This is a genomic window from Luteimonas sp. BLCC-B24 (assembly GCF_028550595.1).
Lineage (GTDB): Bacteria > Pseudomonadota > Gammaproteobacteria > Xanthomonadales > Xanthomonadaceae > Luteimonas.
In genome coordinates, this window is record NZ_JAQQGN010000004.1 from 168076 (window position 1) to 225746 (window position 57671).

At 69.8% G+C, this 57671-nt stretch carries 51 protein-coding genes (2 of these 51 only partly in view); 12 read left to right on the top strand and 39 right to left on the bottom strand.

The genetic code is table 11. The annotated features are described in order from the left end of the window. The 4 genes from greA to PQS31_RS10590 all read left to right on the top strand — a co-directional run. A protein-coding gene (greA, locus tag PQS31_RS10575) for a transcription elongation factor GreA (RefSeq protein ID WP_272762686.1) crosses the window boundary here: on the top strand, positions 1-361 show its 3' portion. The gene continues 116 nt to the left of window position 1, outside the view; only the last 361 of its 477 coding nucleotides appear in the window; its start codon lies off the left edge, out of view; it ends in the stop codon at positions 359-361. A 4-nt stretch (positions 362-365) separates the two neighbouring features. Then, entirely contained in the window at positions 366-1337 is a 972-nt protein-coding gene (locus tag PQS31_RS10580) for a phosphoglycerate mutase (RefSeq protein WP_272762687.1), read from the top strand. Further along, positions 1319-3061 carry a single-stranded-DNA-specific exonuclease RecJ gene (gene recJ, locus PQS31_RS10585; protein ID WP_272762688.1) on the top strand — a complete coding sequence of 581 codons (1743 nt, stop codon included), beginning with the start codon at positions 1319-1321 and terminating at the stop codon, positions 3059-3061. Before PQS31_RS10580 ends, recJ begins: the two co-directional genes overlap by 19 nt. 95 nt (positions 3062-3156) lie before the next feature. Further along, positions 3157-4494, top strand: coding sequence for a hypothetical protein (locus tag PQS31_RS10590; protein WP_272762689.1), 1338 nt, complete (start codon positions 3157-3159; stop codon positions 4492-4494). Positions 4495-4506: 12 nt separating this feature from the next. Here the strand turns inward: PQS31_RS10590 and PQS31_RS10595 are convergent, their stop codons facing one another. Further along, positions 4507-6414, bottom strand: coding sequence for a GGDEF domain-containing protein (locus PQS31_RS10595; protein WP_272762690.1), 1908 nt, complete (start codon positions 6412-6414; stop codon positions 4507-4509). A 119-nt stretch (positions 6415-6533) separates the two neighbouring features. Between PQS31_RS10595 and prfB the strand changes: the two genes are divergently transcribed. From prfB to PQS31_RS10615, 4 genes are all read left to right on the top strand, one after another. Continuing rightward, positions 6534-7662 (top strand): peptide chain release factor 2 gene (prfB, locus tag PQS31_RS10600; protein ID WP_272762691.1). Its coding sequence is split into 2 segments (ribosomal slippage): positions 6534-6608 and positions 6610-7662, totalling 1128 coding nucleotides; the frame shifts between segments, so codons are not numbered across the junction. Between the two features lie 122 nt (positions 7663-7784). Continuing rightward, positions 7785-9305: a lysine--tRNA ligase gene (gene lysS / locus PQS31_RS10605; protein ID WP_272762692.1), complete on the top strand. Its 1521-nt coding sequence runs from the start codon at positions 7785-7787 to the stop codon at positions 9303-9305. A gap of 176 nt (positions 9306-9481) precedes the next feature. After that, positions 9482-10537, top strand: coding sequence for a two-component system response regulator (locus PQS31_RS10610; RefSeq protein ID WP_272762693.1), 1056 nt, complete (start codon positions 9482-9484; stop codon positions 10535-10537). Between the two features lie 10 nt (positions 10538-10547). Continuing rightward, positions 10548-12725: an ATP-binding protein gene (locus PQS31_RS10615; protein WP_272762694.1), complete on the top strand. Its 2178-nt coding sequence runs from the start codon at positions 10548-10550 to the stop codon at positions 12723-12725. Positions 12726-12738: 13 nt separating this feature from the next. Here the strand turns inward: PQS31_RS10615 and PQS31_RS10620 are convergent, their stop codons facing one another. Further along, positions 12739-13623, bottom strand: coding sequence for a crotonase/enoyl-CoA hydratase family protein (locus PQS31_RS10620; protein WP_272762695.1), 885 nt, complete (start codon positions 13621-13623; stop codon positions 12739-12741). A 168-nt stretch (positions 13624-13791) separates the two neighbouring features. Then, a complete protein-coding gene (locus tag PQS31_RS10625) occupies positions 13792-15471 on the bottom strand; it encodes a long-chain fatty acid--CoA ligase (RefSeq protein WP_272762696.1) in 1680 nt (559 codons plus the stop codon). Between the two features lie 157 nt (positions 15472-15628). Between PQS31_RS10625 and PQS31_RS10630 the strand changes: the two genes are divergently transcribed. Next, the gene (locus PQS31_RS10630; protein ID WP_272762697.1) at positions 15629-16111 is read left to right on the top strand and encodes a nuclear transport factor 2 family protein; all 483 of its coding nucleotides are present in this window, start codon (positions 15629-15631) and stop codon (positions 16109-16111) included. Positions 16112-16398: 287 nt separating this feature from the next. Here the strand turns inward: PQS31_RS10630 and acnA are convergent, their stop codons facing one another. Further along, the gene (acnA, locus tag PQS31_RS10635; protein ID WP_272762698.1) at positions 16399-19161 is read right to left on the bottom strand and encodes an aconitate hydratase AcnA; all 2763 of its coding nucleotides are present in this window, start codon (positions 19159-19161) and stop codon (positions 16399-16401) included. Positions 19162-19425: 264 nt separating this feature from the next. Here acnA and PQS31_RS10640 point away from each other — a divergent pair, with 264 nt between their 5' ends. From PQS31_RS10640 to acnB, 3 genes are read left to right on the top strand one after another with little or no spacing between them, the layout of a single operon-like run. Beyond that, complete coding sequence (locus tag PQS31_RS10640; RefSeq protein WP_272762699.1) at positions 19426-19674, top strand: AbrB/MazE/SpoVT family DNA-binding domain-containing protein; 249 nt, start codon at positions 19426-19428, stop codon at positions 19672-19674. Beyond that, positions 19671-20072, top strand: coding sequence for a type II toxin-antitoxin system VapC family toxin (locus tag PQS31_RS10645; protein ID WP_272762700.1), 402 nt, complete (start codon positions 19671-19673; stop codon positions 20070-20072). The genes PQS31_RS10640 and PQS31_RS10645 overlap by 4 nt, the downstream gene beginning before the upstream one ends. Positions 20073-20112: 40 nt before the next feature. Next, positions 20113-22704 carry a bifunctional aconitate hydratase 2/2-methylisocitrate dehydratase gene (acnB, locus tag PQS31_RS10650; protein ID WP_272762701.1) on the top strand — a complete coding sequence of 864 codons (2592 nt, stop codon included), beginning with the start codon at positions 20113-20115 and terminating at the stop codon, positions 22702-22704. 458 nt (positions 22705-23162) lie between these two features. Here acnB and PQS31_RS10655 read toward each other — a convergent pair whose 3' ends face one another. From PQS31_RS10655 to fliG, 35 genes are all read right to left on the bottom strand, one after another. After that, entirely contained in the window at positions 23163-24233 is a 1071-nt protein-coding gene (locus tag PQS31_RS10655) for a chemotaxis response regulator protein-glutamate methylesterase (RefSeq protein ID WP_272762702.1), read from the bottom strand. Beyond that, the gene (gene cheD / locus PQS31_RS10660; RefSeq protein WP_272762703.1) at positions 24230-24829 is read right to left on the bottom strand and encodes a chemoreceptor glutamine deamidase CheD; all 600 of its coding nucleotides are present in this window, start codon (positions 24827-24829) and stop codon (positions 24230-24232) included. The genes PQS31_RS10655 and cheD overlap by 4 nt, the downstream gene beginning before the upstream one ends. Then, positions 24826-25698, bottom strand: coding sequence for a CheR family methyltransferase (locus PQS31_RS10665; protein WP_272762704.1), 873 nt, complete (start codon positions 25696-25698; stop codon positions 24826-24828). The genes cheD and PQS31_RS10665 overlap by 4 nt, the downstream gene beginning before the upstream one ends. A 231-nt stretch (positions 25699-25929) precedes the next feature. After that, complete coding sequence (locus PQS31_RS10670; RefSeq protein WP_272762705.1) at positions 25930-28290, bottom strand: methyl-accepting chemotaxis protein; 2361 nt, start codon at positions 28288-28290, stop codon at positions 25930-25932. A gap of 66 nt (positions 28291-28356) precedes the next feature. Further along, positions 28357-28740: a hypothetical protein gene (locus PQS31_RS10675; RefSeq protein WP_272762706.1), complete on the bottom strand. Its 384-nt coding sequence runs from the start codon at positions 28738-28740 to the stop codon at positions 28357-28359. Between the two features lie 101 nt (positions 28741-28841). Beyond that, complete coding sequence (locus tag PQS31_RS10680; protein ID WP_272762707.1) at positions 28842-29321, bottom strand: chemotaxis protein CheW; 480 nt, start codon at positions 29319-29321, stop codon at positions 28842-28844. Between the two features lie 96 nt (positions 29322-29417). Continuing rightward, on the bottom strand, positions 29418-30185 hold the full coding sequence (locus PQS31_RS10685) for a flagellar brake protein (protein ID WP_272762708.1): 768 nt from the start codon (positions 30183-30185) through the stop codon (positions 29418-29420). Positions 30186-30264: 79 nt separating this feature from the next. Continuing rightward, positions 30265-32394 carry a methyl-accepting chemotaxis protein gene (locus tag PQS31_RS10690; protein ID WP_272762709.1) on the bottom strand — a complete coding sequence of 710 codons (2130 nt, stop codon included), beginning with the start codon at positions 32392-32394 and terminating at the stop codon, positions 30265-30267. Between the two features lie 272 nt (positions 32395-32666). Beyond that, positions 32667-34652: a chemotaxis protein CheA gene (locus PQS31_RS10695; RefSeq protein WP_272762710.1), complete on the bottom strand. Its 1986-nt coding sequence runs from the start codon at positions 34650-34652 to the stop codon at positions 32667-32669. A 41-nt stretch (positions 34653-34693) separates the two neighbouring features. Then, positions 34694-35059, bottom strand: a complete 366-nt coding sequence (locus PQS31_RS10700; RefSeq protein WP_096209162.1) for a response regulator — start codon at positions 35057-35059, stop codon at positions 34694-34696. Further along, complete coding sequence (locus PQS31_RS10705; RefSeq protein ID WP_272762711.1) at positions 35056-35379, bottom strand: STAS domain-containing protein; 324 nt, start codon at positions 35377-35379, stop codon at positions 35056-35058. Before PQS31_RS10705 ends, PQS31_RS10700 begins: the two co-directional genes overlap by 4 nt. A 76-nt stretch (positions 35380-35455) precedes the next feature. Beyond that, entirely contained in the window at positions 35456-36286 is an 831-nt protein-coding gene (locus PQS31_RS10710) for a chemotaxis protein CheW (protein WP_272762712.1), read from the bottom strand. After that, positions 36283-37062: a ParA family protein gene (locus PQS31_RS10715; RefSeq protein ID WP_096210815.1), complete on the bottom strand. Its 780-nt coding sequence runs from the start codon at positions 37060-37062 to the stop codon at positions 36283-36285. The genes PQS31_RS10710 and PQS31_RS10715 overlap by 4 nt, the downstream gene beginning before the upstream one ends. Further along, positions 37062-38036 carry a flagellar motor protein MotD gene (gene motD, locus PQS31_RS10720; RefSeq protein WP_272762713.1) on the bottom strand — a complete coding sequence of 325 codons (975 nt, stop codon included), beginning with the start codon at positions 38034-38036 and terminating at the stop codon, positions 37062-37064. The genes PQS31_RS10715 and motD overlap by 1 nt, the downstream gene beginning before the upstream one ends. 7 nt (positions 38037-38043) lie before the next feature. Next, on the bottom strand, positions 38044-38784 hold the full coding sequence (locus tag PQS31_RS10725; RefSeq protein ID WP_272762714.1) for a flagellar motor protein: 741 nt from the start codon (positions 38782-38784) through the stop codon (positions 38044-38046). Positions 38785-38972: 188 nt separating this feature from the next. After that, positions 38973-40955: a chemotaxis protein CheA gene (locus PQS31_RS10730; protein ID WP_272762715.1), complete on the bottom strand. Its 1983-nt coding sequence runs from the start codon at positions 40953-40955 to the stop codon at positions 38973-38975. 4 nt (positions 40956-40959) lie between these two features. Beyond that, on the bottom strand, positions 40960-41562 hold the full coding sequence (locus PQS31_RS10735; protein ID WP_272762716.1) for a protein phosphatase CheZ: 603 nt from the start codon (positions 41560-41562) through the stop codon (positions 40960-40962). Continuing rightward, entirely contained in the window at positions 41559-41951 is a 393-nt protein-coding gene (cheY, locus tag PQS31_RS10740) for a chemotaxis response regulator CheY (RefSeq protein ID WP_176483333.1), read from the bottom strand. Before cheY ends, PQS31_RS10735 begins: the two co-directional genes overlap by 4 nt. 45 nt (positions 41952-41996) lie before the next feature. Next, positions 41997-42755 (bottom strand): RNA polymerase sigma factor FliA, encoded by a 759-nt coding sequence (locus PQS31_RS10745; RefSeq protein ID WP_272762717.1) that lies wholly within the window; start codon positions 42753-42755, stop codon positions 41997-41999. After that, positions 42752-43609 (bottom strand): P-loop NTPase, encoded by an 858-nt coding sequence (locus tag PQS31_RS10750; protein ID WP_272762718.1) that lies wholly within the window; start codon positions 43607-43609, stop codon positions 42752-42754. The genes PQS31_RS10745 and PQS31_RS10750 overlap by 4 nt, the downstream gene beginning before the upstream one ends. Next, positions 43596-45101, bottom strand: a complete 1506-nt coding sequence (flhF, locus tag PQS31_RS10755; RefSeq protein WP_272762719.1) for a flagellar biosynthesis protein FlhF — start codon at positions 45099-45101, stop codon at positions 43596-43598. The genes PQS31_RS10750 and flhF overlap by 14 nt, the downstream gene beginning before the upstream one ends. Positions 45102-45279: 178 nt before the next feature. Further along, positions 45280-47349 carry a flagellar biosynthesis protein FlhA gene (gene flhA, locus PQS31_RS10760; RefSeq protein ID WP_272762720.1) on the bottom strand — a complete coding sequence of 690 codons (2070 nt, stop codon included), beginning with the start codon at positions 47347-47349 and terminating at the stop codon, positions 45280-45282. Between the two features lie 8 nt (positions 47350-47357). Then, positions 47358-48491, bottom strand: a complete 1134-nt coding sequence (gene flhB, locus PQS31_RS10765) for a flagellar biosynthesis protein FlhB (RefSeq protein ID WP_272762721.1) — start codon at positions 48489-48491, stop codon at positions 47358-47360. Positions 48492-48648: 157 nt separating this feature from the next. Next, complete coding sequence (gene fliR / locus PQS31_RS10770; RefSeq protein WP_272762722.1) at positions 48649-49446, bottom strand: flagellar biosynthetic protein FliR; 798 nt, start codon at positions 49444-49446, stop codon at positions 48649-48651. Positions 49447-49474: 28 nt separating this feature from the next. Next, positions 49475-49744 (bottom strand): flagellar biosynthetic protein FliQ, encoded by a 270-nt coding sequence (locus PQS31_RS10775; protein WP_272762723.1) that lies wholly within the window; start codon positions 49742-49744, stop codon positions 49475-49477. Between the two features lie 290 nt (positions 49745-50034). After that, positions 50035-50763, bottom strand: coding sequence for a flagellar type III secretion system pore protein FliP (fliP, locus tag PQS31_RS10780; protein WP_336314348.1), 729 nt, complete (start codon positions 50761-50763; stop codon positions 50035-50037). A gap of 44 nt (positions 50764-50807) precedes the next feature. Further along, complete coding sequence (gene fliO, locus PQS31_RS10785) at positions 50808-51194, bottom strand: flagellar biosynthetic protein FliO (protein ID WP_272762782.1); 387 nt, start codon at positions 51192-51194, stop codon at positions 50808-50810. A gap of 245 nt (positions 51195-51439) precedes the next feature. Then, positions 51440-51790 (bottom strand): flagellar motor switch protein FliN, encoded by a 351-nt coding sequence (fliN, locus tag PQS31_RS10790; protein WP_272762725.1) that lies wholly within the window; start codon positions 51788-51790, stop codon positions 51440-51442. Continuing rightward, the gene (gene fliM, locus PQS31_RS10795; protein ID WP_272762726.1) at positions 51787-52794 is read right to left on the bottom strand and encodes a flagellar motor switch protein FliM; all 1008 of its coding nucleotides are present in this window, start codon (positions 52792-52794) and stop codon (positions 51787-51789) included. The genes fliN and fliM overlap by 4 nt, the downstream gene beginning before the upstream one ends. 10 nt (positions 52795-52804) lie before the next feature. Further along, the gene (locus PQS31_RS10800) at positions 52805-53287 is read right to left on the bottom strand and encodes a flagellar basal body-associated FliL family protein (protein WP_272762727.1); all 483 of its coding nucleotides are present in this window, start codon (positions 53285-53287) and stop codon (positions 52805-52807) included. 167 nt (positions 53288-53454) lie between these two features. Beyond that, positions 53455-54534, bottom strand: a complete 1080-nt coding sequence (locus tag PQS31_RS10805) for a flagellar hook-length control protein FliK (RefSeq protein WP_272762728.1) — start codon at positions 54532-54534, stop codon at positions 53455-53457. After that, the gene (fliJ, locus tag PQS31_RS10810) at positions 54531-54983 is read right to left on the bottom strand and encodes a flagellar export protein FliJ (RefSeq protein WP_272762729.1); all 453 of its coding nucleotides are present in this window, start codon (positions 54981-54983) and stop codon (positions 54531-54533) included. Before fliJ ends, PQS31_RS10805 begins: the two co-directional genes overlap by 4 nt. Continuing rightward, positions 54980-56371: a FliI/YscN family ATPase gene (locus PQS31_RS10815; protein ID WP_272762730.1), complete on the bottom strand. Its 1392-nt coding sequence runs from the start codon at positions 56369-56371 to the stop codon at positions 54980-54982. The genes fliJ and PQS31_RS10815 overlap by 4 nt, the downstream gene beginning before the upstream one ends. Beyond that, the gene (locus PQS31_RS10820) at positions 56368-56979 is read right to left on the bottom strand and encodes a FliH/SctL family protein (RefSeq protein ID WP_272762731.1); all 612 of its coding nucleotides are present in this window, start codon (positions 56977-56979) and stop codon (positions 56368-56370) included. Before PQS31_RS10820 ends, PQS31_RS10815 begins: the two co-directional genes overlap by 4 nt. Beyond that, on the bottom strand, positions 56976-57671 hold the 3' portion of the coding sequence (gene fliG, locus PQS31_RS10825) for a flagellar motor switch protein FliG (protein ID WP_272762783.1). It continues 294 nt past the right edge of the window; the window shows 696 of its 990 coding nt (coding positions 295-990); its start codon lies beyond the right edge, outside the window; it ends in the stop codon at positions 56976-56978. The genes PQS31_RS10820 and fliG overlap by 4 nt, the downstream gene beginning before the upstream one ends.

Sequence of the window (57671 nt, forward strand, 5' to 3'; positions counted from 1 at the left end):
CGACCTGAAGGAAAACGCCGAGTACCATGCGGCCCGCGAGCAGCAGAGCTTCATCGAAGGCCGCATCAAGCAGCTGGAGAGCGAGCTGTCGCACGCGGACATCATCGACGTCGCCAAGCTCAATGCCGGCGACAAGGTGGTGTTCGGCGCCACGGTCGTCATCGCCGATGCCGAGACCGACGAGGAACGGCGCTACCAGATCGTCGGCGACCTCGAAGCGGACATCAAACAGGGCCTGATCGCGATTTCCTCGCCGGTGGCCCGCGCGATGATCGGCAAGCACGAGGGCGACAGCATCAGCATCGATGCGCCCGGCGGCACGCGCGACTACGACATCATCAGCGTCGAGTACGCCGGCTGAGCCGATGACGCGCGCGACCTTCCTGCTGCCCGCGCCGGCGCGTTTCGGCGCGCAGCGCTGGGCGGCCGATGTCGTGCGCACGCTCGGACGCGCGGACCGTCTAACGCCAGGCGAGGCGGGGCGCCGCGCCCAGCTGCTGCGCTATGCGCGTCTGCCGCCGGGTCGCTGGCCGCTGGCGGCACTGTCGCGTCGCCTCGACGCCGGTGATGCGGATACGCCGGGCGCCGCGTGGCTGCGCGCGGATCCGGCCTGGTTGCGGCCGGACATCAACGGCGTGCGGCTGATGGCACACGGCGAGGGCCTCGGTCTGACACGCGAGGACGTCGACGCATTGCTGCCCGCGCTGCGGCCGGTGTTCGGCGATGCGGGGTGTCTGCTCGATGCGCCGCATCCGGCACGCTGGTATCTGCAGGTGCCGGACGGCGCGCGCCTGCCGGCCTTCCACGATCCGGCCGATGCCCTGGGCGCCGACCTCGCCGATCTCGAGGACGCCGACACGGTGGACAGCAGCGCGGAAGCGCGTCGCTGGCGTGCGCTGGCCAACGAGGCCCAGATCACGCTACACCAGCATCCCTGGAATGCACGGCGGCTCGCTGCCGGACGGCCGGCGGTCAATGCGCTCTGGTTCTGGGGCGGCGGCACGCTGCCGGCGCGGGGCACGTTCGGCGGCGAGTGGCCTGCACACGTCTACAGCGACGATCCGACCTGCAGCGCGCTCGCGGCGGCGTCGGTGCGCGCCGAAGCGCTGCCGACGGCGTGGCCGGGCGGGTCGGCCGAGCCCGCGCTCTACGACCTCACCGCGATGCGCGACCTGCGCGAGCTCCAGCAGGCATGGCTGGCGCCTGCGCTCGCGGCGGTCGCGGGCGGCGTCCTCGATGCACTGACGATCGACGACGAATCGGGCCGGCGCCTGCACCTGCGCCGCTGGCATCGGCTGCGCCTCTGGCGCGGTGCGGCATGGGACACGCCCGCTTGAGGCCCTCGCCGACGATCCGCCGCCGCGACGTGCGCATCGGAGACGGCTGGCCCGATCACGTGCCACCGCTGTTGCGCAGGATCTACGCCGGACGCGACGCGCACGATCTCGACGCCGCGCGTCCGCGGCTGGCCGGCCTGCACCCGCCCGAGGGGCTGTCCAACATCGGCGCCGCGAGCGCTCTGCTGGCCGATGCCATCGCACGTGATGCCCGCATCCTCGTCGTCGGCGATTTCGACTGCGACGGCGCCACCGCGTGCGCGGTCGCGGTGCGCGGGCTGCGCATGCTGGGCGCGCGTGACGTGGTGCATGCGGTGCCGCATCGCATCCTCCACGGCTACGGTCTCTCGCCATCCCTGGTCGACGCCCTGGCGCCGCTGGAGCCGGCGCTGCTGGTGACCGTCGACCACGGCATCGCCTGTCACGCCGGCATCGCGGCGGCCCGCGCGCGGGGCTGGCCGGTGCTGGTGACCGATCACCATCTCCCCGGCGAGCGCCTGCCGGCCGCCGATGCGATCGTCAATCCCAACCTGCCGGGCGATCCGTTCCCGAGCAAGGTGCTGGCCGGGGTGGGCGTGATCTTCTACGTGCTGCTGGCGCTGCGCGCGCGCCTGCGTGCCCAGGGGGCGTTCGAAGGCCCCGGGCCCGAACTGTCCGTGCTGCTCGACCTCGTCGCCGTGGGCACGGTGGCCGACCTCGTGCCGCTGGATGCCAACAACCGGGCGCTGGTGGCGGCGGGTCTCCGCCGCCTGCGCAGCGGCCAGGCCAATCCGGGCCTGCTGGCGCTGGCCGAGGTGTCGGGCCGCGACCCGGCGCGGCTGACCGCCAGCGACATCGGGTTCGCGATCGGTCCGCGGCTCAATGCGGCGGGGCGTCTCGAGGACATGGCGATCGGCATCGAATGCCTGCTCACCGATGATCCCGCGCAGGCGCGTGAACTCGCACGCGTGCTGCACGAAATCAACGCCGAGCGACGCGCGGTGCAGCAGGCGATGCTCGACGACGCCGAGGCCGTCGTGGCCCGCCTGCCGCCGGTGTCGAGCGACAGCGCCGGCGTCTGCCTGCACGACCCCGACTGGCATCCGGGCGTCGTCGGCCTGGTCGCATCGAAGATGAAGGATGCGCTGCATCGTCCGGTCGTCGCGTTCGCGCCGGCCGAGCCCGGCAGCGCGCAGCTGCGCGGCTCCGCGCGTTCCATTCCCGGCCTGCACATCCGGGACGTGCTCGCCGCTGTCGACACCGCACAGCCCGGCCTGATCGAACGCTTCGGCGGCCATGCGATGGCGGCCGGGCTCACCTTGCCGGCCGAGCGCTACGAGGCGTTCACCGAGGCGTTCCGCGCGCAGGTCGCCGCGATGCTCGACCCGGCGCTGCTGCGCGCGGAGATCGTCACCGACGGCGCGCTGGACCCGCGCGAGTTCGACATCGTCCACGCCCTGCATCTGCGCGACGCCGGACCGTGGGGGCAGGCGTTTCCCGAGCCGGTGTTCGACGGCGAATTCGCCGTCGTGGACTGGCGCATCGTCGGTGCGCGCCATCTGAAGCTCACCCTGCGCCTGGACGGCTGTCCGCAGCCGCTGTCGGCCATCCATTTCGGCGGCTGGCGCGAGGTAGCGCCCGCGGCGCGCGAGCGCCTGGTGTATCGCCTGGCGCCCGACGAATACCGCGGCGGGGACGCCGTGCAGCTGGTCGTCGAGCACCGCGAGGCCTGCGGTTCCGCCTGAGGGGACAAACGTGAATGGGGGTGCGAGAATGGCGCCCAGCCCGGGACGGGCCGACCGTCACCCAGCGTCTCCCTTCGAACCATCAGGAGTCCATCTTGAAAACCGTCTCCCCGCTCGTGCTGGCCATTGCGCTGGCGATCGCGCCGGCTGCCGCCGTCATCGCGAGCGAACAACCGAGTCCAGTGACCGTCGATGCACCCGCCCGCGGCGAGATCACCAGCCGTTCGGCGGTGAACTACCGTGACGGCTCGCGCAGCCAGTTGCACACGCTGAACCTCCGTGAGGGACAGGTGGTGCAGGTCAGCATCGAGGGGCCGCTGCGTGGTCGGCTGTCCGCGTTCTACGGCAGCGACGAGCTGCTCGGCGCCTCGGGCGAGGGCGCCCAGGCGGCCTCGCTGGTCGTTCGCGCCAAGCGCTCGGGCCGCCACACCATCGCCGTGAGCGGCGTCGACGCCAGCGCCTATGGCCCCTACACCCTGCGCGTGACGACGGTCGAGGCCTATGACGGCCGCGCCCTGACGCCGGGCGCGTCGATCAGCGACTGGGTCGACGCGCCGCGTCGCCTGACGCTCCGCATCGCCGAGGCCGGCGTGTACACGATCGACATGATGTCGGACGATTTCGACGCCTATCTCAAGCTCGACGGCCCCGGCACTGCGCTGACCAACGACGATGGCGGCGACGGCACCAATGCGCGCATCAATGCACGTCTGCAGCCCGGCGATTACACGATCACCACCTCGGCCTACGGCAGCGAACGCGCGTCGGGCATGTACCGGCTCACGGTCGCGGCGCGCGAAACCCCCGATGCGCCCCTGAGCGACGGCGGTCCGCTGACGCCGGGCACCCCGGTGACCGGGCTGTACGAAGGCACGGGGCAGCTCTACACCTTCTCGCTGCCGGCGCGCCGCCTGGTGCGCATCGACATGCAGAGCTCGGACATCGACCCCTTGCTGCACCTGTCGGGGGCCGGCGTCGACACCACCGACGATGACGGTGGCGACGGTCTCAACGCCCGTATCGCGACGTTGCTCGACGCGGGCGACTACAGCGTGCGCGCCGACGGCGCGGTGCCCGGCGCCGGGTTCTACACGCTGGCGCTGAGCGTCGAGGACGTGCCTACGGACGTCGGCGGAGGCGCGATCTCGGTCGGCCGTACCGTCGATGCCACGCTGATGCAGGGCATGACGGACCGCTGGACCTTCACCGTGCGCTCGGCGGGCGACTACGCGATCGACATGCGTTCGAGCGACGTCGACAGCCATCTGAAGCTGCTGCGCGATTCGGAGACGATCGCCAGCGACGACGACGGCGGCGACAACCTGGATTCGCGCATCGTGCAGCGTCTGCAGCCCGGCAGCTACACCATCGAAGCGTCGTCGGTGGGCTCCAGCGTCGCGGGACGTTACCGGCTCTCGCTCGAACGGCGCTGACGCCGTCCCGGCTCAACCGGTGACGGCGGCGCCGTCGCCGGTCGACGCCTCGGTCGCCCGCGCTCCACTCCAGATGATCGGCTGACGACTGGCCCAGGCCTGGAGCCGACCGTCGGCGACGGCGGCCTGCGGGTCACGCAGGCCCTGCTGGAGGTCGGTCGCGGCGTCGGACCAGAGGCCCACCCAGCCGTCGCGTCCGCCGCGCTTGGCGGCATAGAGCGCGTGATCGGCCAGATCGATGGCCTCGTGCCACCCGGCGGCACTCGTCGGCTGCGGCCGGCAGGCGAACCCGATCGACACGGTCAGCGCAATGGCGACGCCGCCGGCCATCACGGGCCGCTCGGCGATCGCCACGCGCAGGCGTTCGGCGATCGCGGCCGCCTGGCTGCGGTCGAGTCCGCGGCACACCACGAGAAATTCCTCACCGCCCCAGCGCGCCACCAGATCGCCGGGGCGGCACGCCGCGGTGAACCGCTGCGCCAGTTCGACCAGGATCGCGTCCCCCGTGCCGTGGCCGTGCACGTCGTTGCTGCGCTTGAAGTGATCCACGTCGATCAGAAAGACGACATGGCGCAAGGTCGGTGACGGCGGAGCCGGCAGTGCCTGCATCGCGGCGATCACGGCGCGCCGGTTCAGCAGTCCGGTCAGGCTGTCGGTGGCGCTGAGTCGGCGCAGCCGCCGGCTGATGCGGCGCTGGTACAGCGCGAAGGCGAGGGCGAGCAGCACGAGCAGCAGCAGCGCCGCCGCGCCGACATCGCGCAGGGTGCGCGCATGACGCGCATTGAGCACATCGATGCGCTGCGTCTCGCGCAGGCGTTCCAGCTCCACGAGGGTGCGCCCGTCTTCCAGCCGCGCCTGGAGTTCGGCCAGCGCATCGAGGTTCTGCCGGCGAAGCGCGTCCTGTTCGTCGGCGTGCAACTGCGTCAGCGCGGCGAACGCGGCCTCGAAACGGCCCGCGGCGTGCAGGGCCTCGACCCGCGCGCGTTGCGCGTCCCGGCGCTCGCGCGCGAACCCGCCGGCCGTCGCGAGCGCGATGGCGCGTTCGGCGGATTCGATCGCGGCATCGTAGCGGCCGGCGGCGCGCGCGACTCCGGACACCCGCACGTAGGTCAGTGCCGCGCCCGAGGGATCGTCGGTGCTCTGGATCTCGGCGATCGCGCGCAGCTGCGTCTCGGCGTCCGCGCCGCGGGCCAGAGCGAGCTGCTCGGCGCGCAGGCGCCGGGCCAGTACCGTATCCGTGACCTGCTCGGACGCCAGCGCCGTTTCGAACTGGCGGCCCGCACGGGCGGCGTCTCCCATGCGCAGGAAGTTCAGGCCGCGGTTGTAGGGCAGCAGGGGGTCGAACACGCCGCTCCTGGCACCGATGGTCGCAGCCTGCTCGAACGTCGTCTCGGCGAGCGCGTAGGCCTGCAGGTATTCGCTCTGGATGCTGCCGACATTGATCAGCATCTTGACCTGGGCGAGATCCGACTCGCCGGCCTCTGCAGCCTCGTACGCGCGGCGATACAGGGCGAGCGCACGCGGCACCTGGCCGACCGTATGCAGGGCGGCGCCGGCATTGGAGAGTGCGCGGAGCACGAACTCCGGCGGACGCGGCTCGTCCTGCAGCCGGGTTTCGATCCGGTCGGCGGTGGCGATCACGGCACCGGCGCTGCCGCTCAGGGCCTCGGCGCGGATCCGGCAGGCGAGCAGCTTGATCTCGTCGTCCGCCGTCAGCCCCGGCGTGGTCAGCGCGGCATGCACCAGGGCGATCGCATCGGCCGGCGCGCGGTCGCGCAGTTCGAAGCAGCGACCGACCGTGTCCGCGATCGCCGGCACCGGCGCTGGCGCAGGCGGGGCGGCCGACGCGATCGCCATGCACAGCCACGGTGTCGCCAGCACGACGCTGCGTGCGCGCCGGCGACTGCGATTGATCCCCATGCGGTGTGTCCTCGCCGGCCCCCTGCCGGCAGGCGCGCATTTTAGCGTCGACCGCATGTGCCGGCGACCGGCGCCGGGCAGGCTGGTAGAATCCGCGGTTTTCGACGGATCCGATGTCCATGATCGAACTCAATCCCGTGCGTCAGCGCATCGTCGACCTCAAGGGTCGGCTGGATGCGCTGAGGGGGTATCTTTGACTACGACGCCCGTCGCGAGCGTCTGGAAGAAGTCGAGCGCGAGCTCGAAGACCCGAATGTCTGGAACGACCCCGAGCGCGCGCAGGCGCTGGGCCGTGAGCGCTCCACGCTCGACAAGACCGTCAACGACATCCGCAGCCTGACCGAAGGTCTGGACGGCGCCAGCGAACTGCTGGAGCTGGCCGAATCGGAAAACGACCAGGACACGGCCCAGGCGGTCGTCGACGACGTCGCGCAGTACGCCACCCAGGTCGACAAGCTCGAATTCCAGCGCATGTTCTCCGGCGAGATGGACGGCGCGGCCGCGTTCGTCGACATCCAGGCCGGCGCCGGCGGCACCGAAGCCCAGGACTGGGCGGAGATGCTGCTGCGCATGTACCTGCGCTGGGCCGAGAGCCGTGGCTGGAAGACCGAGCTGATGGAAGTCTCCGGTGGTGAAGTCGCGGGCATCAAGTCGGCGACGGTGCGCATCGAAGGCGACTTCGCCTACGGCTGGCTGAAGACCGAGATCGGCGTCCACCGCCTGGTGCGCAAGTCGCCGTTCGATTCGGACAACCGCCGGCACACCAGCTTCACCTCGGTGTTCGTCTCGCCCGAGATCGACGACAACATCGAGATCGACATCAATCCAGCCGATCTGCGCACCGACGTCTACCGCTCGTCCGGCGCCGGTGGCCAGCACGTCAACAAGACCGAGTCGGCAGTGCGCATCACCCACATCCCGACCAATACCGTCGTCGCCTGCCAGACCGGGCGCAGCCAGCACCAGAACCGCGACAACGCGATGAAGATGCTGGCCGCCAAGCTCTACGAGCTGGAGCTGCAGAAGCGCAACGCCGAGAAGGACGCGCTGGAAGCCACCAAGTCCGACATCGGCTGGGGCAGCCAGATCCGCAATTACGTGCTCGACCAGAGCCGTATCAAGGATCTGCGCACCGGCGTCGAGCGTTCCGATACCCAGAAGGTGCTCGACGGCGATCTCGACGAGTTCGTCGAAGCCGCACTCAAGTCCGGCCTGGAAGCCGGCGCCAAGCGCATCGACGCGCAGTGAGGGACGGGGCCGCGGTGGCGGCTCCCGACCCTCCCATCGCCATGACGGGCAGTACGGGCACCGCATCGCCGGGCCGGAGTGCCCACCGTTTTCCAGCCTTTCCGTACCGATTCGAGACTTCCATGACCCAGCCGTCCGCCACTCCGCAGCCTGCCGACGAGAATGCCCTGATCCTCGAGCGCCGCGGCAAACTGGCCGCGCTGCGCGGGCAGGGCGTGGCGTTCCCCAACGACTTCCGCCGCCGCGACGAGGCCGGTGCGCTGCAGGCGGCGTATGCCGACGCGGAGCGCTGGACCGGCGAGGCGCTGGAGGCCGAAGGCGTGCGCGTGGCGGTGGCCGGGCGGCTGATGGCCAAGCGCATCATGGGCAAGGCGGCGTTCGCTCAGATCCAGGACGTCAGCGGACGCCTGCAGCTGTTCCTGCAGTCGGCGACGCTCGGTGAGCGCTACGACGCGTTCAAGGGCTGGGACGTCGGCGACATCGTCGCCGCCGAAGGCACGCTGATGCGGACCAAGACCGGCGAGCTGTCGGTCAAGGTCGAAGTACTGCGCCTGCTGACCAAATCGCTGCGTCCGCTGCCCGACAAGTGGCACGGCCTGAGCGACGTCGAGCAGCGCTATCGCCAGCGCTACGTCGATCTGATCGTCTCGCCCGATGCGCGTGCGGTCTTCGTCAAGCGCTCGCGCATCATCGGCGCGATCCGGCAGTGGCTCGATGCCCGCGACTTCCTCGAGGTCGAGACGCCGATGATGCATTACATCGCCGGCGGCGCGGCGGCCAAGCCGTTCACCACCCACCACAACGCACTCGATCTCGACCTGTTCCTGCGCGTGGCCCCGGAGCTGTATCTCAAGCGTCTGGTCGTCGGCGGATTCGAGCGCGTCTACGAGATCAACCGCAATTTCCGCAACGAGGGCGTGTCGACCCGGCACAACCCCGAGTTCACGATGCTCGAACTCTACGAGGCCTATGTGGCCTACGAAGAGGTCATGGACCTGACCGAATCGCTGATCCGCGACGTCGCCACGCAGGCGGTCGGCACGACCGCGCTGGAGTGGGACGGCAACGCGATCGACGTCGGTCCCGCGTTCCGGCGCTGGAAGCTCGAGGACGCCGTGCGCGAACTCAACCCCGAGATCAGCGTCGCCGATTGCCGGGACCGCGAGGCGCTGGCCGCGCACTGCGCGCGCCTGGGCGTGCACCTCAAGGCGGGCTACGGCTGGGGCAAGCTGCTGCTGGAGATCTTCGAGAAGACCGTCGAGACCGGCCTGATCCAGCCGACCTTCATCACCCATTACCCGGTCGAGGTCTCGCCGCTGGCGCGCGAGTCCGACAGCGAGGCCGGCATCACCGACCGCTTCGAGCTGTTCATCGGCGGCAAGGAGATCGCCAACGGGTTTTCCGAGCTCAACGATCCGGAGGACCAGGCCGCGCGCTTCCGCGCCCAGGTCGACGCCCGGGCGGGCGGGGACGACGAAGCCATGCATTACGACGCCGACTACATCCGCGCGCTCGAAGTCGGCCTGCCGCCGACGGGCGGCCTGGGCATCGGCATCGATCGGCTGGTGATGCTGCTGACCGGTTCGTCGTCGATCCGCGACGTGCTGCTGTTCCCGTACATGCGCCCGCAGAGCGAGAGCTGAGCGCGCCGCGCCGCGGATATCGCGCGGCGTGCCCGGCATCTGGCCGGTCCCGGCTGCCGGCGACGTGGTCACAGGAACGTGACCGGCGCCCCAGCTGATCCCATGCACGCTTGCGTCGGGTCCGCGCCGCCCGCGATGATGCGGGCTGGCGGGGGGACTCGAGGAAGCGACAACGCATGAACATCGTCATCGTCGATGATCAGACGTCCGCACGGACCATGCTGCGGCACATTCTCGAGGACATCAGTCCCGAACTCGAAGTGTTCGACTTCGGTGATCCCGAGATCGCGCTGCGCTGGTGCGACGACAACCGGCCGGATCTTCTTCTCCTCGATTACCGCATGCCGGTCGTCGATGGGCTGGAGTTCGCGCGCCGCTTCCGCAAACCGCTGCTGCATCGCGACGTGCCCATCGTGCTGGTGACCGTGGTCGGCGACGAACCCGTGCGCCAGGCGGCACTCGAAGTCGGCGTCATCGATTTCCTGGTCAAGCCCGTGCGGCCGCGCGAGCTGCGCGCCCGGTGCCGCAATCTGCTCCAGCTGCGCCAGCAATCCGAATCGGTGAAGCAGCGCGCCCTGTCGCTCGAGCAGCGCCTGCTGCGCAGCATGCACGAGGTGGAGGAGCGCGAGCGCGAGACGCTCACCCGGCTGGCGCGCGCGATCGCGTTCCGTGACGCCAGCACCAGCGCCAACCTCGAGCGGGTGGCCGCGGTGGCCGGCATGGTCGCCGACGCGATGGGGCTGTTCGAGGACGAGGTGCGGATGATCGAGCTCGCCGCGCCGCTGCACGACATCGGCAAGATCGCCATTCCCGACGCGATCCTGATGAAGCCCGGCCCGCTGACCGCCGAGGAGACCGCGGTGATGCGCCGGCATCCGCAGATCGGCTACGACCTGCTCAGCAACAGCCAGAACCGGTTCATCCAGCTCAGCGCGCTGATCGCCCTGCGCCACCAGGAGCGTTACGACGGCAGCGGCTACCCGGACGGCCTGGCGGGCGAGCAGATTCCGCTGGAGGCGCGCATCGTCGCGATCGCCGACGTGTTCGACGCCCTGATGTCGCAGCGCCCGTACAAGCGCGCCTGGTCGATCGACGAGGCGCTGGCCTACATCGGCGAGAACAGCGGCCGCCATTTCGATCCGCGCTGTGTCGAGGCGATGCTCGGCAACGTGGACCGCCTGCACGAGATCTGTGCCCGGTTCGGCGGCAGGCCGGTGGGGCCGCTGCAATGAGCACGCCGGGATGAAGACCGCGATGGCCTGGCTTGGACGCCGGCTCTCGGGACGTCCGGACAGTGAGCACGGGCAGGCGCTGATCCGCCTCGCCCTGTTGTTCGTGGTGCTGGTGTTCCTGCTGTGGACGGATCGCAGCGGCGCACGCCCGCCGGCCTACGAGCAGGTCATGGCGATGGTGATCACCGGGTTCTGCATCGGCTCGGGCATCGTCGGGTGGATTCTCGCGCGGCCGGGGACGTCGCATCCGCGGCGGGTGGTCGGCATGTTGTCCGACTACGGGCTGATGGGCGCGGCGATGACGGTGATGGGCGGGCCCATCGGCTGGGTCTACGTGCTGATCCTGTGGGTGACGGTGGGCAACGGCCTGCGCTTCGGCACGCGGTATCTGTACGCGGCGATGAGCATGGCGGCGCTGAGCTTCGGTGGGGTGCTGCTGCTGACGCCGTACTGGCACGCCAATCTGAGCCTGGGGGTGGGGCTGCTGATCGGGCTCGTCGCCATTCCGCTGTATCTGTCGGGCCTGCTGCGTGCGCTCACCCAGGCGACGGACGTGGCGATGCGGGCCAGCGAGGCCAAGAGCCGGTTCCTGGCGAACATGAGCCACGAGTTCCGCACTCCGCTCAACGGCCTGGCCGGCGTGTCCGAACTGCTGGCGACCACGCGGCTCGACCCCGAGCAGCGCGAGTATCTCGCCACCATCCGCGCCTCGACCGCCAGCCTGCTGTCCCTGGTCGAGGACGTGCTGGATATCTCGGCCATCGAGGCGGGCAAGTTCAGGGTCGCCGAGCACCCGTTCTCGCTGCGCGAGGTGGTCCGCGGCGTCGATCTGATCCTGCAGCCGGGTGCGCGCGCGAAACGGCTGGCCTATGCCTCCAGTGTGGCGGACGACGTGCCGGACCGGCTGCGTGGCGATCCGGCGCATCTGAGCCAGGTGCTGACCAACCTGGTCGGCAACGCGGTCAAGTTCACCCACCACGGCTCGGTGCAGATCGACGTGCGTTGCGTCGAAACCGACGCCGACCGTCTGCGGCTGAGGTTCACCGTGAGCGATACCGGCATCGGCATTCCCGAGTCGGCCCGCGCACGCCTGTTCGAGGCATTCGAACAGGTCGATACCACGCTGGCGCGCGGCTTCGGCGGCACCGGTCTCGGCACCAGCATCGCCAAGCGACTGACCGAGGCGATGGGTGGCAGCATCGGCTTCGAAAGCACCGAGCACATCGGCAGCCGGTTCTGGGTGGAGCTGCCGTTCGCGCTGGCGGAAGCGGAGGAGGTCGACGCCGGGACGCCTGATCGTCAGTCGTCCGCCGATGCGGCGGGAGGCGCGCCACCGGTCAACGTGATCGCCTTCAGTGATCCGTTCATGCGGCACCGTCTGCGGGTGCGCAGCATGCGCATCCTCATCGCCGACGACCACGCGGCCAACCGCATGGTGCTCGAGCGACTGCTGCAGAAGGCGGGCCACAGCGTGACCAGTGTCGATGGGGCCGAGGCGGTACTGGATGTCATGGCGACGGAAGATCACGACGCCATCGTCGTCGACCTGCACATGCCGGGTATGAGCGGCCTGGACATGCTGCGCGAGATGCGGACCATGCAGGCGGGCGCCCCGCGAACGCCGGTCATCGTGCTCAGCGCCGACGTGACGCCTGCCGCCATCGCCGATTGCCGCAAGGCGGGCGCCCATGCGTTTCTGGCCAAGCCGGTGGTGGCGTCGAAGCTGCTGGACCTGCTGTCCGATCTGTCCACGCCGGGCGCGCGGCCCCCGGCCGACACCGAGCCCTTGTTCGCGGCGCCGGCTTCGGTGCGCGACGACGTGCTCGATACCGAGGTTCTCGATGAGCTCGCCACGCTCGGGCTGGGCGACGATTTCGTCACCCGCTTCCTGGGGCAATGCCTCGACGATGCCGTGGCGTGTCTGCAGGGCATCGAGGACACGGGCAAGGCCGAGCAATGGGCGGCGATGCGCGACCAGGCGCACGCCCTCAAGGGCGTGGCCAGCAACATGGGTCTGATGCAGCTGGCGGCGACGAGCGGCGAAATCATGCGCGTGGCCGAGTGGCAGCTGCGGCGCGACTGGCGGCAGCGCCTGCAGACGCTGCACGAGCAACTCGCGCGCGGACGCGCGGCCCTGGACGCGCGCGGCCTGTCGGGGACCGCGCGTGACCGGGGAGGGGATCCCTGAGCCGTCGGATACGTCAGAGGGCGATCGCGTCCTCGCGCGTCGTGTAGCTCCTGCGCGTCTGCGCCTTGACGATGCGGTCCATCGTGCGCAGCGAGCGCTCGCCGAGCGCCAGGGCGGTGTCCACCCAGACTTCGGTGATACCCATCAGTTCGTCGTAGCCCACCGGCTGCGAGATCCCGCGCACGGCGTTGAGTGCGATATGCGCGTGCGGCGCCCGCTGCTGACGGCGGATCAGATCCTCGACGGCGGCTTCGCCCTGTCCCTTGGGTACCAGCACGTCGACCACGCCCATCGCATGCATCTCGTCGCTGGTGAACAGATTGCCTTCGAGGATGATCCGCTCCGCCAGCTGGGGGGCCACGCGCTTGCTCAGGAACGAATAGGCGCCCATGCCGGGAAACAGGCCGAACAGCACCTCCGGCAGCCCCATCTGCACGCCTTCCTCGGCGACGATGGTCTGGCAGGCCAGTGCCAGTTCGAAGCCGCCGCCGAGTGCGTCGCCCTGGAGCAGCGCGATCATCCGCACATCGCCGCCGAGGCCGGTGTGGATGTGATGCACGCCGTCGATGCACTTGCGCGCATACGAGAGCAGGTGTTCGCGGTCACCCGCGCGGATGAGCTGCGCGAACAACGCGAGATCGCCGCCCAGGTTGAACGCGTCCGCGTCCGAGGCGACGACGACGTGGCGCAGGCGCCCCGGTTCGCGCTGGTGCTCGCGCAAGGTGATCGAATTGAGAAAGCTCCACATGTCGTCCATCAGCCCGGGCCGGAAGCAGGGGCGGTCCCCGGCGGCCAGTTGGCTGTGCATGTACATCCAGTGCGCCTGACCGGCGGGGTCCGATTCCACGCGCATGTGCGGGTAAGGACGGACGCGAAGCAGTTTTTCGACGTTGTTCATTGGAAATCCCCTGTCGCTGGGATCCCACCGGTCGGGCACCCGGAGGGTCCCTGTTAAAGACGAATGCGCCCGATGAGCGCTTCTATGCGCTCATCGGGCGACAGGGGCAAGGGTTTCAGCGACTTACGGACTGAATGCCAAAGCGATCACTTAAATTTGGTACATGGATCACACTTTTGGCGGCTCGTCACGGAGCTCACGGCGCAGGATCTTGCCGACATTGGTCTTGGGCAGTTCGTCGCGGAATTCGACGATCCGGGGATGTTTGTAGCCAGTGAGGTTCTCGCGCGCGTGGGCCTTGACCTGCTCGGCGGTCAGCGACGGATCCTTGCGCACGATGACCACCTTGACCGCCTCGCCGGACTTCTCGTCGGGCACACCGATCGCGGCGACCTCGAGCACGCCGGGCATCATGGCGATCACGTCCTCGATCTCGTTGGGGTACACGTTGAAGCCCGAGACCAGGATCATGTCCTTCTTGCGGTCGACGATGTAGAAGAAACCGTCGGCATCCATCTTCGCCATGTCGCCGGTATGCAGCCAGCCGTCGGCGTCGATCGCCTGGGACGTGTCCTCGGGGCGCTGCCAGTAGCCCTTCATCACCTGCGGGCCGCGGATGCACAGTTCGCCGACTTCGCCCACAGGCAGCTCGTTGCCGGCTTCGTCCTTGATGCAGGCCTCGGTCGAGGGCACCGGCAGGCCGATGGCGCCGTTGTACTCGGCCAAGGTCATCGGGTTGATGCAGGCCGCCGGGGAGGTTTCGGTGAGACCGTAGGCCTCCACCAGCGTGGTGCCGGTGACGCTCTTCCAGCGATCGGCGACCGCCCGCTGCACGGCCATGCCACCGCCCAGGGTGAGATGCAGCTTCGAGAAGTCCACCGTGTCGAAGCCCGGCGTGTTCAGCAGGCCGTTGAACAGGGTGTTGACGCCGGTGATGGCCGTCATCTGGATGCCCTTGAGTTCCTTGACGAAACCGGGCATGTCGCGCGGATTGGTGATCAGGTGGTTGTGGCCGCCGAACTTCATGAAGACCAGGCCGTTCGCCGTCAACGCGAAGATGTGGTACAGCGGCAGCGCCGTGACGATCAGCTCCTCGCCGGGCTTTGCGTTGGTGCCGATCCAGGCCGAGGCCTGCTGCATGTTCGCCACCATGTTGCGATGGGTGAGCATCGCGCCCTTGGCCACGCCGGTGGTGCCCCCGGTGTATTGCAGGAAGGCGATGTCGTCGAGCGTGATCGACACTTCGGGCAGCGTGTGCCGGGTGCCGCGCGACAGGGCCTCGCGGAAGCGGATGGCACCGTGGATGCTGTAGTCGGGCACCATCTTCTTGACGTGCTTGAGCACGAAATTGACGATCGGCCCCTTCGGGAAACCGAGCAGATCGCCGAGGCCGGTGGTGATGACCTGCTTGATCTGGGTGTCGGCCAGCACGTCCTGGACGGTCTTGCCGAAGTTGTCGAGCACCAGGATCGCCGCCGCGCCCGAATCCACCAGCTGATGCCGCAGCTCGCGCGCGGTGTACATCGGATTGGTGTTGACCACGGTGAGGCCGGCGCGCAGCACGCCGAAGATCGCGATCGGGTACTGCAGGCAGTTGGGCATCATGATCGCCACGCGATCGCCCTTCTTGAGCTTCAGCTCACCCAGCAGGTACTGCGCGAATTCCAGGCTGCGCGCGTCGAGCTCGGCGTAGGTGATCGTCCGCCCCATGTTCGAGAACGCGGGCCGGTCGCGGAAGCGGGTGATCGCCTCCTCGAGGACGGCGGGAACCGAGCGATACTCCTCGGGGTCGATCGTCGCGGGCACGCCAGCCGGATAGTTCGCCAGCCACGGACGGTGTTGGGTCATGCAGTCCTCTCCCTGATATCGAAGGCCGCCACTCGAAACGGTGTCGTGCCTGAACAATGCCGATCGATTGGAGCATAGCCCCCCCTGCGTCGCAAGGCGCCGCGGCGCGCGTCGCAGGTGGATAATCGAGGCGATTCGATTACAGGCGCACGGCGAAATGAGCAATTGTCGGAACGGACATGGGGGCCGCGGGCGCGCCCGCGGCATGGCGTGCCTGCAGCTTCTGGTGCTGGCGATGGGAGTGCTGGCGTCCGCGTGTTCCCGCACGCCTCCGGAAGAGGCCCTGCGCGAGACGGTCTCGACGATGCAGCAGCACATCGCATCGCGCGATGCGGCCGCGCTGCATGCGTTGATCGACGAGGACTTCGTGGGGCCCGGCGGCATGGACCGCCGCGCGGCGCGACAGATGGCCGCGGCGATGCTGCTGCGTCACAGAAGCGTCGGCGTGACCTCGGGCCCGCTCGACGTGCAACTGCAGGGCGACGACCGGGCCAGCGTGCGCACCCGTGTCGTGCTCACGGGCGGCTCGGGGGCAGTCCTGCCCGACAGCGCCCGGGCGTACCGGGTCGAGAGCGCCTGGCGCCGCCGCGGCGACGACTGGCGCCTGCTGTCCTTGCACTGGGCGCCGGTTGGCCCCTGATCAGGAGGGCGTTGCAGCGTGTGCGGGCGGTGCCTTGCGCCGACCGCGCGGGGCTGCGACGGGAGGCCGTGTGTCGGAGTCCGCGTGGCCGGCCCACGTACCCGTGGCACAAACGCCGCTCGATGCCGGCGCGTGTCCTCCCGCTCGAGCACACGCCGACCGTCATCGCGCCGTCGTGCAGCAATCCGCCGTGGTGGGTGAGGCGGGCGCGTGTGCGAAGCATCGCTTCGCGCGTCCGGCGAACGCCCGTCGCGCTGCGACGGGCGGGGCTTCCGCCCGTCCCGGCGTCAGGCGGCCTTTTTCGCGGCGAGCTGTCGGAGCACGTAGTGCAGCAATCCGCCGTGGCGGAAGTACTCCACTTCCTTCGGCGTCAGCAGCAGCACGTCGACCTCGAACTCCACGGTTTCGCCGGAGCCGCGGGTCGCTTTGACACGGGCCGTGCGCGCCTTGCCGTCGTCGAGGCCGGTGATGTCGATGGTCTCCGAACCGTCGAGGCCGTGCGTCTGCGCGTTCTCGCCTGCCTTGAACTGGCACGGCAGCACGCCCATGCCGACGAGGTTGGAGCGGTGGATGCGCTCGAAACTCTCGGCGATCACCGCCTTGATGCCGAGCAGGTTGGTGCCCTTGGCCGCCCAGTCACGCGACGAGCCGGTGCCGTATTCCTTGCCGGCGAACACCACCAGCGGCACGCCGTCGGCCCTGTACTTCTGCGCCGCATCGTAGATGGCGAGCTTTTCCGGCTCGCCTTGTCCGAAGTACAGGGTGTTGCCGCCTTCCTCGCCGCCGAAGAACAGGTTCTTGATGCGGATGTTGGCGAAGGTGCCGCGCACCATGACGTCGTCGTTGCCGCGGCGTGAGCCGTAGCTGTTGAAGTCGGCCGGCTGCACGCCGCGTGCCTGCAGGAAGCGTCCGGCGGGCGAGTCCTTCTTGATGTTGCCGGCCGGCGAGATGTGATCGGTGGTGATCGAATCGCCGAACAGCCCCATGACCCGCGCGCCGTGGATGTCGTCGATGCCGCCGACGTCCATCGTCATCCCGTCGAAGTAGGGCGGATTCTTGATGTAGGTCGAGGTCGCGTCCCATGCGTAGAGATCGCCGTCGGGCGATTCGATCGTGTTCCAGCGCGTGTCGCCCTTGAACACGTCGGCGTAGTTCTTGGCGAACATCTCCGGCCCAATGGTCTTGGCGATGAAGTCGCCGATCTCCTGGTTCGTCGGCCAGATGTCGCGCAGATAGACGGGGTTGCCCTCCGGGTCCTTGCCCAGCGGGTCGTGCGTCAGGTCGATGTCGACGGTGCCGGCGATGGCGTAGGCCACCACCAGCGGCGGCGAGGCGAGATAGTTCATCTTGACCTCGCCGTGGATGCGGCCCTCGAAGTTGCGGTTGCCCGACAGCACCGAGGCCACCGCCAGATCGTTTTCGGCGATGCCCTTCGATACCGCGTCCGGCAGTGGACCGGAGTTGCCGATGCAGGTGGTGCAGCCGTAGCCCACGACGTAGAAGCCCAGCGCCTCGAGGTCGTCCATGACGCCGGCCTTCTTCAGGTAGTCGGTGACCACCAGTGAACCCGGACCGAGCGAGGTCTTGACCCAGGGCGCGGCCTTCAGGCCCTTCGCCGCGGCGTTGCGTGCGAGCAGGCCGGCGCCGAGCATCACGGCCGGGTTGGAGGTATTGGTGCAGGACGTGATCGCGGCGATCACCACCGAGCCGTCGGTCAGTTCGTGCTCGCCGTCCTCGAGGGTGATCTTCGACACGGGACGCGCGGCGAGCCGTTCGGCCTGCGGCTGGCCGCCGCCTTCCTTCTCGAAGCGGTCGACCTGGGGGTCCGCACTGCTGGCCGCATCGCGCTTGGCGGTCAGGGCGCCCACGTTGTCGCGGAAGTTCTGCTGCACCTTCTCCAGCAGCACGCGGTCCTGGGGACGTTTCGGTCCGGCCAGCGAGGGACGCACCTCGGCCATGTCGAGTTCCAGCACGCTGCTGTACTCGGCTTCCGGTGCGCCCGGCTCGTGCCAGAGCTGCTGCGCCTTCGCATAGGCCTCCACCAGCGCGATCTGTTCTTCGCTGCGGCCCGACAGGCGCAGGTAGTTCAGCGATTCCGCATCGATCGGGAAGATGCCGCAGGTCGCGCCGTACTCGGGTGCCATGTTGCCGATCGTCGCGCGGTCGGCCAGCGGCAGGTGCTGCAGGCCGTCGCCGAAGAACTCGACGAACTTGCCGACCACGCCGTGCTTGCGCAGCATCTCGGTGACGGTCAGCACCAGATCGGTCGCGGTCGCCCCTTCCGGCAGGCGGCCCTTGAGCTTGAAGCCGACGACCTGCGGAATCAGCATCGACGAGGGCTGGCCCAGCATCGCGGCCTCGGCCTCGATACCGCCCACGCCCCAGCCGAGCACGCCGATGCCGTTGATCATCGTGGTGTGCGAATCGGTGCCGAATACGGTGTCCGGGTAGGCCCACGTCGCGCCGTCACGCTCGGACGTCATCACCACGCGTGCCAGATGCTCCAGGTTCACCTGGTGCACGATGCCGGTATTGGGCGGTACCACCTTGAAGTTGTCGAAGGCCTTCTGGCCCCAGCGCAGGAAGCCGTAGCGCTCCTTGTTGCGCTCGAATTCGATCTTGCCGTTGAGGTCCAGCGCATCCGGGCGGCCGAAGACATCGACCTGCACCGAGTGATCGATCACTAGTTCCGACGGGATCTGCGGATTGATCTGCTCCGGCCGGCCGCCCAGCTTGACCACCGCATCGCGCATCGCGGCCAGGTCGACCACGCAGGGCACGCCGGTGAAGTCCTGCAGCACCACGCGTGCAGGCATGAAGGCGATCTCGGTCTCGGGCTGGGCCTTCGGATCCCACGTCGCCACCGCCTCGATGTGCCGCGCGGTCACGCTTTCGCCGTCCTCGTGACGCAGCAGGTTCTCGAGCAGGATCTTCAGCGAATAGGGCAGTCGCGCGATGTCGAACCGGTTGCCCAGCGCGGGCAGGCTGGCATAGGCGAGCCGGCGCCCGCCGACGTCGAGTTCGGCGTGGGTGGAGAAGGAATCGGTCATGCGGAAGGCTCCTGTCGCGGTGGCTGGCGATGACCCACGAGGGGGTCAGGGCGCGCGGAAATGAGGGTCGGGCGTCGGCTGAACCGGGATACCGAACGCGGCTAGTGTAGGCCCCGATTCGTGGCGGAGATGTCATCACGCCTGACACACGCCCGACCGATGATTCCGATGCCGCAGCGCTCCAGCGCGTCAGCGGCACCGACGACACCTGGAGTATGTGCGGTCAGGTATGTATAATTCACGCATACCTGAAGAGGGCCCGTCATGGAAGCGACTGTTGCCGAGCGTGGCCAGATCACCCTGCCCAAGGCGGTGCGCGATGCGCTCGGCCTGAGCAAGGGCACGATTCTCAAGGTTGAGCTGGAAGGCAGCCGGATCGTGCTGCGCAAGAGCGTCGACGATGCCGTCTCCCGTGCCCGGGGCCGGTTCAAGCTGGAAGGCTTTGCGTCCACCGACGCCGCGATGCGCGCCGTGCGCGGCCAAGGTGCCGACGACGGAGACGCCGACCGGTGATCGCGGTCGATGCCCCGGTGCTGGTCGACCTGCTGGCGGACGGGCCGCAGGCCGACGCCGCCGAGGCGTGTCTGCGCCAGTACCTGAGCGCGGGTCCGGTGGTCGTCTGCGATGTCGCACTGGCCGAGATCTGCGGTGCGCTGCACGACGGCGCCGACACCATGGCCGTGCTCGAGGACATGGGCGTGCGCTTTTCCGCGATCGAGGCCAAGGCCGCCTTGCGCGCGGGCGAGATGCAGCGCCGGTCCTGGCAGCGGGGCGACAGCGCAGGCCGCCCCTCGCGGGATTTCCTGGTCGGCGCGCATGCGCTGCTGCAGTGCAACGGCCTGATCACGCGGGACGACGCGTTCTTCCGCACGTATTTCAAGGGTCTCAAGCTGATCGTACCGTCGGCCTGAGACCGGTTATCCCGGTACCGTACGAATCTGGAGTTGTCGCATGTTGGAAGCCTACCGCCACCACGTTGCCGAGCGCGAAGCGCTGGGCATCCCGCCGCTGCCGCTCGATGCGCAGCAGACCGCCGACGTCATCGAGCTCCTGAAGAATCCGCCGGCCGGTGAAGCGGAGTTCCTGCTCGACCTGCTCACCCATCGCGTGCCGGCCGGCGTCGACGATGCCGCCAAGGTCAAGGCCTCGTATCTGGCCGCGATCGCGTTCGGCAGCGAAACCAGCCCGCTGATCGGCCGCGCGCGCGCCACCGAGCTGCTGGGCACGATGCTCGGCGGCTACAACGTGCAGCCGCTGGTCGATCTGCTCGACGATGCCGAGGTCGGCGCGATCGCCGCGGATGCCCTCAAGCACACGCTGCTGGTGTTCGACGCGTTCCACGACGTCGAGGAGAAGGCCAAGGCCGGCAATGCGAATGCCAAGGCCGTGATCCAGAGCTGGGCCGACGCCGAGTGGTTCACCAGCAAGCCGGAAGTGCCGGAGTCGATGACGCTGACGGTGTTCAAGGTGCCGGGCGAGACCAACACCGACGACCTGTCGCCGGCGCCCGACGCCACGACGCGCCCGGACATTCCGATGCACGCGCTTGCGATGCTCAAGAACAAGCGCGACGACGCACCGTTCGTGCCGGAAGAAGACGGCAAGCGCGGTCCGATCCAGGCCATCCTCGATCTCAAGAACAAGGGCAACCTCGTCGCCTACGTCGGTGACGTGGTCGGCACCGGGTCGTCGCGCAAGTCGGCGACCAACAGCGTGCTGTGGTGGACCGGCGACGACATTCCCTACATCCCGAACAAGCGCGCCGGCGGCGTGTGTCTGGGCTCCAAGATCGCGCCGATCTTCTACAACACGATGGAAGATGCCGGCGCGCTGCCGATCGAACTCGACGTCTCGCAGATGGAGCAGGGCGACGTGATCGAACTGCGTCCCTACGACGGCAAGGCGCTCAAGGGCGGCAACGTCATCGCCGAGTTCCAGGTGAAGTCCGAGGTGCTGTTCGACGAGGTGCGCGCCGGCGGCCGCATTCCGCTGATCGTCGGCCGCGGCCTGACCGCCAAGGCGCGGGAGTCGCTGGGCCTGCCGGTGACCGAGCTGTTCCGCCTGCCGCAGCAGCCGGCCGACACCGGCAAGGGCTTCTCGCTGGCGCAGAAGATGGTCGGCCGCGCGATCGGTCTGCCGGAAGGCCAGGGCGTGCGCCCGGGCACCTACTGCGAGCCGAAGATGACCTCGGTCGGTTCCCAGGACACCACCGGTCCGATGACCCGCGACGAGCTGAAGGACCTGGCCTGCCTGGGCTTCTCGGCGGACCTCGTCATGCAGTCGTTCTGCCACACCGCGGCGTATCCGAAGCCGGTCGACGTCAAGACCCACCACACGCTGCCCGAGTTCATCTCCACGCGTGGCGGCATCTCGCTGCGTCCGGGCGACGGCGTGATCCACAGCTGGCTCAACCGCATGCTCCTGCCCGACACCGTCGGCACCGGCGGCGACTCGCACACGCGCTTCCCGGTGGGCATCTCGTTCCCGGCGGGCTCGGGCCTGGTCGCGTTCGCGGCCGCCACCGGCGTCATGCCGCTGGACATGCCCGAGTCGGTGCTGGTGCGCTTCAAGGGCAAGATGCAGCCCGGCGTCACGCTGCGTGACCTGGTCAACGCGATTCCGCTGTACGCGATCAAGCAGGGCTTGCTGACCGTCGCCAAGCAGGGCAAGAAGAACATCTTCTCCGGCCGCATCCTCGAGATCGAAGGCCTGCCGGATCTCAAGGTCGAGCAGGCGTTCGAACTGTCCGACGCCTCGGCCGAGCGTTCGGCCGCCGGCTGCACCGTGCACCTCGACAAGGCGCCGATCATCGAATACATCACCAGCAACATCACGCTGCTGAAGTGGATGATCGCCGAGGGCTACCAGGATCCGCGCTCGCTGCAGCGCCGGATCGAGAAGATGGAAGCGTGGCTGGCTGATCCGCAGCTGCTCAAGGGCGACGACGATGCCGAGTACGCGGCCGTCATCGAGATCGATCTCGCCGACGTGCACGAGCCGATCCTGGCCTGCCCGAACGATCCGGACGACGTGAAGTTCCTGTCCGAAGTCGCCGGCGTCGAGATCGATGAAGTGTTCATCGGCTCGTGCATGACCAACATCGGCCACTTCCGCGCGGCCTCGAAGCTTCTGGAAGGCAAGCGCGACATTCCGACCAAGCTGTGGGTCGCGCCGCCGACCAAGATGGACGCCGCCGAGCTCACCAAGGAAGGCCATTACGGCACCTTCGGCACCGCCGGCGCGCGGATGGAGATGCCGGGCTGCTCGCTGTGCATGGGCAACCAGGCGCAGGTGCGCGAGGGCGCGACGGTGTTCTCCACGTCCACCCGCAACTTCCCGAACCGTCTGGGCCGCAATTCCAACGTGTACCTCGGTTCGGCGGAGCTCGCGGCGATCTGCTCGCGCCTCGGCCGGATTCCGACCAAGGCCGAGTACATGGCCGACGTCGGCGTGCTGGATGCCTCGGCGAGCGAGATCTACCGCTACATGAACTTCGACCAGATTCCGGAGTACGTGGACGCGGGCGAGAAGACCGCAGCCTGATCGCGGCGCACGCTCGAAACGAAACGCCCGGCGCTTCGCCGGGCGTTTTCGTCTGTGGCTGCGCGCTCCTCTTGCATCCCCTTTCGATTCTTCTCCCGACTGTGGGTGTCCTGCGTGCTTCCTCGAAAAAGGGGGCGACGGAGGCGCCTGCCGGGTGCCGCGCCCAGTCGCGGCCCGATATCCGCTTGGTGGTCGCGGCACCCGGCAGGCGCTGGACACATATGGATCAGCGGATCGGAAAGCGGCCGGGTAACACCGAATGGGTCACGCCCTTGCTGATACACCGACGCCCTGTCCAGCGCGGGTCCGGTGCCGTCGCAACCAAGCGGATATCGGGCCGCGACTTGCGGCGGCACCGGACCCGCGCCCCCTGAACGCATCCGCTGCCGATTGCGGTTCGTCTCCGGGCGCGTGTGATCCGGGAATGCCCTTCGCCTGCGCGCGTGATCGCGCGCAGGTCAGGCGGCGACGGTGTGTCCGGCCAGTTCCAGCAGACGGCCGGCGATCGCGTCGAGCGGCAGGATTTCATCGGCCGCGCCCAGCTTCATCGCGGCACCCGGCATGCCCCAGACGACGCTGGTCGCCTCGTCCTGCACCAGCGTGGGCGCGCCGGTCTGGCGCAGTTCGAGCAGGCCGCGCGCGCCGTCGTCGCCCATGCCGGTCAGGATCGCGCCGACCGCGTTGGCGCCGGCGCTCTGCGCGACCGACTGGAACAGCACGTCGACCGCGGGCCGGTGCCGGTTGACCGGCGGGCCCGGATCGAGCCGGCAGCGCCAGCGCGCGCCGTCGCGGACCACGCGCAGGTGGTGGTCGCCGGGCGGCAGGTAGACGTGACCGGGCAGGATCAGTTCGCCGTCGCCGGCCTCGCGGACCAGCATCGCCGAATGCCGGTCGAGCCGCTCGGCGAACGGTCGGCTGAAGCTCGCCGGGATGTGCTGGGTCAGCACGATCGCGGGGGCGTCGGGCGGCATCTGCGACAGCACGACGCGCAGCGCCTCGGTGCCACCGGCCGATGCGCCGATCGCGATCAGACGGTCGGTGGTGCGGAAGCGGGTCGCGACCGGAGCCGATGCCGGCGCGGCTTCGAGCCGGACGAGCGGCTGCGCCGCGGTCGCGAGCGGACGCACGCGCGCACGCGCCGCCGCTTTGACCTTGCCGGTGATCTCCTCGGCGTACTCGCCCAGCGCCTGGGCGAGGCCGGCCTTGGGCTTGGTGACGAAGTCGACCGCGCCCAGCGCCAGCGCCTGCAGTGTGATGTCGGCGCCGCGCTCGGTCAGCGAGGACACCATCACCACCGGCATCGGGCGCAGGCGCATCAGGTTCTCGAGGAACGCCAGGCCGTCCATGCGCGGCATTTCGACATCGAGTGTCAGCACGTCCGGATTGAGCCGCTTGATTTTCTCGCGCGCGAGCAGCGGATCGGCCGCGGTGCCGACGACCTCGATGTCGGGATCGGATGCGAGCAGTTCGCTCAGCAGCTGGCGGACGACCGCGGAATCGTCGACCACGAGCACCTTGCAACGGCTCATTCGAACAGCTCCACGCCACCGCTGACCGGGGTGTGCGACAGGCGGGCACGCACCGCGGATTCGGCGGCCAGCACCTCGGCGTCGTGCGCGTGCGGCAGGCGGTTGACCATCACCCGTCCGGTCTGCGGAAAGAACCACACCTTGCGCGGATGGATGCCGCGCAGGTCTTCGGCGACCACCGGGATCTGTTCGGCGGCGAGGTAGTCGATCACGAACTGCGCATTGCGGGTGCCGACCGGATTGCTGGTGAAGCCCTTGAGCACGTTGGCACCACCGAACACCTTGGCCTCCAGGCGCCGGCGGTTCGCGCCGCGCTTGAGCAGTTCGTTGATCAGCAGCTCCATCGCGTAGCTGCCGTAACGCGCGGGCGCGCCGTCGCCGACCTGGCCCTCGGGCAGCATGAAGTGGTTCATGCCGCCGAGTTGCAGCAGCGGGTCGCGCACGCAGGCCGCGACGCAGGAGCCGAGCACGGTGACCAGCGCGGTGCCGTCGTCGACGACGAGGTACTGCGTGGGCATCAGCTTGGCGGCCGGCACCTGGAACTGGGGATCGCGGTAGCGCAGCACCTCGTCCTCGCGCAGTGCGGCGCGGCTCACGGCGTGCCCGTCCCGAAGTTGCGGCGGTACAGCGTGCGGCCGCATGGACGGATGAGGTCGACCGCGTGCAGGTAGTTCTCCGAATGCCCGGTGTAGAGCAGGCTGTCGGCATCCATGTGCGAGACCAGCCGCGAGAGGATGCCGCGCTGGGTCGGCTTGTCGAAGTAGATCATCACGTTGCGGCAGAACAGCGCCGCGAACGGGCCGCCGATGTCGTAGCGGGGGCTGAGCAGGTTGAGCGGGCGGAAGTCGATCAGCGCCTGCAGCGCAGGATGCACGCGGCACTGGCCCTCGTTCGGGCCGGTCCCGCGCTGGAAGAAGCGCCGGCGGCGCTCGATGTCGAGGCCGGCGACGCGCTCGACCGGATACACGCCGCGCCGCGCGGTCGCCAGGACCTGGGTGTCGATGTCGGTCGCGAGGATGCGCACCGGCGGGGTCATCGTGCCGAAGGCTTCGCAGGCGGTGATCGCGATCGAATAGGGCTCTTCGCCGGTCGACGCCGCGCACGACCATAGCGCGACCGGCGCGCGCGTCATGGCACCGGTGCCGGCGAGTTGCTCGCGCAGGTGGTCGAAGTGGTGCGGCTCGCGGAAGAACGCGGTGAGATTGGTCGTCAGCGCATTGGTGAAGGCCTGCCACTCATCGCCGTCGGCATCCTGTTCGAGCAGGTCGAGATAGGCGCCGAAGTCGCCCAGGCCGAGCGCACGCAGGCGCCGCGACAGGCGGCCGTAGACCATGTCGCGCTTGCTGTCGACCAGCGCGATGCCGGCCCGGTCGTGGATCAGCTGGCAGACACGGCGGAAATCGCGATCGGAGAACGCGAAATCGCGCCTCGCGGTCGGCGGGTGGGGCAGGAGGGTCGAGGTCATGGACCAATGGACTCGAACAGGGTCAGCAGAGGTATCGGCCCCGGCGAGCGGAAGTTGACGGCCGCACCCCCGGAAGGTCGCATCGGGACGCGGACATCACGACGACGACCGCGGCCGCGATGCCGAGGTCGGACGAATCGCGTGGAACGGCAGGCGACTCGCCCGCGGGAAACGAAGACGCCCCGGTCGGAAGACCGGGGCGTCGGGGCTGCACGATCGACGGCTGCCGGGTCAGAACTCGGCCCAGTCCGCCTCGGTGACCGCCGGTGCGGACTTGGCCGCAGGACGCGCCGCGGCGACGGGACGGCGTGCGGCAACCGGTGCCGGCGCGGCAGGTGGCTGGTGCGCGGCCAGCATGGCCTGCACGGACGCCTGCGCGGCATCGGTGCGGAACACCGACACGGTATGGGCGAGGCCGGCGGCCTGCTCTTCCATCGCGCGTGCCGCGGCCGAGGCTTCCTCGACCAGCGCGGCGTTCTGCTGCGTGGTCTCGTCCATCTGGGTGATGGTCTGGTTGACCTGGTCGATGCCCGAGGCCTGCTCCTGCGAGGCCGCCGAGATCTCGGCCATGATGTCGGTCACGCGCTGCACCGAGGCGACGATCTCGCCCATCGTCTTGCCGGCCTGGCCGGCGAGCGCGGCACCGTCGGAGACCTTGCCGGTCGAGTCGTCGATCAGCTGCTTGATCTCCTTGGCCGCGTTCGCGCTGCGCTGGGCCAGCGTGCGCACTTCCGATGCGACGACCGCGAAGCCGCGGCCCTGCTCGCCGGCGCGCGCGGCTTCGACCGCCGCATTCAAGGCCAGGATGTTGGTCTGGAACGCGATGCCGTCGATGACCGAGATGATGTCGCCGATCTTCTTCGAGGACTTTTCGATGTCGGCCATCGTGGTGACGACCTGGCCGACGACCTCGCCACCCTGCTGGGCGACCGAGGCGGCGCCGATCGCCAGCTGGTTGGCCTGGCGGGCGTGGTCGGCGTTCTGGCGCACGGTGGAGGTCAGTTCCTCCATCGACGCGGCGGTCTCTTCGAGATTCGCCGCCTGCTGCTCGGTGCGACGCGACAGGTCGTCGTTGCCGGCAGCGATCTCGGACGACGCGGTGCCGATCGCGCCCGAGGCATCCTGGATGCGGGCGACGATGCCGGTCAGCTGGGCGACGGTGGCATTGGCGTCGTCGCGCATGCGGGCGAACACGCCGTGGAAGTCGCCGTCCATGCGCACGGTGAGGTCACCCTGGGCCAGCGCGTTGAGCACTTGCGAGACCTGGTCGAGGCTGGCGGCATTGGCGTCGAGCAGGCCGTTGAGCTGGGTGGCCAGCTGCAGGTAGAAGCCCTGCTTGCCGTCGAGACCGATGCGGTGCGACAGGTCGCCGAGGGCCGCGGCGCGGATCACGCGGTCCAGTTCGACCTCGACGTGGACCTGCGGCGTGCGATCGCGCCATTCCACGACGTAGCCGAGCAGGGTGCCGTCGGCGTCGTCGACGCGCGCGACGGTCTGCACGAAGTGCGCGTCGCCCATCGAGATCTCGCCGTGGTGCACGCCCTGCAGCTGCTCGAGCATGGTGGCGATGCGCGCCGGATCCTGGTGGTAGGTGTCGATGCTCACGCCGACGACGTTGTGGATGTCGAACTCCGGCAGCGCGGCGCGGATCTCGTCGTCGTAGCGGCCCAGCAGTTCGGTCACCGCGGCGTTGGCATAGATCACCGTACGCGAGGGGTCGGCGATCATCACGCTGGTGCCGGAACTGTCGAGCGCGGTGCGGATGCGCAGGTTCTCGCTGGCGATGGCCTGGTCGCGTTCGATGCGCTCGCGCAGGTCGCGCTGCATGCGCTGCATCGACTTCAGCAGGTCACCGATCTCGTCGGCGCGGCTGGTGTCGATATGGCTGTCGAGCTTGCCGCTGGCGACGTCCTCGGCCACCACGCCGGCCTCGCGGACCGAGCGGGTCAGGCCACGCGCCATCAGCCAGGCCACCACGAGACCGCCGCCGATGCCGGCCAGCAGCAGCACGACCAGCAGCAGGCTGGAGGTCGCATATGCGCTGTCGGCCTGGGCGCGGGACTCTGCCGCGATGCGGTTGGACTCGTCGGCCAGCGCGGCCAGCGCGGCGCTCGCGGCCTCGTGCAGCTGGCTGGTCTCGCCGATGAAGGTGTCGGTGGCGTCGTCGGGCAGGTCGAGATCGAGCATCTCGTTGACCGAGTCGTACGACGTCTTGGCCGCCGCCCACGCGGTGACCAGCTCCTCGAGCATGCGCCGCTGTTCCGGCGTCTGCGCGTACGGCGCGTAGGCCTCGAAGTTCTTCGTCAACTGGGCGTCGATCGTCGCCGCACGCTCGCGTGCCTGCTGCTTGGCCGCCTCGCTGGCACGCACCAGACCCCGGTAGGACGCGGTCCGGAATTCGCCGAGCAGGGCGCGCGTCTCGCCCACCAGGGTGACGCTGGGCAGCACGTCGCCGGCCAGATCGTCGGTCACGTGCGCCATCGAGCGCAGCCCGCTGTAAGCGCCGATCCCCTGGATCAGCATGATGAGCAGGACCACGCCGAAAGCGAGCATGAGCTTGGGCGCGAGCTTGAGAGACGAAAACCATTGCATGAGGCGAATTCCCTTTGGCGCGAAAGGAAGCGGCCCGGTCACGCGTGGAGCGGCCGGGCCGGGGTCTTACTTGATGGTGGCGAGCTTGACGTCAGCGGGCGAGCGCACGGCGATCTCGGCACGGCCGGCGTCACGCTGGATCGCACCGACGATGCAGACGTCGCGGCCTTCCAGTTCTTCCGGCGACGGGCGGAACTTGTCCCGCTGATCCTGCGGGATACGCGCGGAGAAGGTGTGGCGCGGGAACGCGCCGCCCATGTGCAGGAACGTCGGCGAGCCTTCCGAGTTCTGCGCATAGCGGGTCTTCTCGACCTTGCCGCAGACCATGCCGCTCTGGCCGACGAAGCGCGTGGCCTGGTCGGGGCGGATGGCATCCTGGGCGAGTGCAGCGGAGGCGCAGCCGCTCAGCAGCAGCGCGGCCAGAAGGCGGGTGGTGGTCTTGGGGGGCATTGCGATCTACTCCGGTCTGGGGACATCGGGCTGGCGGTTTCGCGCGCCCGTTGACCCATTAGCGGCTGGGCGGCGGCGAACTTTAGGGCGTCACCGCGTGATCACGCGGCCACTTCGAGCGACGGCGCATTGGCGAGATCGGCGCTGTCGAGCAGGGTTTCGATGTCGAGCAGGATCAGCATCTTCTCGTCGAGCGTGCCGATGCCGGCGATGAACCGGGTATCGACCGCAGCGCCGAATTCCGGCGTCGCACGCACCTGCTCGTCGGTCAGCGGCACCACGTCCGACACGCTGTCGACCACGATGCCGACCACCCGGTTCTCGACGTTGAGCACGATCATCACCGTGAAACTGTCGTAGCGGGCTTCGGCCAGACGCAGCTTCAGGCGCAGGTCGATCACCGGCACGATGGTGCCGCGCAGGTTGATGACGCCCTTGATGTACTCGGGCGCGTCGGGCAGACGGGTGACCGCGTCGTAGCCGCGGATCTCCTGGACTTTCAGGATGTCGACGCCGTAGTGCTCGTCGCCGAGCGTGAAGCTCAGATATTCACCAGCGACGCTGGCAGTAGAACTGGTCATCGGATGCGTTCCTGCAGAAGGGCCGCAGCGGTGGCGGCAGGGCGGATACGCAGGAGATCGGCCGGGACCGGGCCAACTTTAGCGGGATCGCGCCGCTCAGCCGCCGCGTCGCTGGCGCGCGTTGCGCTGGCGCTCGATCTGGAAGATGTACTGCAGCACGCGCTGTTCGTGGGCCGCGGGCATGTCGACGAACCGGCAACCGGCCCGCCAGTGCGGCACGCCGCGCACGTCGAACCGGCTGACGTGCGCGACCTCGAGCGCGACCGTCAGGGGCGGCGCGTCGCCCAGACGCAGCGCGCAGGGCGCGATCCGTGCCTTCGCCGCGAAACGTCGTCCCTCGCCATCGGGCACCGACACCGCGATGCCGCCACCGCTGATATCGAGCACGCGCAGGCCGCCGAGCGTGGCGTCGGGCGATGCCCCGTCGTCACCCACATGCAGGGTGGCGGGCGCGGCCGGCGACACCTGGAGGCGGTAGAGCTCGCGGCGCTGCAGCCGCAGAAGCCGCTCCGGCCAGGGCGTGGCGAAGGCGGGATAGCCTTCGAACTCGATACGTTCCGGTGTCGGCAGACGGAAGCGGATCGGCACCAGATCGAGTTGCGTGCTGCAGACCATGCGGTCGGCCGCGGCCATGCGCCGGTTGGTCGCCTCGTGACGGTTGCCGTCGAGCACCAGGGTGCCGTCGTCGTGCACCGCCAGCAATGCGGTGGGACAGGCGTGACCGCCGGGGATCAGCGCGGCGCTGATGATCGCGCGGGCCTCGACCAGCGCGCGCAGCACCGGTCCCACCTCGCGCGGATCCCGCAGTGCGTAAGGCGAGGCGTCGTCGTCGAGCAGGTGCGTGTGGTCTTCGGCGGCAGACATCATCCGGGGCCGGAACGGTCCAGTCGCTGGGGTATCGGCCGCGCGCCGCAGAAGTTGAGGCGCGCGGGGCCGCGACGGCTCAGGCGGCTTGCAGCGCCGGCCGCGACGGGACGGTGTCGATGCGGAACACGGCCACCGTGTCGCCGAGGACACCGGCCTGTTCCTCCATCGCGCGTGCCGCGGCCGAGGCTTCCTCGACGAGCGCGGCGTTCTGCTGCGTGGTCTCGTCCATCTGGGTGATGGTCTGGTTGACCTGTTCGATGCCCGAGGCCTGCTCCTGCGAAGCGGCCGCGATCTCGGACATGATGTCGGTCACGCGCTGCACCGAGCTGACGATCTCGCCCATCGTGGTGCCGGCCTGGCCGGCCAGCGCGGCGCCGTCGGCCACCTTGCTGGTCGAGTCGTCGATCAGGCCCTTGATCTCCTTGGCGGCCTGGGCGCTGCGCTGGGCGAGCGTGCGCACCTCGCTCGCGACGACGGCGAAGCCGCGGCCCTGTTCGCCGGCGCGCGCGGCTTCCACCGCGGCGTTGAGCGCGAGGATATTGGTCTGGAACGCGATGCCGTCGATGACCGTGATGATGTCGCCGATGCGGCGCGAGGCCCGCTCGATTTCCGCCATGGTCTCGACCACCTGGCCGACCACCGCACCGCCGCGCGCCGCGACATCCGCGGTGCCGATGACCAGTTCGTTGGCCTGGCGCGCACTGTCCGCGTTCTGGCGCACGGTGGAGGTCAGTTCCTCCATCGAGGCGGCGGTCTCTTCGAGATTGGCCGCCTGCTGCTCGGTGCGGCGCGACAGATCGTCGTTGCCCGCCGCGATCTCCGACGATGCGGTGCCGATCGCGCTCGAGGCTTCCTGGATGCGCGACACGATGCTGGTCAGCTGGGCCATGGTGGCATTGGCGTCGTCACGCATCGTCGCGAACACACCGTGGAAATCGCCGTCCATGCGTGCAGTCAGATCGCCGCGGGCGATGGCCTGCAGCACGGTGGAAATATCGGCCAGGTTCTCGTCGGACGTGCGCATGAGGCGGTTCAGGCCATCGACCATGTCGCGGAATTCGTACTCGAACCGTGCCGCATCGCCGCGCACGCTGAAATCGCCCAGGGCCGCGGCCTCGACCAGGCGGCGGATCTCGCCGTTGATCGCGGTGAGATTGGCCTTGACGGTATCCATGGCCTGGGTGACCACGGCCTTCTCGCCGGGCAGGCGCTCCATGTCCTGCGACAGGTCGCCGACGGCATAGCGCTGCACCAGCTCGACCAGGCGCATGTTGACGGTGATGTGCGCAGCGACGAGTTCGTTGGTGCCGGCCACCATGACGCCGTAGTCGCCGGGAAACACGGCCGCGTCCATGCGATGGCTGATGGTGCCGGCCTCGTGCTCGCGGGCCATCTCGTGCTGCGCCGCGATCACCGCGCGCAGCTGTGTCTGCATACGCTGCATCGCCTGCAGCACCTGGCCGGTTTCATCGCGGCCGCCCGTTGCGATCGGACGATCGAGCTCGCCGCGACTCACGCGCTCGGCGGCGTCCAGCGCCTGACCCAGTGGCCGGGTGATGCTGCGGGTCAGCAGCACGGCGATCACCGCGCCGGCGACCAGGGCGAGGGCCGCGAGCGACAGCATCCACGCGGCGAAGCCGTTGGCCGTGGCCATCGCGGTGGCCGCGGCCTGCTGGTTCTTCGTTTCCTGCAGATCGATGAACGCGTTGATCCGCGCCAGCCAGGTCACGAACGCCGGCGCGGCGTCGTCCATCAGCACCTGCTGCGCAGCGGCCGGATCGCCGGCCTCGCGCAAGGCGCGCACCTGTTCGATCAACGGCAGGGTCTGCGCCTCGATGGCCTGGATCGCCTCGAGCATCGCGTGCTCGCGGGAATCGGTGGATCCGGCGACCAGCGTGTCCAGCGGCGCGGCGGCGGCCGCGTAGAGCGTGCTCAGCGTATCGATCTGCGCTTCGGCGGTTGCCAGCGCCTCCGGGGAGTCGACGAGGACGACGTCGCGCAAGGCGATGGCACGGTCGTGCACGCTGCCGCGGAAATCGATCGCGTGGCGCTGCTTGACGCTGTTGACGTCGTTGATCGTGTGCAGGCCGTCGCTGATGCGGCCCACGCGCTGGATGCCCACCGCGGTGAGCACCAGCATCAGGGCGATGACGACCGAAAAACCGATGGCCAGGCGCTGGCCGATACGAAGATTGCCGATTTGCATGAGAGGTCCGGAAGAAGACGCCCTGTGACGACGTACGGAGACCGTCGGGCGTTCCGGTCGAGGGCATTAACGGCGCGGCGGCGACGCTCTGAATGCGACACGGGCAGAACTCAGAGTGTGATTCATGCAACAGAAGGCGACATCACTGCGCCGTGAAAACCGGATGACACAGCAGGCGTCATGGAGCTTTCGCCCGTCACTGTAGCCGCGGCCGGCGACGCCTCCCGCAACACGACGCGCCGCGCGCAACGGACGCCCGGTCCGTCGTCGGCTCAGGCGGCCTGCGGCACCCGCAACGAGCGCACCAGCCCGCCGACGTCGACGATCAGGGCCACGCGGCCGTCGCCGAGGATCGTCGCACCGGAGATCCCGTCAACGCGGCGGTAGTTGTTCTCGAGGTTCTTGACCACGACCTGCTGCTGGCCGACCAGTTCGTCGACCTCGAGCGCGAGCTTCTGGCCGTCGCCTTCGACCACCACCACCAGGGCGTCGTCGCGACGCGGCTGGTCATAGCGGTAGTACTCGTTGAGCGAGACCAGGGGCAGGTATTCGCCGCGCACGCGCAGCACCCGGCCTTCGCCGACCATGCGGCGCACGTCCGCAGCGTCGGGCTGCAGCGCCTCGATGACATGGGACAGCGGCAGGATCAGGGTTTCGTCGCCCACCGCGACGGTCATGCCGTCGAGGATCGCCAGCGTCAGCGGCAGGCGGATCACCACGCGCGTGCCGCGGCCGAGCGTGCTTTCGAGCTGCACTTCGCCGCCGAGGGCCTGGATGTTGCGGCGGACCACGTCCATGCCGACACCGCGGCCGGAGAGATCGGTCACCGCGTCGGCGGTGGAGAAGCCGGGCTGGAAAATCAGATCCCAGACCTGGCTGTCGGTGGGCTTTTCGGGCACGGCCAGGCCACGTTCGGCGGCCTTGGCCAGAATGCGCTCGCGGTCCAGACCGCGTCCGTCGTCGGCCACTTCGATGACGATGTGACCACCCTGGTGCGAGGCAGCGAGGGTGATCGTGCCGGTGCCGTCCTTGCCCGCGGCGACGCGCGCTTCGGGCAGCTCGAGGCCGTGGTCGATCGAGTTGCGCACCAGGTGCACCAGCGGATCGGCGATCTTCTCGATCAGGCCCTTGTCGAGCTCCGTGCCTTCGCCCAGCGTGCGCAGGCGCACCTGCTTGCCGAGGCGGGTCGAGAGATCGCGCACGAGGCGCGGGAAGCGGCGGAACACGGCCTCGACCGGAAGCATGCGCACGCCGATGACCGCTTCCTGCAGGTCGCGGGTGTTGCGCTCCAGCAGATCCAGGCCTTCGCACAGCCGTTCGGCCAGGGCGGGGTCGAGCTTGCCGCTGACCTGCTTGAGCATGGCCTGGGTGATGACCAGTTCGCCGACCAGGTTGATCAGGCCGTCGATCTTGTCGGTGCTGACACGGATCGAACTCTCGGCCGGGTCGTGGCTGCCGGACTTCGCATCCGTCGACGGCGCTGCGCCTGCGGCCGGGGTGTCATCGACGGCGATCTGCGGCGCCTCGACGGGCGCCTCGACGGGCGTGGCCGGAATCGGCTGCACGTCGAGCTCGCAGTCGTCCTCGACCCAGGCGAAGGCCTCGTCCACCGCGCTGCGGGGCACCGTGCCCAGCAGGCCGAGGTCCCAGGCCAGATACGCTTCCAGCGGATCCATCTGCTCGAAGCCGGGCAGGCGCTCGGTGCGCACCGCCACTTCGAGCGGGCCCAGGCGGTCGAGCTCGCGGATGATGCGCAGCGGATCGTTGCCGCTCATGAACAGCGACGGCGCCGGCGTGAACCCGATGCGCCAGCCCGCGGGCTCGTCCTGCGGGGCCTTGGCCTGCACGGCCACCGGTGCCGGGGCATCGGTCCCGGCCAGAACGGCGTTGAGCCTCGCCTGCACGGCCTGCGACGCCTGCGGATCGGCCGGGTGGCCGGTTTCCGCTTCGCCGAGCAGGGCACGCAGCACGTCGACCGAGGCCAGCATCGCGTCGATCGACGCGCCGGTGACCGCGCGCTTGCCTGCACGCAGTTCGTCGAGCAGGGTTTCCAGCACGTGGGTGAGCCCGGCGACGGCGTCGAAGCCGAACGTCGCCGCGCCGCCCTTGATGGAATGCGCCGCGCGGAAGATCGAGTTGATCAGGTCGGCATCACGGTCGCCCTGCTCGAGCTGGAGCAGACCCGCTTCCATGGCTTCGAGTCCTTCCCGGCTTTCCTCGAAGAAGGTGGCGTGAAAGCGCTGCATGTCCATGCTCATGGGAACTCGGCCTGCGGTCTGGTGTGCGGAAGGGCGTGGGCTCAGCCCAGCACTTTCTGGACGGTGGCGATCAGCTGATCGGGGTTGAAGGGCTTGACCAGCCAGCCGGTCGCGCCGGCCGCCTTGCCTTCGGCCTTCTTCTCCGGACCCGACTCGGTGGTCAGCATCAGCATCGGGGTGAACTTGTAGTCAGGCAGGCCGCGCAGCGCACGGATCAGCGAGATGCCGTCCATGTTGGGCATGTTGACGTCGGTCACCACCGCGTTGAAGCGCTGGCCCTGGGCACGCCCGAGGGCGACCTGGCCATCCTCGGCCTCGTCGACATCGAAGCCGGCCGAGGTCAGCGCGAACGCCACCATCTGGCGCATCGAGGCCGAATCGTCCACTACAAGAATGCGTGCGCTCATGCGGCGTTCTCCACTGTGCTTGCGTCTGTTGCGTTTGATTGATCGGAGCCATCCGCGAGCCCGAGCGCCGGGCCGAGGCCCAGCAGGCGGGCCGCATCGAGCAGCACCTCGTTGCATCCGCGCAGCTCGGTGCTCAGGCCGGTGCCGACGCGGCTGGCGAAGAACGCGCAGAGCACCTGCAGCCCGGCCGTGTGCACGCGCCGGACTTCGGTCGCGTCGAGCACGACGGCGTGCACCTGGTCCAGGTACGGCGCGAGCCGTTCCTTGAGACCGGTGCTGGCCTCGATACCGAGGTCATCGCCTAGGGGCACGGTGTCCATTGCGTCTCCGACAAAGGGGGTTCGGTGAGCTGTAGCGGCGCGGCGGCGCGGATCTTTAGCCCGGGAAGGCCGCGGATCATCGCGGCGCGAACAACGGCAACGCCATCAGACGGTTCGCGTCCAGCAGCAGCATGACGACGCCGCCGATGCGGGCGATGCCGCGGATGCGGTGGTCGCCGACCGGCGCGAGCCGCGAGGTATGCGTGCCTTCGATCTGCGCATCGCCGATCAGCACCACGTCCTCGACCGACGAGACGCGCAGACCGAGGACATCGCCGTTGTCGTCGAGCACGATGATCCGCGTGGACACCGATTCGGCCACCGGCACGTCGCCGAGCTGGAGGCCGAGATCGACCACCGGCACCACCTGACCGCGCAGGTTCATCACGCCGGCGAGGCAGGGCGCGGCGCCGTGCAACGCCAGCAGCGGCGCGGGCAGCACGACCTCGCGGATCTTGAGCAGTTCGATCGCGTAGGCCTGGGCGCCGCAGCGCAGGCGCAACCAGCGCGCGGTGCGCTCGGCCGCGCGCCGCTGCAGGGGGGCCGGCGCGCCGTCGTCGGGCGCGGCGATGGCGACCTTCGACGCCAGCGCGGACACCCGTGCGGCCGGTGCGGCCGGTGCGGGCGGCGCGGGAGGGGCGGGCGGTGCAGGCGACGGCGTGGGTCGCGCCGCCGGCGGAGGCGGCGCGGGCACGGCCGGCCACGCACCCGGGGGCGCGGCCGCCGGCTGTGGCGCAAGGGCCTCGGGCTTCGCCGCAGGGGGCGCCGGCGGCGGCGCCACGGCTGGGCGCGCGGGCGCCACGTCCGCCACGGCGGCGGGCACGGGCACAGGTGCAGGCGCGGAGGCGGGCGCAGGCGTCGACAGCAGCATGCCGAGATAGTCGTCGACGACGCCGACCGCGCTCATGCCGCCGCCTCCAGCGCACGATCCTCGTCCATGAGCCAGTCGAGCGCGCGCGCATAGGCGGCCAGGGCGCGGCCCGGCGGATCACCGCTGAACACCTGCTGGGCCAGCGCATCGGCATTGCTGAGCTGGGTGTCGACCGGCACCGCTTCACTCCAGATGCGGCCGTCGTATTCGACCTGCAGCTGGGCCAGGGTGTCGCGCCCGATCCGGGTGCGCCGGTCGTACATGGTCGGAATGATCGAGGTCGGCAGCGGGCGCTGGCGCGAGCGTTCCACCATCTCGCCCGTGCGCACCATGCCGGCCAGACCGTACAGCGCCAGCGGCTCGCACTGGGTGGGCACGATCAGGCGGTCGGCGGCGGCCAGCGCATTGACCATCAGCAGGCCCAGCGTGGGCGGACAGTCGAGCAGGATGGCGTCGTGACCGCCGTCGTGGCGGGTGATGGCCTGCGACAGCGCGAGTCCCAGCCCCGGCTGGGTGGCGCTGCGGCGCTCCAGCGTGGCCAGCGCGGTCTGTGCGCAGACGAAGTCGAGCCCTTCGGTCGGCGAGGGACGCAGCAGCGACGCGAGGGTCGGCGGCGGCGCGCCGAACAGGTCGACGACGCCCGGCGGCTGCGGCTCGCTGGGCACGCCGAAGGCGCGCGTCATCGAGGCATGCGGGTCGAGGTCGACCAGGAGCACACGCAGCCCACGCGCGACCATCGCGCGTCCGAGGGCGAGCGAGGTCGTGGTCTTGCCCACGCCTCCCTTCTGGTTGGCGATCGCCCAGACGCGCATCAGCTGTCTCCTTGCGGGGTGGGAGGGGAGGGAGGGGGTGTGGTTCGCGCCACGGCCGGTGTCGGCACCGGAGCGGAGGGATAGATCGGCGCGCCGGGCTCGGACTTCACCGCCGGCGCGGGGTCGGGCGGGGCCGCGCCGGGCGTGGCCAGCACCATCAGCACCACGCGGCGGTTGGCGTTGCGGCCGGCGTCGGTGTCGTTGGCCGCCTTGGGCCGGAACTGGCCGTAGCCGACCATCACCAGGCGCTCGGGCGCGAAGCGCTCGCGCACGAACAGATGCACGACGCTCGCCGCGCGCGCGGCCGAGAGTTCCCAGTTGGACGGGAACTGCGCCGTGGCGATCGGGCGGTCGTCGGTATAGCCCTCGATCCGGATCGGATTGGGCAGGTCGCGCAGGACCGAGGCCAGCCGGCTCAGCAGTTCCTGGGCGCCGAAATCGAGTGATGCCGATCCGCTCTGGAACAGGATGTCGCTGTTGATCTCGACCTCGAGCCAGAGGTCGGTGCGACGCACGGTGATCAGACGCGCACGCACCATTTCCGAGAGCGTGTCCTCGAGCTGCAGGGCGATGCGCGAGAGCTGCTCGCGCGAGGCCGCGATCGAGGCGGCGTCCGCGCCGCCGTCGCCGATCCGGTCGGCACGGAGTTTCGATTCGAGCATCGGCTTGAGCGGCGAGTCCATCACCGGATTGGAAGCCGGTCCCTGGACCGCGCCACGCGGAATCGCGGTCGGCCGGCCGATGCTGGATTCCTGCTTCATGTTGTCGCCGATCTGGATCGGCTCGAGCGCACTCGGCGGCGCGTTGAAGGCGCTGGCCAGCGACGCGGCGACGGCCCGGTACTTGCCCTCGTTGAGCGACGAGACTGCGTACATGACCACGAAGAACGCGAGCAGCAACGTCACCAGGTCGCCGTAGGGGATGGCCCAGGCTTCGTGGTTGGCGTGCTCCTCGTGATGTCGCTTGCGGGCCATGGCGTCGTCAGTGCAGGAAGCCGGCGAGCCGTGCTTCGATGTTGCGCGGGTTCTCGCCCTGGGCGATGGCGATCAGCCCTTCGATGGCGAGCTCGCGCTCGCCGCTGCGCCGTCCGATCACGCTCTTGAGCTTGGCGGCCATCGGCAGGAAGAACATGTTGGCCGACGCGATGCCGTAGATGGTCGCGGTGAAGGCCGCGGCGATGCCGGTACCGAGCTTGCTCGGGTCGGCGAGGTTCTTCATCACCGCGATCAGGCCCAGCACGGCGCCGACGATGCCGAGGGTCGGTGCATAGATGCCCATGCCCTCGAACACCTTGGCGGCGGCGAGATCGTTGTGCTCCTCGCCCTGCAGCTCGATCTCGAGCATGTGCCGGATGGCTTCGGGTTCGACGCCGTCGACCAGCATCTGCAGGCCCTTCTTCAGGAACGGATCGGTCTGCGCCTCGACGTGGCTTTCCAGCCCCAGCAGGCCCTGCTTGCGCGAGACGTTGCTCCACTCGAGCATCTGCGCGATCAGCGCTTCGCGATCCGAGACCGGCGGCTTGATCGCCCAGCCGGCGATGCGCAGTGCCCGCTTGAACACCGCCGCCGGCGTGTGCAGCAGGATGGCCGCGACGGTGCCGACCATGACGATCACGAACGCGGCCGGCGACCACAGCGCACTGAGTCCGGCTCCCTTGAGGATGCTGCCACCCAGCAGGGCCACCAGGGCGAGCACCAGTCCGACGACGCTGAAAATATCCATGGTGCGTGTATCGGCGGGGGTCGGGGGGACTTGAGTGGGGGCGGTGATTGGTGATTGGTGATTCGTGATTGGAAAGAGCGGCCACCCCGCCCGCCCGACGACGACCGAAGCGCTGCCAAGCAGATCTCAGCGCAGACGCGATCCGCCACGCGCGCAGCGTGTACGAATCACCAGTCACCAATGACGAATCACGGCTTCTTCAACGCATCCACATCCAGGATCAGCGCCAGACGTCCGTCGCCGATCAGGGTGGCACCGGCGTAGCCGGGCAGGCCGCGCAGGGCGCGTGGCAGCGCCTTGATGACCACTTCTTCGCGGCCGCGCACTTCGTCGACGACGAGGCCGAAGCGGCTGTCGCCGCGCTGCAGGACGACGATGGTCAGCAGCGGACCATCGAGCGCCGGCTGGCCCAGCCAGTGCCGCAGATCGAGCAGGGACAGCGTGTGCGAGCGGCGGTCGAGCGCGGCGCGGCCGTCGAACCAGTTCACGGTGCGCGCCGGCGCGTGCAGCACTTCCTGCACCCGGGCCAGCGGCAATGCATAGGCATCGCCGGCGGCGTGCACCAGAAGCGTGGGCAGGATCGCGAGCGTCAGCGGCACGCGCAGCGAGAAGCGGCTGCCGCGGCCGAGTTCGGAATGCACCTGGATCTGTCCGCCGAGTTCGCGGATGCGCGACTGGACCACGTCCATGCCGACGCCGCGACCGGAGATGTCGCTGACCTCGTCGCGGGTGGAGAAGCCGGCCATGAAGATCAGGTTGAGGCATTCCTCGGCGCTGAGCCGGGCGGCGGCCTCGGCGTCGATCAGGCCCTTGTCGCGCGCCTTGGCGCGCAGCCGCTCGGGATCGATCCCGGCGCCGTCGTCCTGGATTTCGATGCCGACGTAATCGCCCTGCTGCTGCGCGCTCAGGCGCACGCGCCCGGCGCGCGGCTTGCCGGTCGCCTCGCGCAGCGCGGGCATCTCGATGCCGTGGTCGATGGCGTTGCGCACCAGATGGATCAACGGATCGGCGAGGGCTTCGACGAGATTGCGGTCGAGCTCGGTGTCCGCGCCCACCAGATCCAGGTCCACTTCCTTGTCGAGGGCCCGGGCGACGTCGCGCGCGAGCTTCGGAAACCGCGAGAACACCTTGCCCACCGGCTGCATGCGCGTGCGCATCACCGCGCCCTGCAGGCGCGCGGTGGCGTTGTCGAGCGTGGTGACCGCGCGGTCGAGATCCTCGTCGCGCAAGCGCGTGCGCAGGGTCTTGAGCCGGTTGCGGGCCAGCACCAGTTCGCCCACCAGATCGACGATGACGTCGAGGCGCTTGGTGTCGACGCGCACCGTCTGCTCGCGCTCGGCGCTCGACGCCGCGGGTTTGGGCGCGGGCGCGGCGGCGCCGGCACGTGCGGGCGCGCGCGGCGGCGGGGCCGGAATCGTCGATGTCGGCGCCGCGGGGGCCGCGGCGACGGTCCCCGGTGCCAGGCCCGGCGCGCCGCTGCCGTGCAGCTGGTCGAGCAGGGCTTCGAATTCGGCGTCGTCGATCATGTCGCCGCCGCCGGTGGGCGCGGCCACGACCGGCGAGGGCGGCGTCATTCCCGGCGCGGCGCCACCGTGGAGCTGATCGAGCAGGGCCTCGAACTCGTCGTCACCGATCATGTCGGGATCGGCCGGCGGCGCGGCCTGCAGACCCGGCGCGCCGTCGCCGTGCAGCTGGTCGAGCAGGTGTTCGAATTCGTCGTCGGTGATCATGTCGCCGCCGCCCGCCGCCGCAGGCGCCGGCGTCGGCGCTGGACGCACCTGGACGGCCACGGGCGCGTCGAACGGGGCGAAGCCGGCGATCAGGACGTCCGGGGCCACCGGCACGGTGTCCTCGGTCTCGATCGCGTCGACCATCGCCTGCAGCCAGTCCAGCGACTGCTGCGCGGCGTCGAAATGGCGCGGCAACAGCGCGGCCTCGCCGGCGCGCACCATGCCCAGGGTTTCCTCCGCGGCATGGCAGAGGTGCACCAGCGGCGTCGCGCCGAGAAACCCGGCGCCGCCCTTCAATGTGTGGAACGCACGGAACACCGCATTGAGGCGCTCGCGGTCGTCGGGGGTCTGCTCGAGTTCCACCAGCTGGCCGCCGAGGGCGTCGAGCAGTTCGCGTGCTTCGAGCACGAAGTCGGCGACGATGTCGGGCGAGGCCTGCATGGGATCAGAGTCCGAGGTTCGACAACAGGTCGTCGGCGTCGCTCTGGCCGACGGTGTTGCGGTCCAGCCCGCTGACGGCCGGTCCATTGCCGCGGGCGTTGTCTTCCTTGGGCGGCAGGCCGAGCGCGCCGAAGCCTTCGTGCACACCGCGCACGATGCCGGCGACGCGGCGGATGATCTGGCCGCCGAGATCCTGATGGCTCTGCGCCAGCGCCATCTCGCGCAGGTTCTCGCGCAGCGCTTCGACGGTGCCGCTCTGGCTTTCGTCGAGCGGGCCGTCCTTGAGGCGCGCCACCAGGGCACGGCTGTCGTCGATCAGGTCGAGCGTGCGATGCGTCGCCTGCTCGGTCATTTCGACCACGTGGTCGAGACGCGCGCACGCATCGTCGAGACCGGCGTCCTCGGCCGGCGTCGGCGGCAGCGTGCCGAGGGCCTGGGACAGTTCCTTGGCGAGCCGTCCGAGACCGGTGACCAGCGTGCGGGCGCGCGCATTGGCGAGCGCGTCCACATGCGCGCGCCAGCCGTCCTCGTCGCCGCGCTCCAGCGCTTCGAGTGCGTCGTGCAGCAGACCGGCCAGCCGGGTCCGGTCGATGTCGGGCGTGCTCATGCCGCGGTCCCCAGGCGCTCGAAGATCTTGCCGAGCTTTTCTTCCAGGGTCTGCGCGGTGAACGGCTTGATGATGTAGCCGTTCACGCCGTTCTGCGCAGCCTCGATGATCTGCTCGCGCTTGGCCTCGGCCGTGACCATCAGCACCGGCAGGCCACGGAACTTGGCGTCGGCGCGGATTTCGCGCAGGAGCTCGATGCCGGTCATGCCGGGCATGTTCCAGTCGGTGACGACGAGCTCCACCGCGTCCTGGCGCAGCACGGCCAGCGCGCTGTGACCGTCCTCGGCCTCGACGGTGTTGTTGAAACCGAGGTCGGACAGCAGGTTCTTGACGATCCGGCGCATCGTCGAAAAGTCGTCGACCACCAGGATGCGGATGTTCTTGTTCAAAACGGACTCCAGAGGGAAAGCGGGCGGGCGTGCACGCCCCGGTCATCAATCGTCGTCGCCGAACCCGGTGTCGGCAAGCTCGAAGGCGGTGAGGCGGCCGCGCAAGCGGACCACGGCCTGGCCGTGGATCTGGCATACGCGGGATTCGCTGACGCCGAGCACGGCGCCGATTTCCTTGAGGTTGAGCTCCTGCTCGTAATACAGCGAGAGCACCAGCTGTTCGCGTTCGGGCAGGTGACCGATCGCGTTGACCAGCTCGCGGCCGAACTCGCCGCGCACCAGGGCGTCCTGCGGGGTGGGGCCGCCGCCGCGGTTGACCGGCTCGACCTCGCCGTGGTCCTCGATGTGCGAGTCCAGGCTCAGCACCTGGCCGCGCGCGGCATCCTCGAGCAGGCGCTGGTAGTCGGCCAGCGACAGCTCCAGCTTGTCGGCGACTTCCTGTGCGCTGGCGGCACGGCCGCTGCTCTGTTCGATCTCGCGGATCGCCGACGCGGCGGCGCGGGCGCGCCGGTGCACCGAGCGCGGCACCCAGTCGCCGCGGCGGATCTCGTCGATCATCGCGCCTCGGATGCGGATCGAGGCGTAGGTCTCGAAGGACGCCCCCTGATCGGCGTCGTAACTGCGCGAGGCCTCGAGCAGGCCGATCATGCCGGCCTGCACGAGATCGTCGATCTCGACGCTGGCGGGCAGACGCGCGGCCAGATGGTGGGCGATCCGGCGCACCAGTTCGGCGTGCTGGACGATGGGATCAGCGACGTCGGCGGTGCGCTGGACCGCCTGGTAGTGACGCGCGGCGACGCTCATGCAGGAGCTCCTTGGCGCAGCATGCGCTCGACGAAGAATTCGACGTGACCACGGGGTGCGGTGGGCGCCTGCCAGCGTGCGATGCGCTGGGCGATGTCGACCAGGGCACGCGCCGACGGACTGCCCGGATACGCCAGCACGACGGCCTGCTGGCGCTGCACGGCCATGCGCAGCCAGTCGCACTGCGGCACCGCACCGAGATAGTTCAGCGAGACATCGCCGATGAAGCGTTCGCAGACGCGCGAGAGCTTCTCGTGCAGGTTCCGGCCTTCCTGCGGCGAGCGCACCATGTTGGCGATCACCTGCACCCGGTCGACGCCGCGTTCGCGCGCCAGCACCTTGATCAGCGCATAGGCGTCGGTGATCGAGGCCGGTTCGTCGCAGACCACCACGATGGCGTCCTGCGCGGCCTGGCAGAAGGTCAGCACCGAATCGGTGATGCCGGCGGCGGTGTCGACGACCAGCAGGTCGAGTTCACGCTGCAGATCGTTGAAGACGTTGACCAGGCCGGCGTGCTCGGCCGGGCGCAGCTCGGCCATGTGCCGCCGCCCGGACGCCGCCGGCACCACGAGCACCCCGCCGGGACCTTCGAGGATCACCTCCTCGAGGTCGCAACGGCCCGCGACCAGATCGGCCAGCGTGTGCTTGGGCGACAGGCCCAGCAGCACGTCGACGTTGGCCAGACCCAGATCGGCGTCGAGCAGCAGCGTGCGCTGGCCGAGGGCCGACAGGGCGACCGACAGATTGGCCGACACGTTGGTCTTGCCGACGCCGCCCTTGCCGCCGGTGACGGCCAGGGTGCGAACGGGCTGGAAGGGGGCGGACGACATCGGCAGCAGCTCAGGCGACGGCATGGGTATGTTCCGGGGCAATCGGCTTATCGGCATCTCGGCGTAGATCTTCAAGACGCAGGACCAGGTGGGCGGCATTCGCGCGATGCAGGTCCTCGGGAATCCGCTGGCCGTCGGTGACCCAGGTCAGCGGCAGATCGTGGTCCACGGCGACCGACAGGGCGCTGCCCAGTCGGCCGGTCTCGTCGATCTTGGTCAGCACCACGCCCTGCGGACGGGCACTTTCGAAGCGACGGACCACTTCGTCGAGGTCGGCGAAATGGGTATTGGCAGGCAGCACAAGCAAGGTGCGTACCTGGCGCGCGGCGCGCAGCCAGTTGAGCTGGCCGGCGAGGGCGCGATCGCGCTGGCTCAGGCCCGCCGTGTCGACCAGCACCAGGCGGTATTCCTGGAGCTTGTGCAGCAGGGCGATCAGGCCGGCTTCGGTATCGGCCTCGTGCACGGCGATGCCGAGCTGGCGACCGTAGCTGTGCAGCTGTTCGCGGCCGCCGACGCGCGAGGTGTCGGTGGTCACCAGGGCCACGTCACGCGGCTGGTGCTGGGCGGCGTACAGCGCGGCCAGTTTGGCGATGGTGGTGGTCTTGCCGGCACCGGTCGGGCCGACCAGGGCGATCACGCCGGCCTCGGCCAGCGGATCGATCGGACAGATCGGCAGCCGCTTGGACAGCAGCGCCAGCATCAGGCCGCGGACGCGGGCATCGGGCGTGTCGGCGGGGATCTGCAGCACCGTGTCGCGGGTGATGCCGGCATCGAAACCGTAGTCCTCCATCAGCTCCATCGCCTGGGCACGGGCCGGCGAGCCGCGCAGGCGCTCGTCGGTGAGGCGGGCCATCTCGCGCTCGATCATCCCGCGCATCTGTGCGAGTTCCTCGCGCATCAGCGCCAGTTCTCCGTCGCTCGCCGGTGCGGGCGGGCTCGGAACGGCCGCCAGCGGTGCCGGCATGGGCGCCGGACGCACGACCGGCGACGGAATCTCGTCGCGCACCTCCATCACGGGGCGCGTCGGCATCGGCGCGGCCTCGAGTTCCACGCGCGGCGTGTCGTCGCGATGGCCGGCAGCCAGCAGTTCGGCGAAGGTCGGGCCGTCGATGTCGAAACGCGCGGGTTCGGCGCGCGGCGTTGACGCGGCGGCCGGCAGCGGGTTGGCCATCGCGGCGGGCGCGGCCACGGACGGCGCCATCGGGCGCGGCGGCGCAGCGACCGGTGCCTGCGGCGTCAGAGCCCGCAGCCAGCGCTCGGACGGGGCCAGGGCCTCCTCGTCGCCACCCGCAACCGGGCCGGCCGCGGGCAGGCGGGCGGCGCTCGACACGGCGTCGCGCTGCGCGTCGTCGAGCGCGCGCTGCACGAAACCCTCGTCGTAATTGCTCGCCGCGACGATCTCCACGCCCTCGTCGGTGCGACGGTTGGACAGGATCACGGCATCGGGACCATGCGCCTGCCGCACCAGCTGCAGGGCGGAGCGCATGTCGGCGGCGACGAAGCGGCGGATGTTCATGGGAGGAGTCCGTGATTCGTGGTTGGTGATTCGTGATTCGGAAGAGCCGGGATTGGTCGCGTGGAACCGGTGAGCGGCGCGGTGGGGCGCGGTGGAATCTGTCTGGACATCGTTCTGTCGCACATCGCATCACCCCCGCCCTTCGAATCACCAATCACGAATCACCAATCACAGCTGCTCAATTGATCGTCCCCAACAACTTCAACCGCTTGTCTTCCGGCACTTCGTTGTAGGACAGCACCGAGAGGTTGGGGACGCTGTGGCGGACCAGGCGCGCCAGTGCGGCGCGGACCTGTCCGGGGACCAGCACGACCGCGGGCTCGTTCCTGGCTTCCTGCTGTCCGGCGCATGTGGCCAGACTCTGCTGCAGACGTTCCGCCAGGCCCGGTTCCAGTGCCGCACCGCCCCCCTGCGCGGAATCCTGCAAGACGCGTTCCAGATTGGCCGCCAGCGTGTAGACCGGCAGCTCCTCCGAGGGCCCGGCGATCTCCTGGACGATGAAGCGGCCCAGCGCGGTGCGCACCACGGCTGTGAGCTGGGCCGGGTCCTGGGTGTGGGCGGCGTGCTCCACCAGCGCCTCGGCGATGCGCCGCAGCTGGCGGACCGGAATGCGCTCGACCAGCAGGTTCTGCAGCACGCGCACGACGACGGCCAGCGGCAGCGACTTGGGTGTGAGGTCTTCGGCGAGCTTGGGCGCGGAGCGGGCGAGGGTGGCGAGCAGCTGCTGCACTTCCTCGTGACCCAGCAGTTCCGGCGCCTGCTCGCGCACCAGATGCGAGAGATGGGTGGCGACCACGGTGGCCGGATCGACCACGGTGTAGCCGGCGGCCTCGGCCGTGGCGCGCTGCACGGGCTGGATCCACAGCGCATCCAGGCCGAAGGCCGGATCCTTGCCGGGAATGCCGTCGATCGGATGCAGGGCGCCGCCCGGATCCAGCGCCAGCAGGCGGTCGGGATGCACCTCGGCCGTCGCCACCGGCACGCCGTGGACCAGCAGCCGGTAACTCGTCGGCGACAGCTCGAGGTTGTCGCGGATGTGCACCGGCGGAATGAGGAAGCCGACGTCCTGGGTGAGCTTGCGGCGCACGGCCTTGATCCGCGCCATCAGCTCGCCGCCCTGGGCCTTGTCGACCAGCGGGATCAGCCGGTAGCCGACCTCGAGGCCCAGCGGATCGACCGGGCGCAGGTCGTCCCAGCCGAGTTCGGCGCTGGCGGCCTGCTCGGGCGAGGGCTGTCCGGCATCGGGCTGGGCTGCCTCGCGTTCGGCGGCCAGGGTGCGCTTGCGCATGGCCCAGGCGGCGTAGCCGACGATCGCGGCGAGGCTCAGGAAGGCGAGGTTGGGCATGCCCGGCACCAGGCCGACCACCAGCAGGATGCTCGCCGCGATCGTCAGCGCCTTGTGCTGGCCGAACACCTGGCCGTTGACCGCGCCGCCCATGTCCTGCTTGCGCGAGGCCCGGGTGACCAGCAGGGCCACGGCCGAGGACACCAGCAGCGCCGGAATCTGCGAGACAAGGCCGTCACCGATCGACAGCAGCGTGTAGATCGACGCCGCATCGGCGACCTTCAGGCCGTGCTGCAGCACGCCGATCATCAGACCGCCGATGATCGTGACGAACATGATCAGGATGCCGGCGATCGCATCGCCGCGGATGAACTTGTTGGCGCCGTCCATCGCGCCGTAGAAGTCGGCTTCCTGGCGCACTTCCTCGCGCCGCGCCTTGGCCTCGTCGCGGGTCAGCAGGCCGGCGTTGAGATCGGCGTCGATCGCCATCTGCTTGCCCGGCATCGCGTCGAGGATGAAGCGCGCGGTGACTTCGGACACGCGGCCCGCGCCCTTGGTGATGACGACGAAGTTGATGATGGTGAGGATGGCGAACGCGACGATGCCGACCGCGAAATTGCCGCCGACGACGAACTCGCCGAAGGATTCGATGACCTTGCCCGCGGCGCCCGGACCGTCCTGGCCGTTGAGCAGGATCACCCGGGTGGAGGCCACGTTCAGTGCCAGCCGCAGCATCGTGGTGACCAGCAGCACGATGGGGAAGATGCTGAAGTCCAGCGGCCGCTGGACGTAGATCACCGCCAGCAGCACGACCAGCGACATCGCGATGTTGAAGCTGAACAATACGTCCAGGATCATCGGCGGCAGCGGCACCACCACCATCGCGAGCAGCGCCAGCACCAGCAGCGGCGCGCCGAGGCCGTTGCGCAGGGTGTCGAAGACCCGCTTGGGGCCGGACGCCATCACCGCGCTCACCGGCGGCCCCCGGCATCGCCTTCGTCGACCTCGAGCGCAGCGAGTTGCGGCTGTGGCGTGCCGGCGCGCCAGCTGCGCAGCTGGTAGACGTAGGACAGCACCTGGGCGACGGCGGCGTAGAGCTTCACGGGAATTTCCTGACCGATGTCCGCCTCCCGATACAAGACGCGTGCCAGCGGGGGCGCCTCGACCAGGGTGATGCGGTGCTGCCCGGCCACTTCGCGGATGCGCAGGGCCATCTCGTCGACGCCCTTGGCGATCACGCGCGGCGCACGCATCGCGTCGCCGTCGTACTTCAGTGCGACCGCGTAGTGGGTGGGGTTGACCACCACGACATCGGCGGTGGGCAGGTCTTCCATCATCCGGCGCTGCGACATCTCGTGCTGCAGCTGGCGGATGCGGCCCTTGACCTCGGGCCGGCCCTCGCTCTCCTTCATCTCCTCGCGCAGTTCCTGGCGGGTCATCATCAGCTTCCGCCGCCAGTTCCACTTCTGGTACGGCGCGTCGAACAGGGCGACCAGCAGCAGCGCGGCCGCGGTGGTCATCAGCAGCCACAGCGCGAACTTCACCCCGCCGGCCGCCGCCTGTTCCAGCGGCTGATGCAGCATCGCGCGCAGCCGCGGCATGGCCGGCCACAGGAACAGGCCCGCGGCGGCGCCGACCAGCAGCACGCGCAGAATCGATTTCAGCAGTTCGGCCAGGCCTTCGGGGCCGTAGATGCGCTTGAGGCCCGCCATCGGGTCGAGCTTCTTGAGGTCGGGGACCAGGCCCTTGGTCGCGAAATTGAAGCCGCCCATCACCGCGGGCGCGATGAAGCAGGCCAGCAGCGTGGCCAGCATCAGCGGCGCGAGGATCCACAGAAAGCCCAGCAGCAGGTCGCCGGTATAGCCGAACATGTCCTGCGGGGATTCGAGCAGGGCGATGTCCGGCGACAACGCGCTGCGCATCCAGTCCTTGGCCTGCACCGTGACGCTGCCGCCCATCGCCAGCAGCGACGCGACGCCGGCGCCGAACACCGCGACGGTGGCCAGCTCACGCGAGCGCGGGACGTTGCCCTTCTCGCGTGCGTCCTGCAACCGTTTCTGACTGGGTTCTTCGGTCTTTTCCTGACCGTTTTCGTTTTCGGCCATTACGGCGGGCCCGGCGGAGATACCGGGAACGTTGCAAGCCGTGTGCCGGGCGGCGGGCGGCCAGGGCGCGCTGGCAGGCGCGCGCCACCGCGGTGCAATCCGGGCCGGCGGCTTCGGGCGCGAGCGGCCGCGCGTTCGTGACGGCCTTCGGCAGGCCTCATCCGCCCAGCGGCACCCGCCCGGCGGCATCGAAGGCGGCGTCGTAGAGACGCTGCACCGGGGGACCGAGTTCGCCGGCCAGCATCGCGATCAGGAACAGGCCCACCAGCACGGAGATCGGCAGGCCCAGCTGGATCGGGTTCAGCGCCGGCGCGGCGCGCGACAGCACGCCGAAGGCGAGGTTCACCGCCAGCAGCGCCACCATGACCGGCAATGCGAGCGTGACGCCGCCGCGCAGCACCAGCGCGAAGAAGTCCGGCGCGATCTGCAGCGTCGCCCGCACGTCGGGCAGGGCCGTGCCGATCGGCAGGGTCTCGTAGCTGTGCACCAGCAGCGCGACCATCGCCAGATGCCCGTTGGCGGCGAAGAACAGCAGTCCGAACGCGAGATAGAACCACTGGCCGACCACGCCCGACTGCACCCCGCGCAGCGGATCGCTCATCTGCGCGAACGACAGGCCCGAGCCCTGCGAGATCAGCTCGCCGGCGAGGGCCCCGGCCTCGAACACCAGCCGCAACATGAAGCCCATCGCCGCGCCGATCGCGAGCTCGCGCGCGATCGACAGGATCGTCGCGGCGTCGAACCCGGTCCAGGCCGGCGGCGCCGGCAGCAGCGGCGCCAGCGCCAGGCTCAGCACCAGCGCCGCCATGACCCGGATGCGGGCCGGCAGGGCGCGGGTGCCGATCAGCGGCATCGCCATCAGCAGCGCGCCGACGCGCAGCGCGGTCCACAGCAGGGTGCCGATCATCGCGAAGGCCTGCTGGCCATCGATCGCCATCTGGGTGGCGGCGTCCATCAGCGACGGGCTCCACGCATGGCCATGCTCAGCCGATCAGATGCGGAATGCTGCGGAACAGCGTGACCGTGTAGTCCACCAGATACGACAGCAGGATCGCGCCGAGCGCGAACAGCGCCGCCGTCAGCGCCGCGGCCTTGGCGATGAAGGCGATCGTCGGCTCGTTGATCTGGGTGGCGGCCTGCACGACGCCGACGATCACGCCGACCACGAGCACGGTCACCAGCAGCGGACCACCCACCCACAGCGCGACCTCGAGGCCACGGCGGAGTTCGGTGAGGGCGAGTTCGGGGGACATGGGGGGAGGCCGGGATTGGGGATTCGGGAGTGGGATTCGAAAAAACGGACGATCGCGCGTGATGGAAATCGTCGAAGACGTTCAGCCCGTCGTCCCTGCGCGGGCGGGACTTTCAACCGCCAGAATGGTGGTCACTTAGAGTGGTTAACGCAGTTGGAAATCTGCTGCCGAAAGGCGAGAGCTCCAGTGATGACCGTCTGCTCTGCGTTCGAGCCCATGCCATTTCGGTCATCACAAGACGAGGCATCGCGGCTTCCCAAATCCCCACTCCCGAATCCCTCAATCCCGGCTCAATTGAAACTGGCCGCCAGCGTTCCCACTGTCAGCACCCAGCCGTCGACCAGCACGAACAGCAGGATCTTGAACGGCGCGGAGACCAGCATCGGCGAGAGCATCATCATGCCCATCGACATCAGCACGCTGGCCACGACGAGGTCGATGATGATGAAAGGGATGAAGATCAGGAATCCGATCTCGAACGCGGTCTTGAGTTCGCTGGTCACGAACGAGGCCACCAGCACCTGGAACGGCACGTCGTCGGGGCCGGAATACGTGCTGTGGCCCGCGAGGCCGGCGAAGGTCATCAGGTCGGTCTCGCGCACCTGGGCCAGCATGAAGCCGCGCAGCGGCGCGGTGCCGAGATCCCAGGCGGTACGGAAATCGATCTGGCCGTTGAGATAGGGGCCGAACCCGCTGTTCCACGCGGCTTCCCACACCGGCGTCATCACCAGCGCGGTCAGGAACAGCGCCAGGCCCACCAGCACCTGGTTCGACGGCGTCTGCCCCGTGCCCAGCGCCTGCCGCAGCAGGGCCAGCACGACGATGATCCGGGTGAAGGCGGTGAGCACCAGCAGCATCGACGGGATCAGCGTGATCGCCGTCATCAGCAGCAGCGTCTGCAGCGGCAGGCTCACCGGGGCGTTGCCGATCTGGCCGACGGTGACGTCCGGCAGGGCCGGGAGCTGGGGCGCACCGGTGGCCGCGGCCGCGATCGCCGGCACCAGCAGGGCGACGATCAGGGCGAGGCGGGCACACCAGCGGCGGGAGGCGGGGCGGGGGTCCATCAGGTGTCCTTGCGCAGACGCTGCGCGAGCAACTGCTTGAAATCGGGAAGCGTTTTGAGCGAGGGCAGCTGCGGAGTCGGTGCGTCCGGCAGCGGCTGCGGCAGCACATGCAAGGTGCGTACCCCACCGGCGCCGATGCCGAGCAGAAGCTGCTCGCCGCCCACCTGCACCACGGCCGCACGCTCCTTGGCGCCCAGCGGGATGCTGGCCACCACACGCAGCCCGTCGGCCTGGCGGAAGCCGCTGCCCGGCAGGCGCTTGAGCAGCCAGCCCAGGCCGACGATCAGGCCCAGGACCAGCACCAGGGCCAGGAACGCGCCGCCGAGGCCCGGGCCCTGCGGCGCATGCGCGCCGATCTGCACCGGCGTGGCCGGCTGGAGGGTCAGCGGTACCGCCTGCGCGGGCGCGCTGGTCGTGGCGACGACCGACGAGAAGTCGGCGCTCGCGGCGTCTGCGTCCATGTCGCCTGCACCGTCGGCCACGGTCGACGCCGTCGCGTCGGACGCCGCGGCCGGCGCGGTGCCGGCTTCACGCGCGATGACCTCCGCGGCCGTCTCGGTGGGCGTGTCCGCGCGGGCGCGCGCCGCCGCGGGCGTGGCCGCAACGGCGATCGGCAGGGCCTGGGTGGCGATCACCGCAGTCTCCGGATCCGCTCGCTGGGGCTGACCACGTCGGTCAGGCGCACGCCGAAGCGATCGTTGATCACCACCACTTCGCCGTGCGCGATCAGCGTGCCGTTGACGTAGACGTCCAGTGGCTCGCCGGCGCCGCGCTCGAGCTCGATCACCGAGCCGCGGTTGAGCTGCAGCAGGCTGCGGATCGGCATGCGGGTGCGCCCGACTTCCAGCGACAGCGCCACCGGCACGTCGAGGATCACGTCGAGGTTGAGATCGGTCCCCTCGATGGGACCATCGGCGCGCAGGTCGTCGAACTTGGCCGGGGCCGCAGCATCCTGCGGGAAGGGATTGTCCTGGTTGGTCATGCGGGCAGATCCTGGGGTTCGGTGCGGCGCGCGGGCGTAGTGCCCGGCGGGTGGGTCTCGGTGATCTTCACGACGTTGTAGCCACCGGCGGTGCCGAAGCGGCCGGTGAACACGGGGATGCCTTCGACGCAGACCGGCACTTCGGCCGGCAGGTCGATCGGCAGGATGTCGCCGACCTTCAGCTTGGTGAGCTGGCGCAGGTCGATGCTGCGCTTGGCCAGCACGCTGGACACGGTCACTTCCGAGGTCATCAGCTGCTCGCGCATCGAGATGTTCCAGCTCTCGTCGCGGTCGACCCGGTCGCTCTGGATGCCGGCGTCGAGCAGTTCGCGGATCGGCTCGAGCATGGAATACGGCAGGGTGATGTGGATCTCGCCGCCGCCGCCTTCGAGTTCGACGTGGAAGCGGCTCACCACCACGTACTCGCGCGGGGTGACGATGTTGGCGAAGTGCGGGTTGATCTCGGAGTTGATGTACTCGCACTCCACGTCCAGCACCGGCGCCCAGGCTTCGGACAGGTCGGCGAAGGTCTGCTTGAGCATCAGCTGGATCACGCGCATCTCGGTCGGCGTGAACTCGCGGCCTTCGATGCGGGTGGGATAGCGGCCGTCGCCGCCGAAGAAGTTGTCGACCACCGCGAACACGAGCTTCGGCTCGAACACCACCAGGCCGGTGCCGCGCAGCGGCTTGAACTTGATCAGGTTGAGGTTGGTCGGCACGTACAGCTGGTGCAGGTAGTCGCCGAACTTGACCAGGTCGATGCCGCGCACCGACAGGTCGGCCGAGCGGCGGATCAGGTTGAACAGGCCGATGCGCCACAGGCGCACGAAGCGCTCGTTGACCATCTCCAGGGTCGGCATCCGGCCGCGGATGATCCGGTCCTGGCTGGCGAAGTCGTAGGTGCGCGCGACACCCGGGTCGGGCGCCGGCTCGGTGTCCACGACGCCGGCATCGACGCCGTGCAGCAGCGCATCGATCTCGTCCTGTGAGAGCAGGTCGCTCATCGTCCGGGGCTCACTGGGTCACGAAGCTGGTGAACAGCAGCGCCTCGGCCGCCGGCTTGCCGGTTTCCTCGGTCATCAGGGTCTGCACCTCCTTCAGCGCCTGGGCCTGGAGGGCTTCCTTGCCGGTGCGCGTGGACACCCCTTCGTAGGTCTGCTGGGCGAACAGCATCAGCAGCCGCGCACGCAGGGCGGGCTCATGCTGCTGCAGCAGCGGCGCGGCCAGCGGATCGCGGGTGACCAGCTGCACCTCGACCTGCAGGTAGCGCGGTCCCATCGGCGTGTCTTCGAGATTGACGACGAAAGCGGGCGCCAGCGGCAGGTACTGCGCGGGCGCGGGCAGGGCGGCGGTCTGCGGTGCGGCGGCCGGCTTGTTCAGCAGGAACCAGGCCGCGGCGCCGCCGCCTCCGAGCAGCAGGAGGACGGGCACACCGATCATCAGCAGTCGGCGCTTGGGGGACTTGGAAGGAACGGGCGGGTTTGCGACGGCGGCCACGTGTCAGTACCGGGTGAGGAATCCACTCCGGAGGATGCAAACCCCGTGCCGTAACGGCGCCGGAATTCCGTCGCCGGTGTTCCGTCACAGGTGCCGTCGCGTGCCCCGACGCCCGCGCACCGGGTCGTTCAGCTGCGCGCGCCGCGTCGTGGCGGCGCGTCGAGGCGTCAGGCGTAGGCGTCGAGCAGACCGACCACCGCGCGATGGCGGGCCGGCGCCATGGCCGGAGACGGGACGTCACCGTCCGGGCCTTCGCCTCCGGCCTGGGCGGCCGGGGACGACGGTGCGCCGTCGCGTCCGGCCTGACCGCTGCCGACGCCGGCGTGGGCCAGCTGGAAGCCGGATTCGCCGAGCAGATCGCGCAGGCGCGGCAGGCCCTGCTCGAGCGCCTGCCGGGTCTCGGCCTGGGCGCTGACGAACTCGGCGCGGATCCGGTCGCCGTCCATGTGCAGGCGCACTTCGACCGGTCCCAGATCGTGCGGGGTCACGCGGATGCGCGCATGGCCGATCTTCTGGTCGGCCATCCATTCGAGCTGGGCACCGAAGCGGGCCTCGAAGTCCTCGGCACCCACGTGCGGGGTGGGGAGCGGCGCAGCGAGGATCGGCGCCGGTTCGCGCAGGGCCGGGGTGGCGGGCAGGGTGAACGCGACCGGCGCAGGCGCCGCGTCGTCGGCGGGCACGGAAATCTCGGCGACCAGCGCCGCGGCCGGCAGCGCAGCGTCGGCCTCGTCGATCGGTAGGTCGGGCAGCACGACGGGCGGCGCTGCCGCGGGTGACGCGGCAGTCGGCGGGGCGCCCGGGACCGCGGTCGGCATCGGTCGCAGGCCCGGCAGCAGACGTGACGCCGCCTCGCCCGCGGCGTCGCCTTCGACGGGCGGAGGCACCGGCCCGGTCGTCGGATCCGCAGGCGGAAGACCGAGCAGCCCGGCCAGTCCGACGGGCGGCCAGGGCAGAACGGCGGGCGGCACCTCGACCGGGGTGTCGCTGGCGGGGTCCGGACCTTCGGGCAGGCGCAGGTCCGCAGCGAGCAGCGCGCCGGCCTCGGCCGGATCCGTGGCGGCCGCCTCGGGCGCCGGGCTCGCGCCTGAGCGACCGCCGCGCGCCGCATCGGCCGTGCCGGATGCGCTCTGGCGACGCTCGAGCGCCTGTGCGAACGGGCTCTGGCCGGCGCCCGGCGTCGGTCGCTCCGGACGCGGGCCCGATGCAGACGGCGCGGGCGTGGGCGCGGTGGCGACCACCGGCGTCATGCGTCCGCTCCGTCGGCGGCCAGCGCATCGCGGCGCACGCGGCGGGCGCGGAGATCGTCGAGTTCGCGCTGCGAGCGGCGTTCGTCGACCTGACGCTCCTGGGCGCGATAGCTCGCCGCGAGCTGCTCGAGCACCTGTTTGTCGCGGCTGGCGAGCAGCAGGCGGCCGCGCTCGATCTCCACCGTCTGGCGGCTGTTGTCGACCGCCCGCGTCTGCTGCTCGACGGCCGACTGCAGCCGGTCGAGGAACGCGCGCCGGTTCGCCAGCTGCGCCGGACTGGTCGCCGACATCTGGCTGTTGCCGTATTCCTCCGCGTAGCGGCGCAGCTCGACCAGCTGCGCTTCGTGCTGCGCGAGCACGCTCTGGCGCTCGGCCAGCACGCGGGCGGCCGCGTCCTCGGTCTCCTGGGCGCGGTTGAGCAGGGGGTCGATGCGGCGGGACTGCTTCATGCGGTGACTTCCTCGGGGTGCAACAGGCGCTCGAGCGCCTCGCGGCTGTGCTGCAGATCGGCGGCGCGGGCGATGTCCTGACCCAGGAACTCGACGATCTCGGGCCAGCGCGCCAGGGCCTCGTCGACGGCCGGGTCGGCGCCGCGCTGGTAGGCACCGATGGCGATCAGGTCGCGGTTGGCGGTGTAGGCCGAGATCAGGCGCTTCAGCGAGCGAATGCGCTCGCGCCAGGTGTCGTCGGCGATTTCGGTGACCACGCGACTCACCGACGATTCGACGTCGATGGCCGGGTACAGGCCGGCGTCGGCGATGCGTCGCGACAGCAGGATATGGCCGTCGAGAATCGCGCGCGCGGCATCGGCGATCGGATCCTGCGGATCGTCGCCTTCGGTGAGCACGGTGTAGAACGCGGTGATCGAGCCGCGTCCGGCCGCGCCGTTGCCGGCGCGCTCGACCAGCGCCGGCAGCTTGGCGAACACGCTCGGCGGGTAGCCGCGGGTGGTCGGCGGCTCGCCGACCGACAGACCGATCTCGCGCTGGGCCTGGGCGAAGCGGGTCAGCGAATCCATCAGCAGCAGCACGTTGAGGCCCTGGTCGCGGAACCACTCGGCGATCGCGGTCGCGCGATAGGCGCCGTGCAGACGCGCGAGCGGCGGTCGATCGGCCGGCGCCGCGACGACGACCGCGCGGCGCAGGCCCTCTTCACCGAGCGTGCTCTCGACGAAGTCGCGCACTTCGCGGCCACGTTCGCCGATCAGGCCGACGACGATGACGTCGGCGGCGGTGAAGCGGGTCATCATGCCCAGCAGCGTCGATTTGCCGACGCCGGAGCCGGCGAACAGGCCCACGCGCTGGCCGCGACCGATCGGCAGCAGGGCGTTGATCGCGCGCACGCCGACGTCCAGCGGCTGGATGATCGGTTCACGCGCCAGCGGATTGATCGCCACGCCGGCCATGCCCACGCTGCCCTCGGCACGGATCGGCCCCTTGCCGTCGAGCGGCACGCCGTCGGAATCGATGACCCGGCCCAGCAGGCCTTCGCCGATCTCGACGCCGCCGCGGCGGTGCAGCGGCACCACGCGTGCATTCGGCAGCAGGCCGTGCAGCTCGGCGCTGGGCATCAGCGACGTGCGATCGCCGGAGAATCCGACCACCTCGGCCTCGACCCAGCCACCGTCGACTTCGACCTTGCAGGTGGCGCCCATCGGAGCGGCGCAGCCGACCGCTTCGACGGTCAGCCCGATCGCGCGACGCAGGATGCCTTCGCGGATCAGGCCGCGGCCGGCGGCCGGGTCCGGCCCGGTGGCGTCGAGGCGGGTGGCCAGGCGCAGGTTGCGCGCGGTCAGCCAGTCGGCCGGATCGGCGCTGGGCAGCGGCGCCGCGCTCATGCGCCTGCTCCGGCGCGGCGCAGCACCACGTCCAGCGCACCGCGCAGGCGCGCGTCGAGGCTGCCGTCGATGCGCACGCTTTCGGCGTGGACGCGCAGATCACCGCGGGCCAGGGCCGGATCGGCGACCAGCCGGGTCGACGGATTCAGCGACAGCAACGGGGTCAGCGCGGCGATGTCGTCGGGATGCAGGCGCACCTCGACCTCGCGCGCCGCGCCGCCGACCGCATCCACGGCTTCGCCGACCAGATCGGCCAGCAGCGCCGGATCGGCGAGATAGGCGCGGCCGACCAGGGCGCCGGCGATGCGGACGGCCAGATCGCCGAGCGCACCGACGACCTCGTTCTCGAGGCGCGCCAGCGGACGCGAGAAATTGTCGAGGATGCCTTCGATCTGCGCGGTCAGCCGGCGCATCTCGCTCTGGCTGGCGGCGAGGCCCTCGGCGCGGCCCTGGGCCAGTCCGTCGTCGTAGCCCTCGCGCTGGGCGTCGTCGCGGATCTGCTGGATCTCCTCCAGCGACGGCGGACGCGGCAGCTCGACCGGCACCTCCTCCACCGGCGGTGGCGGCTCCTCCAGCGGCGGGGCGTACCAGCGCACGGCCTCGTTCATACCAGCGCCTCGGCGCTGCCGCCGCCCAGGTTGATGCTGCCCTCATCGGCCAGACGGCGGACCAGGGTGAGGATTTCCTTCTGCGCGGCCTCGACATCCGACAGCCGCACCGGGCCGCGGGCCTCCATGTCCTCGAGCAGGATTTCGGCGGCGCGCTGGGACATATTGCGGGTGATCTTGTCGCGGACCTTGGGGTCGGCGCCGCGCAGCGCGATGCCCAGACGCTCGCCCGAGACCTCGCGCAGCACCGACTGCAGCTCGCGGTCGTCGAGTTCGATCAGGTCGTCGAACACGAACATCAGGTCCTGGATGCGCTGGCCGAGCACCGCATCGACCTTGCTGATCGCGCCGAGCAGGCTCTGGTCCTGTCCGGTGTCCATGAAGTTGAGGATGTTGGCCGCCACCTTGATGCCGCCCACGGCCGAGGACTTGAGGTTCTGGTTGCCGGCGAACTGGCGTTCCATGATCTCGTTGAGCTCGTTGAGCGCGTTGGGCGGAATGCCGTCGAGCGTGGCGATGCGCAGCAGCACGTCGGCGCGGGTGCGCTCGGGCAGCAGCTTGAGCGCATCGGCCGCCTGGTCGGGGTCGAGATGCGAGAGCACGATGGCGATGATCTGCGGATGCTCGTGGCGGACCAGATCCGCGATCGCACGCGGATCCATCCACTTCAGCGTATCGAGGCCGGTGGTGTT

Bases quoted from the DNA above. Each gene is read 5' to 3' on its own strand.
- PQS31_RS10580 (WP_272762687.1), top strand. From the start codon at position 366: ATGACGCGCGCGACCTTCCTGCTGCCCGCGCCGGCGCGTTTCGGCGCG.
- recJ (WP_272762688.1), top strand. From the start codon at position 1,319: ATGGGACACGCCCGCTTGAGGCCCTCGCCGACGATCCGCCGCCGCGAC.
- PQS31_RS10595 (WP_272762690.1), bottom strand. From the start codon at position 6,414: ATGGGGATCAATCGCAGTCGCCGGCGCGCACGCAGCGTCGTGCTGGCG.
- lysS (WP_272762692.1), top strand. From the start codon at position 7,785: ATGACCCAGCCGTCCGCCACTCCGCAGCCTGCCGACGAGAATGCCCTG.
- PQS31_RS10610 (WP_272762693.1), top strand. From the start codon at position 9,482: ATGAACATCGTCATCGTCGATGATCAGACGTCCGCACGGACCATGCTG.
- PQS31_RS10615 (WP_272762694.1), top strand. From the start codon at position 10,548: ATGAAGACCGCGATGGCCTGGCTTGGACGCCGGCTCTCGGGACGTCCG.
- PQS31_RS10620 (WP_272762695.1), bottom strand. From the start codon at position 13,623: ATGAACAACGTCGAAAAACTGCTTCGCGTCCGTCCTTACCCGCACATG.
- PQS31_RS10625 (WP_272762696.1), bottom strand. From the start codon at position 15,471: ATGACCCAACACCGTCCGTGGCTGGCGAACTATCCGGCTGGCGTGCCC.
- PQS31_RS10630 (WP_272762697.1), top strand. From the start codon at position 15,629: ATGAGCAATTGTCGGAACGGACATGGGGGCCGCGGGCGCGCCCGCGGC.
- acnA (WP_272762698.1), bottom strand. From the start codon at position 19,161: ATGACCGATTCCTTCTCCACCCACGCCGAACTCGACGTCGGCGGGCGC.
- PQS31_RS10640 (WP_272762699.1), top strand. From the start codon at position 19,426: ATGGAAGCGACTGTTGCCGAGCGTGGCCAGATCACCCTGCCCAAGGCG.
- acnB (WP_272762701.1), top strand. From the start codon at position 20,113: ATGTTGGAAGCCTACCGCCACCACGTTGCCGAGCGCGAAGCGCTGGGC.
- PQS31_RS10655 (WP_272762702.1), bottom strand. From the start codon at position 24,233: ATGAGCCGTTGCAAGGTGCTCGTGGTCGACGATTCCGCGGTCGTCCGC.
- PQS31_RS10665 (WP_272762704.1), bottom strand. From the start codon at position 25,698: ATGACCTCGACCCTCCTGCCCCACCCGCCGACCGCGAGGCGCGATTTC.
- PQS31_RS10670 (WP_272762705.1), bottom strand. From the start codon at position 28,290: ATGCAATGGTTTTCGTCTCTCAAGCTCGCGCCCAAGCTCATGCTCGCT.
- PQS31_RS10675 (WP_272762706.1), bottom strand. From the start codon at position 28,740: ATGCCCCCCAAGACCACCACCCGCCTTCTGGCCGCGCTGCTGCTGAGC.
- PQS31_RS10680 (WP_272762707.1), bottom strand. From the start codon at position 29,321: ATGACCAGTTCTACTGCCAGCGTCGCTGGTGAATATCTGAGCTTCACG.
- PQS31_RS10685 (WP_272762708.1), bottom strand. From the start codon at position 30,185: ATGTCTGCCGCCGAAGACCACACGCACCTGCTCGACGACGACGCCTCG.
- PQS31_RS10690 (WP_272762709.1), bottom strand. From the start codon at position 32,394: ATGCAAATCGGCAATCTTCGTATCGGCCAGCGCCTGGCCATCGGTTTT.
- PQS31_RS10695 (WP_272762710.1), bottom strand. From the start codon at position 34,652: ATGAGCATGGACATGCAGCGCTTTCACGCCACCTTCTTCGAGGAAAGC.
- PQS31_RS10700 (WP_096209162.1), bottom strand. From the start codon at position 35,059: ATGAGCGCACGCATTCTTGTAGTGGACGATTCGGCCTCGATGCGCCAG.
- PQS31_RS10705 (WP_272762711.1), bottom strand. From the start codon at position 35,379: ATGGACACCGTGCCCCTAGGCGATGACCTCGGTATCGAGGCCAGCACC.
- PQS31_RS10710 (WP_272762712.1), bottom strand. From the start codon at position 36,286: ATGAGCGCGGTCGGCGTCGTCGACGACTATCTCGGCATGCTGCTGTCG.
- PQS31_RS10715 (WP_096210815.1), bottom strand. From the start codon at position 37,062: ATGCGCGTCTGGGCGATCGCCAACCAGAAGGGAGGCGTGGGCAAGACC.
- motD (WP_272762713.1), bottom strand. From the start codon at position 38,036: ATGGCCCGCAAGCGACATCACGAGGAGCACGCCAACCACGAAGCCTGG.
- PQS31_RS10725 (WP_272762714.1), bottom strand. From the start codon at position 38,784: ATGGATATTTTCAGCGTCGTCGGACTGGTGCTCGCCCTGGTGGCCCTG.
- PQS31_RS10730 (WP_272762715.1), bottom strand. From the start codon at position 40,955: ATGCAGGCCTCGCCCGACATCGTCGCCGACTTCGTGCTCGAAGCACGC.
- PQS31_RS10735 (WP_272762716.1), bottom strand. From the start codon at position 41,562: ATGAGCACGCCCGACATCGACCGGACCCGGCTGGCCGGTCTGCTGCAC.
- PQS31_RS10745 (WP_272762717.1), bottom strand. From the start codon at position 42,755: ATGAGCGTCGCCGCGCGTCACTACCAGGCGGTCCAGCGCACCGCCGAC.
- PQS31_RS10750 (WP_272762718.1), bottom strand. From the start codon at position 43,609: ATGCCGTCGCCTGAGCTGCTGCCGATGTCGTCCGCCCCCTTCCAGCCC.
- flhF (WP_272762719.1), bottom strand. From the start codon at position 45,101: ATGAACATCCGCCGCTTCGTCGCCGCCGACATGCGCTCCGCCCTGCAG.
- flhA (WP_272762720.1), bottom strand. From the start codon at position 47,349: ATGGCGTCCGGCCCCAAGCGGGTCTTCGACACCCTGCGCAACGGCCTC.
- flhB (WP_272762721.1), bottom strand. From the start codon at position 48,491: ATGGCCGAAAACGAAAACGGTCAGGAAAAGACCGAAGAACCCAGTCAG.
- fliR (WP_272762722.1), bottom strand. From the start codon at position 49,446: ATGGACGCCGCCACCCAGATGGCGATCGATGGCCAGCAGGCCTTCGCG.
- PQS31_RS10775 (WP_272762723.1), bottom strand. From the start codon at position 49,744: ATGTCCCCCGAACTCGCCCTCACCGAACTCCGCCGTGGCCTCGAGGTC.
- fliN (WP_272762725.1), bottom strand. From the start codon at position 51,790: ATGACCAACCAGGACAATCCCTTCCCGCAGGATGCTGCGGCCCCGGCC.
- fliM (WP_272762726.1), bottom strand. From the start codon at position 52,794: ATGAGCGACCTGCTCTCACAGGACGAGATCGATGCGCTGCTGCACGGC.
- PQS31_RS10805 (WP_272762728.1), bottom strand. From the start codon at position 54,534: ATGACGCCGGTGGTCGCCACCGCGCCCACGCCCGCGCCGTCTGCATCG.
- fliJ (WP_272762729.1), bottom strand. From the start codon at position 54,983: ATGAAGCAGTCCCGCCGCATCGACCCCCTGCTCAACCGCGCCCAGGAG.
- PQS31_RS10815 (WP_272762730.1), bottom strand. From the start codon at position 56,371: ATGAGCGCGGCGCCGCTGCCCAGCGCCGATCCGGCCGACTGGCTGACC.
- PQS31_RS10820 (WP_272762731.1), bottom strand. From the start codon at position 56,979: ATGAACGAGGCCGTGCGCTGGTACGCCCCGCCGCTGGAGGAGCCGCCA.